The sequence below is a fragment of the Azospirillum oleiclasticum genome (genome assembly GCF_013423485.1).
GTDB lineage: Bacteria > Pseudomonadota > Alphaproteobacteria > Azospirillales > Azospirillaceae > Azospirillum > Azospirillum oleiclasticum.
This window is the reverse complement of record NZ_JABFFR010000035.1, coordinates 1-56,981: the sequence shown is the minus strand read 5'-3', so window position 1 is coordinate 56,981 and position 56,981 is coordinate 1. Positions and strand designations below refer to the sequence as shown.

Annotated in this window: 51 protein-coding genes and 1 tRNA gene (1 of these 52 running past the window's edge); 26 read left to right on the top strand and 26 right to left on the bottom strand. The window is 70.5% G+C overall.

All coding sequences use genetic code 11. From position 1 onward, the window contains the following. The 4 genes in view from HL658_RS28550 to HL658_RS28535 are tightly spaced (at most 18 nt apart) and all read right to left on the bottom strand, a layout consistent with a single transcriptional unit that may run on beyond the window. On the bottom strand, window positions 1-458 hold the 5' end (the start) of the coding sequence (locus tag HL658_RS28550; protein ID WP_180285794.1) for a dihydrodipicolinate synthase family protein. 475 nt of this gene lie to the left of the window's left edge; 458 of the gene's 933 nt are visible here — the first part of the coding sequence; its start codon is at window positions 456-458; its stop codon lies off the left edge, out of view. Window positions 459-476: 18 nt separating this feature from the next. Then, a complete protein-coding gene (locus tag HL658_RS28545; protein ID WP_180285795.1) occupies window positions 477-1,607 on the bottom strand; it encodes an NAD(P)/FAD-dependent oxidoreductase in 1,131 nt (376 codons plus the stop codon). After that, the gene (locus tag HL658_RS37395; protein ID WP_211109876.1) at window positions 1,604-3,040 is read right to left on the bottom strand and encodes an FAD-dependent oxidoreductase; all 1,437 of its coding nucleotides are present in this window, start codon (window positions 3,038-3,040) and stop codon (window positions 1,604-1,606) included. The genes HL658_RS28545 and HL658_RS37395 overlap by 4 nt, the downstream gene beginning before the upstream one ends. Beyond that, complete coding sequence (locus tag HL658_RS28535; RefSeq protein ID WP_180285797.1) at window positions 3,037-3,321, bottom strand: (2Fe-2S)-binding protein; 285 nt, start codon at window positions 3,319-3,321, stop codon at window positions 3,037-3,039. Before HL658_RS28535 ends, HL658_RS37395 begins: the two co-directional genes overlap by 4 nt. 206 nt (window positions 3,322-3,527) lie before the next feature. On the opposite strand from HL658_RS28535, the gene HL658_RS28530 reads away from it, so the two are divergent. The 8 genes from HL658_RS28530 to HL658_RS28495 all read left to right on the top strand — a co-directional run bounded on the left by HL658_RS28530 (window position 3,528) and on the right by HL658_RS28495 (window position 10,031). Then, window positions 3,528-4,340 (top strand): transporter substrate-binding domain-containing protein, encoded by an 813-nt coding sequence (locus tag HL658_RS28530; protein WP_211109875.1) that lies wholly within the window; start codon window positions 3,528-3,530, stop codon window positions 4,338-4,340. A gap of 61 nt (window positions 4,341-4,401) precedes the next feature. Beyond that, window positions 4,402-5,076, top strand: coding sequence for an amino acid ABC transporter permease (locus HL658_RS28525; protein ID WP_180285799.1), 675 nt, complete (start codon window positions 4,402-4,404; stop codon window positions 5,074-5,076). Continuing rightward, window positions 5,076-5,765: an amino acid ABC transporter permease gene (locus tag HL658_RS28520; RefSeq protein WP_180285800.1), complete on the top strand. Its 690-nt coding sequence runs from the start codon at window positions 5,076-5,078 to the stop codon at window positions 5,763-5,765. Before HL658_RS28525 ends, HL658_RS28520 begins: the two co-directional genes overlap by 1 nt. Then, complete coding sequence (locus tag HL658_RS28515) at window positions 5,743-6,480, top strand: amino acid ABC transporter ATP-binding protein (protein WP_180285801.1); 738 nt, start codon at window positions 5,743-5,745, stop codon at window positions 6,478-6,480. The genes HL658_RS28520 and HL658_RS28515 overlap by 23 nt, the downstream gene beginning before the upstream one ends. A 61-nt stretch (window positions 6,481-6,541) precedes the next feature. After that, complete coding sequence (locus HL658_RS28510) at window positions 6,542-7,438, top strand: DUF6282 family protein (protein WP_180285802.1); 897 nt, start codon at window positions 6,542-6,544, stop codon at window positions 7,436-7,438. After that, window positions 7,435-8,463, top strand: coding sequence for a phosphotriesterase family protein (locus HL658_RS28505; RefSeq protein ID WP_180285803.1), 1,029 nt, complete (start codon window positions 7,435-7,437; stop codon window positions 8,461-8,463). Before HL658_RS28510 ends, HL658_RS28505 begins: the two co-directional genes overlap by 4 nt. Further along, window positions 8,460-9,317, top strand: coding sequence for a DMT family transporter (locus HL658_RS28500; protein ID WP_180285804.1), 858 nt, complete (start codon window positions 8,460-8,462; stop codon window positions 9,315-9,317). The genes HL658_RS28505 and HL658_RS28500 overlap by 4 nt, the downstream gene beginning before the upstream one ends. A 75-nt stretch (window positions 9,318-9,392) precedes the next feature. Further along, window positions 9,393-10,031, top strand: coding sequence for a response regulator (locus HL658_RS28495; protein WP_180285805.1), 639 nt, complete (start codon window positions 9,393-9,395; stop codon window positions 10,029-10,031). Here the strand turns inward: HL658_RS28495 and HL658_RS28490 are convergent. The 12 genes from HL658_RS28490 to HL658_RS28435 form a co-directional block, all read right to left on the bottom strand. Next, on the bottom strand, window positions 10,009-13,524 hold the full coding sequence (locus HL658_RS28490) for a hybrid sensor histidine kinase/response regulator (RefSeq protein WP_180285806.1): 3,516 nt from the start codon (window positions 13,522-13,524) through the stop codon (window positions 10,009-10,011). The genes HL658_RS28495 and HL658_RS28490 overlap by 23 nt on opposite strands. A 145-nt stretch (window positions 13,525-13,669) precedes the next feature. After that, entirely contained in the window at window positions 13,670-15,385 is a 1,716-nt protein-coding gene (locus tag HL658_RS28485; protein ID WP_211109874.1) for an MFS transporter, read from the bottom strand. A gap of 126 nt (window positions 15,386-15,511) precedes the next feature. Beyond that, on the bottom strand, window positions 15,512-16,780 hold the full coding sequence (locus HL658_RS28480) for a PepSY-associated TM helix domain-containing protein (RefSeq protein ID WP_180285807.1): 1,269 nt from the start codon (window positions 16,778-16,780) through the stop codon (window positions 15,512-15,514). Window positions 16,781-16,784: 4 nt separating this feature from the next. Then, complete coding sequence (locus HL658_RS28475; protein WP_180285808.1) at window positions 16,785-19,247, bottom strand: TonB-dependent receptor; 2,463 nt, start codon at window positions 19,245-19,247, stop codon at window positions 16,785-16,787. 110 nt (window positions 19,248-19,357) lie between these two features. Beyond that, window positions 19,358-20,329, bottom strand: coding sequence for a FecR family protein (locus HL658_RS28470; RefSeq protein WP_246337995.1), 972 nt, complete (start codon window positions 20,327-20,329; stop codon window positions 19,358-19,360). 103 nt (window positions 20,330-20,432) lie between these two features. Then, on the bottom strand, window positions 20,433-20,945 hold the full coding sequence (locus HL658_RS28465) for a sigma-70 family RNA polymerase sigma factor (protein WP_180285809.1): 513 nt from the start codon (window positions 20,943-20,945) through the stop codon (window positions 20,433-20,435). A gap of 50 nt (window positions 20,946-20,995) precedes the next feature. After that, window positions 20,996-21,664, bottom strand: a complete 669-nt coding sequence (locus HL658_RS28460; protein WP_180285810.1) for a flavin reductase family protein — start codon at window positions 21,662-21,664, stop codon at window positions 20,996-20,998. Window positions 21,665-21,812: 148 nt separating this feature from the next. Beyond that, window positions 21,813-22,262, bottom strand: a complete 450-nt coding sequence (locus HL658_RS28455) for a hypothetical protein (protein WP_180285811.1) — start codon at window positions 22,260-22,262, stop codon at window positions 21,813-21,815. A 76-nt stretch (window positions 22,263-22,338) separates the two neighbouring features. After that, entirely contained in the window at window positions 22,339-23,022 is a 684-nt protein-coding gene (locus HL658_RS28450; protein WP_180285812.1) for a DUF6064 family protein, read from the bottom strand. Then, window positions 23,022-23,951, bottom strand: a complete 930-nt coding sequence (locus tag HL658_RS28445; protein WP_180285813.1) for an aldo/keto reductase — start codon at window positions 23,949-23,951, stop codon at window positions 23,022-23,024. The genes HL658_RS28450 and HL658_RS28445 overlap by 1 nt, the downstream gene beginning before the upstream one ends. Before the next feature lie 104 nt (window positions 23,952-24,055). After that, window positions 24,056-24,703 (bottom strand): YcbK family protein, encoded by a 648-nt coding sequence (locus HL658_RS28440; RefSeq protein WP_180285814.1) that lies wholly within the window; start codon window positions 24,701-24,703, stop codon window positions 24,056-24,058. Between the two features lie 69 nt (window positions 24,704-24,772). After that, complete coding sequence (locus HL658_RS28435) at window positions 24,773-25,438, bottom strand: GntR family transcriptional regulator (protein WP_180285815.1); 666 nt, start codon at window positions 25,436-25,438, stop codon at window positions 24,773-24,775. A gap of 108 nt (window positions 25,439-25,546) precedes the next feature. Between HL658_RS28435 and HL658_RS28430 the strand changes: the two genes are divergently transcribed. The 12 genes from HL658_RS28430 to HL658_RS28375 all read left to right on the top strand — a co-directional run bounded on the left by HL658_RS28430 (window position 25,547) and on the right by HL658_RS28375 (window position 38,488). Next, a complete protein-coding gene (locus tag HL658_RS28430) occupies window positions 25,547-26,191 on the top strand; it encodes a GntR family transcriptional regulator (RefSeq protein ID WP_180285816.1) in 645 nt (214 codons plus the stop codon). Between the two features lie 205 nt (window positions 26,192-26,396). Further along, window positions 26,397-27,227 (top strand): ABC transporter substrate-binding protein, encoded by an 831-nt coding sequence (locus tag HL658_RS28425; protein WP_343055376.1) that lies wholly within the window; start codon window positions 26,397-26,399, stop codon window positions 27,225-27,227. 29 nt (window positions 27,228-27,256) lie between these two features. Continuing rightward, window positions 27,257-27,958, top strand: coding sequence for an amino acid ABC transporter permease (locus tag HL658_RS28420; protein ID WP_180285818.1), 702 nt, complete (start codon window positions 27,257-27,259; stop codon window positions 27,956-27,958). 53 nt (window positions 27,959-28,011) lie between these two features. Then, entirely contained in the window at window positions 28,012-28,902 is an 891-nt protein-coding gene (locus HL658_RS28415) for a dihydrodipicolinate synthase family protein (protein ID WP_180285819.1), read from the top strand. 14 nt (window positions 28,903-28,916) lie between these two features. Continuing rightward, window positions 28,917-30,068 carry a M20 family metallopeptidase gene (locus HL658_RS28410; protein WP_180285820.1) on the top strand — a complete coding sequence of 384 codons (1,152 nt, stop codon included), beginning with the start codon at window positions 28,917-28,919 and terminating at the stop codon, window positions 30,066-30,068. 11 nt (window positions 30,069-30,079) lie between these two features. After that, entirely contained in the window at window positions 30,080-32,995 is a 2,916-nt protein-coding gene (locus HL658_RS28405) for an FAD-dependent oxidoreductase (protein ID WP_180285821.1), read from the top strand. Then, window positions 32,992-33,720, top strand: a complete 729-nt coding sequence (locus HL658_RS28400; RefSeq protein ID WP_180285822.1) for an amino acid ABC transporter ATP-binding protein — start codon at window positions 32,992-32,994, stop codon at window positions 33,718-33,720. Before HL658_RS28405 ends, HL658_RS28400 begins: the two co-directional genes overlap by 4 nt. 28 nt (window positions 33,721-33,748) lie before the next feature. Continuing rightward, window positions 33,749-35,071, top strand: coding sequence for a M20 family metallopeptidase (locus tag HL658_RS28395; protein WP_180285823.1), 1,323 nt, complete (start codon window positions 33,749-33,751; stop codon window positions 35,069-35,071). A gap of 144 nt (window positions 35,072-35,215) precedes the next feature. Continuing rightward, complete coding sequence (locus HL658_RS28390) at window positions 35,216-36,541, top strand: NAD(P)/FAD-dependent oxidoreductase (RefSeq protein ID WP_180285824.1); 1,326 nt, start codon at window positions 35,216-35,218, stop codon at window positions 36,539-36,541. A gap of 11 nt (window positions 36,542-36,552) precedes the next feature. After that, a complete protein-coding gene (locus HL658_RS28385) occupies window positions 36,553-36,921 on the top strand; it encodes a DUF5368 domain-containing protein (protein WP_180285825.1) in 369 nt (122 codons plus the stop codon). Further along, a complete protein-coding gene (locus tag HL658_RS28380; RefSeq protein WP_180285826.1) occupies window positions 36,918-37,832 on the top strand; it encodes an alpha/beta fold hydrolase in 915 nt (304 codons plus the stop codon). Before HL658_RS28385 ends, HL658_RS28380 begins: the two co-directional genes overlap by 4 nt. Then, on the top strand, window positions 37,796-38,488 hold the full coding sequence (locus HL658_RS28375) for a class I SAM-dependent methyltransferase (protein ID WP_180285827.1): 693 nt from the start codon (window positions 37,796-37,798) through the stop codon (window positions 38,486-38,488). The genes HL658_RS28380 and HL658_RS28375 overlap by 37 nt, the downstream gene beginning before the upstream one ends. A gap of 4 nt (window positions 38,489-38,492) precedes the next feature. On the opposite strand, the gene HL658_RS28370 is transcribed toward HL658_RS28375, so the two are convergent. From HL658_RS28370 to HL658_RS28360, 3 genes are read right to left on the bottom strand one after another with little or no spacing between them, the layout of a single operon-like run. Beyond that, window positions 38,493-38,852 carry a carboxymuconolactone decarboxylase family protein gene (locus HL658_RS28370; protein WP_180285828.1) on the bottom strand — a complete coding sequence of 120 codons (360 nt, stop codon included), beginning with the start codon at window positions 38,850-38,852 and terminating at the stop codon, window positions 38,493-38,495. A gap of 33 nt (window positions 38,853-38,885) precedes the next feature. Beyond that, window positions 38,886-39,089 (bottom strand): YgaP family membrane protein, encoded by a 204-nt coding sequence (locus HL658_RS28365; protein WP_180285829.1) that lies wholly within the window; start codon window positions 39,087-39,089, stop codon window positions 38,886-38,888. Continuing rightward, window positions 39,086-39,415, bottom strand: coding sequence for an ArsR/SmtB family transcription factor (locus HL658_RS28360; RefSeq protein ID WP_180285830.1), 330 nt, complete (start codon window positions 39,413-39,415; stop codon window positions 39,086-39,088). Before HL658_RS28360 ends, HL658_RS28365 begins: the two co-directional genes overlap by 4 nt. A gap of 59 nt (window positions 39,416-39,474) precedes the next feature. Here HL658_RS28360 and HL658_RS28355 point away from each other — a divergent pair, with 59 nt between their 5' ends. The 5 genes from HL658_RS28355 (at window position 39,475) to HL658_RS28335 (ending at window position 49,468) form a co-directional block, all read left to right on the top strand. Further along, window positions 39,475-40,488 carry an efflux RND transporter periplasmic adaptor subunit gene (locus HL658_RS28355; protein WP_180285831.1) on the top strand — a complete coding sequence of 338 codons (1,014 nt, stop codon included), beginning with the start codon at window positions 39,475-39,477 and terminating at the stop codon, window positions 40,486-40,488. Next, window positions 40,485-43,685, top strand: coding sequence for an efflux RND transporter permease subunit (locus HL658_RS28350; protein ID WP_180285832.1), 3,201 nt, complete (start codon window positions 40,485-40,487; stop codon window positions 43,683-43,685). Before HL658_RS28355 ends, HL658_RS28350 begins: the two co-directional genes overlap by 4 nt. Window positions 43,686-43,819: 134 nt before the next feature. Next, entirely contained in the window at window positions 43,820-45,172 is a 1,353-nt protein-coding gene (locus HL658_RS28345; RefSeq protein ID WP_180285833.1) for an efflux RND transporter periplasmic adaptor subunit, read from the top strand. Beyond that, window positions 45,169-48,324, top strand: a complete 3,156-nt coding sequence (locus HL658_RS28340) for an efflux RND transporter permease subunit (RefSeq protein ID WP_180285834.1) — start codon at window positions 45,169-45,171, stop codon at window positions 48,322-48,324. The genes HL658_RS28345 and HL658_RS28340 overlap by 4 nt, the downstream gene beginning before the upstream one ends. A 163-nt stretch (window positions 48,325-48,487) precedes the next feature. Then, on the top strand, window positions 48,488-49,468 hold the full coding sequence (locus HL658_RS28335) for an MBL fold metallo-hydrolase (RefSeq protein WP_180285835.1): 981 nt from the start codon (window positions 48,488-48,490) through the stop codon (window positions 49,466-49,468). Between the two features lie 43 nt (window positions 49,469-49,511). On the opposite strand, the gene HL658_RS28330 is transcribed toward HL658_RS28335, so the two are convergent. Further along, window positions 49,512-50,459, bottom strand: coding sequence for a LuxR C-terminal-related transcriptional regulator (locus tag HL658_RS28330; protein WP_180285836.1), 948 nt, complete (start codon window positions 50,457-50,459; stop codon window positions 49,512-49,514). Window positions 50,460-50,591: 132 nt separating this feature from the next. On the opposite strand from HL658_RS28330, the gene HL658_RS28325 reads away from it, so the two are divergent. Further along, window positions 50,592-50,864 (top strand): hypothetical protein, encoded by a 273-nt coding sequence (locus HL658_RS28325; protein ID WP_211109873.1) that lies wholly within the window; start codon window positions 50,592-50,594, stop codon window positions 50,862-50,864. Window positions 50,865-51,037: 173 nt separating this feature from the next. Here HL658_RS28325 and HL658_RS28320 read toward each other — a convergent pair. The 6 genes from HL658_RS28320 to HL658_RS28295 form a co-directional block, all read right to left on the bottom strand. Next, window positions 51,038-51,113 (bottom strand) — tRNA-Thr (locus HL658_RS28320). 37 nt (window positions 51,114-51,150) lie between these two features. After that, the gene (locus HL658_RS28315; RefSeq protein ID WP_180285837.1) at window positions 51,151-52,215 is read right to left on the bottom strand and encodes an MBL fold metallo-hydrolase; all 1,065 of its coding nucleotides are present in this window, start codon (window positions 52,213-52,215) and stop codon (window positions 51,151-51,153) included. Beyond that, on the bottom strand, window positions 52,212-53,246 hold the full coding sequence (locus tag HL658_RS28310) for a zinc-binding dehydrogenase (RefSeq protein WP_180285838.1): 1,035 nt from the start codon (window positions 53,244-53,246) through the stop codon (window positions 52,212-52,214). Before HL658_RS28310 ends, HL658_RS28315 begins: the two co-directional genes overlap by 4 nt. 203 nt (window positions 53,247-53,449) lie before the next feature. After that, the gene (locus HL658_RS28305) at window positions 53,450-54,193 is read right to left on the bottom strand and encodes a metallophosphoesterase family protein (RefSeq protein WP_180285839.1); all 744 of its coding nucleotides are present in this window, start codon (window positions 54,191-54,193) and stop codon (window positions 53,450-53,452) included. Window positions 54,194-54,230: 37 nt separating this feature from the next. Next, window positions 54,231-55,106 carry an alpha/beta fold hydrolase gene (locus tag HL658_RS28300; protein WP_246337993.1) on the bottom strand — a complete coding sequence of 292 codons (876 nt, stop codon included), beginning with the start codon at window positions 55,104-55,106 and terminating at the stop codon, window positions 54,231-54,233. Further along, window positions 55,103-56,981 (bottom strand): efflux RND transporter permease subunit (locus HL658_RS28295; RefSeq protein WP_180287685.1); only part of this gene is annotated, 1,879 nt, incomplete at its 5' end. The genes HL658_RS28295 and HL658_RS28300, both read right to left, overlap by 4 nt.

Sequence of the window (56,981 nt, the reverse complement as noted above, 5' to 3'; positions counted from 1 at the left end):
GCCATGGTGCCGGCGCGGACACCCGCCTGATAGAGCATCAGCGGGCCGGGGGCGGCCTCGGCGATCATGCGGTGGTGGGTCACCGCCATGTCGGCGTCCTGCGACAACGCCCAGGAGAAGGGCGGGAAAACCATCAGCGCGTCGGCCCCGGCGTCGCGGGCGTCCGCGGCGTGGCGCTGCGCCTCCAGGCTGCCTTCGGCGTTGAGGCCGCTGACGATCACGGCGCGGTCGCCGATGGTGGCGTGCGCGATCGCGACGACGCGGCGCTTCTCCTCCCGGCTCAGCATGAAGTTCTCGCCGGCATGGCCGTTGATCAGCACGCCGCGCATGCCGGGGGTCGCCATGGCATCCTGAAGGTGCGCGGCCAGCGCGTCCTCGTCGATGGCGAAGTCCGGGCGCATCGGGCAGACGGTGGCGACATAGACGCCGTCGAACGGGGCGTTGGTGTCGGGAATCATGGTGGCCTCGCGCACGGGTCAGGTGAGGGCGGGAGCCGCCTGCGGCTCCAGCAGGCGGGACGGGTCGAAGAGCGGACGCTCCGGCTCCCGCCCCAGGATCAGGTCGGCCAGCAGCCGGCCCATGTAAGGGCCGCTGGTGTAGCCGGAATGGACGCTGCCGATGACGAAGGCGTCCGGCACGCCGGGCACCGCGCCGATCATCGGCATGGCGTCCGCCGTCTCCGCCTCCAGCCCCAGCCAGATGCGGGCGACGCGCGTCTCCGCCAGCGCCGGGATCACCCAGCGGGCAAGGCGTGTGTTGCCGATCAGGTTTTCCGGGATGGTCTGCACGCCGCCGCGCTTGGGATCGCCGATGCCCTGCCAGCCGCCGCCGATCAGCACCGTGCCGTTGGCGAACTGCTTCAGCGACAACAGCCCGTTGGCGACGCTCAGCACCGTGCGCATCACCGGGCGCAGCCGTTCGGTGACGACGAGCTGGTTGATCAGGCACTTGACCGGGATGCGCAGGCCGAGCCAGCCCAGCATCTCCTCCAGCCACACGCCGCCGGCCAGCACCAGCCGCCGGGCGCGCACCGGCTCCGCCCCCGCGATGCGCAGGCTGAAGCCGCCGTCGCCGCTGTCCACCCCGATCACCGCCGCCCCCTCGCGGACCACCGCCCCGGCCTCGACCAGCGCCTCGCGGTAGGCCCGGCCGGTCAGGTAGGAGCTGGCGAAGCCGTCGATGGGGCAGTAGGCGGCCAACCGCACTTGGTCGGACAGGCCCGGCTCCACCGCGCGGGCGCGGGACGCGGGCACGATCTCGATGGGGGCGCCGTATTCGCGCCTTGCGGCGGCGCGGGCGTGCAGCATCTCCTCCTCCGCTGGGGTGAAGGCCAGCGACAGCCCTTCGGTGGAGACCGCCGCCACGCCGCGGCCCAGCCATTGGTCGGCGCTCAGCCACAGCTCGTGGCCGCGCACGGCGTAGGGGATCAGGGAGGCGCGGGTCATGTGCAGGGTCAGCGTGCCGGCGTTCACGCCCGACGCCTCCCGGCACAGCGGGCCGCGGTCGAGAATGACGGTGCGCAGGCCGCCGCGCGCCAGCATCAGAGCCGTGGTGGCGCCCATCACGCCGCCACCGACGACGGCCACATCGAACATGGGCGCGCTCATAGCGGGGCCGCCTTCGGCAGCGGGATATCGGCGTAGGTGAAATCGCCGGTCAACAGATCCATCGGCACCGGGCGCAGCGGCGCGCGGCCGGTCCACAGGCCCGCGGCCCCGCGGCTCCCGACGGCTTCGGCGACCAGGGAGGCCGCCGTCTCGCCGCACATGCGGCCCTGGCAGGGTCCCATGCCGCAGCGGGTCCAGGCCTTGAGCTGGTTGACGTCGCGGGCGCCGGCCGCCACCGCCTCGTCGATCTCCCCGCGGGTCACATCCTCGCAGCGGCAGACCACGGTGTCGGGCGCCACCGACGCGGCGTGGGCGGGCCGCAGCGCCATCAGCCGCGCCATCGCCCGGCCGAAGCGCTGCGCCGCCGCCAACCGCTTACGGACCGGCGCCGCCGCCGTCTCATGCGCGTCCGCGCCGAGCCGCCCGAGGTCGCGCGCCACGGCGAGGCCGGCGAGTTGCCCCTGCAGATGCGCCGCCGCCGCACCGGAAATGCCGGCCCCGTCGCCGGCCACATAGAGGCCGGGCAGCGAGGTCCGGAAATCCGCGTCATGTTCCGCCACCCAGCCGCCAAGTGCGGCGTCGAAGCGGTGGCGGGCGCGCAGCAGGCGGGTGATCTCGGTGCCGGGTGTCAGGCCGTGGCCGACCGCCACGCAATCCGTCTCGATGTCCTGGCCGGCGCCATCCGGCAGCGGCCGACGGTCGGCATCCACCCGGCAGGGGGTCACGGCAAGGCCGTCGGCGGTCTCCCGCACGGCGGCGATGCCGGTGCGGAAATGGACCGGAACGCCGGCCGCCTTCAGGCGCACCACCCAGCCCAGCCCCCGCAGCGCCAGATCCGGCCGCGAGGCGAGCGCCGGCAGCGCCGCCAGCCAGTCGCCGGGGCCGGACAGGTCGAGCACCGCCGCCGGTTTGCCGCCGCCGTCCAGCACCGCGACCGCGACCGCGGCCAGCAGCGGCCCGCAACCGGCGATCACCGGCCGCCGGCCGGGCAGCATCTGTTGCGACTTCAGCAGGATCGTCGCGGCGGCCAGCCCGATCACACCCGGCAGCGTCCAGCCGGGGAAGGGGACGACGCGCTCGGTGGTGCCGGTGGCGGCGATAACCGCCGGGGCCGACCAATGCACCGGCCCGCCCTGCCCCACCGCATCGACGCGGTAGCCGGGGCTGACCTGCCACACGGAATGGCGGAAGGCGACCGCCGCACCGCTGGCGAGCAGGCTCTGCCGCTGGCCCGCACCCTCCTTCTTGTCGGGGTTGGCCGGCGCGTCGGCGCGGGTGGCGAAGGCCTGCGGGGTGGCGCGGTACACCTGCCCGCCGGTTGTCTCGTTCTCATCGACCACCAGAACCGACAGGCCGTGGCTTCGGGCGGTCACCGCGGCGCCGACGCCGGCCGGGCCGGCGCCCAGCACGATCAGGTCGTATGCCCCGCTCACCACGGCACCCCCGTCGTCACCGCCAGCCCCTCGCTCACCGGCGTCTGGCAGGCGGGCACGCGCCGGCCGCCGACGATCACCACGCATTCCTGGCAGGCGCCCATCAGGCAGAACATGCCGCGCGGCGCACCGGCCCGCGGGCTTTCGCGCAGGCGCCGCCGGCCGGCCGCGAACAGCGCGGCGGCGACGCTCTCGCCGGGATGGGCCGACACGGGCGTGCCGTCCACGGTGATGGTGACGGCCCCCGGCCGGTCGACGGTGTGGCCGATGCGCAGGCTCATGATCCCCCGGTTTTCCCTGGTCTCCGCCCCGCCTGCGGCAGCCTTGTCGCGTCGGGGCTCATTCCTTCCGTTGACAAGCTAGCAAACGAATGCTCCCATGTGTACAAGAATCGTATACGGTGCGTATACGGTCGGCCGTCGGGAGAGCGGCCACGGGCGAGCTTCACCAGGTCATCATCGACCTGTTCATCAACGGGAGGTGCATCGTGCTGAAATCCATCCTGCGCAGCGCGGCCGTGGCGGCGGTCGCCGCCGTCGCCTGTCTTGCGTCCGTCAACGCCAGCGCCCGCTCGCTGGACGAGATCCTGTCGTCCAAGAAGCTGATCGTCGGCGTGAACCCCACGCTGCCGCCGCTGGGCCTGTTCAACGACAAGAACCAGATCGACGGATTCGACGTCGAGGTGTCGAAGCGGCTGGCCGACATGCTGGGCGTCGAGCTCCAGGTCGTGCAGGTCGGCTCCCCCGACCGCATTCCGTTCGTGCAGAGCGGCAAGATCGACATGGTTCTGGGCGCCATGACCCGGAACCCCGACCGCGCCAAGGTGATCGACTTCACCGTGCCGGTTCATTCCGAAGTGTTCGGCGTGCTGACCACCAAGGCCAAGCCCTACACCGACTGGAAGGAGCTGAACGACGAGTCGGTGAAGCTGGTGCAGGTCCGCGGCACGACGCCGCTGAAGTTCATCGCCGACAACCTGCCGAAGGCGCAGGTGCTCCAGCTCGACAACTACCCCGACGCCGTCCGCGCCATCGCCCAGGGCCGTGGCGACGCGATGGTCGATGTCATCGACTTCGTCGGCGAGCACATGAACAAGCACAAGGTGGACTGGAAGGTCGTGGAGACCCCGGTCGACGTCTATTACTGCTCGATCGGCGTGTCCAAGGGGAATGATTCCTTGCGCAACTGGCTGAACGTGGCGCTGTTCGACCTGCACCGGCGCGGTTTCATCGACACCACCTGGAAGAAGTGGTTCGGCATCGGCATGCTCTACGACGTGAAGCCCTCGCCCTACTTCTGATCCCGACGCGGCGGCAGGTGCATCGCCTGTCGCCACCCTTTCCCTGCCAGGCACGCCGGTGATGGACATCACGCTTCAATTCGGCCAGATCACGCCGCATCTTCCCTATCTGCTGGGCGGCGCTTGGCTGAGCCTGCAGATCGCCTTCCTCGCCTTCTGCGGGGGCATGATGCTGGGGCTTCTGGGGGCGACGGCCTTGAGCTTCGGGCCGCGCTGGCTGCGCGCGCTGGTCGGCGCCTATGTGGGGTTCTTCATGAACACCCCGCAGCTCGTGCAGATCTACTTCATCTTCTTCGCCCTGCCCGACGCCGGGCTGCTGATGGAGCCCTACGAGGCGGTGCTGCTCGGCATGACGCTGAACGCCGGCGCCTATCTCACCGAGATCCAGCGGGCCGGCTTCACGTCGATCCACCGGACGGAGTTGGAGGCGGCGCAGACCATCGGCTTCTCGCTGATGCAATCCGTGCGTTACGTGATCCTGCCGCACATCATGAAGGTGCTGTTCCCGCCGCTGTCCAACCATTACATCCTGATGACGCTCGGCACCTCCATGGCCGCCATCTTCGGGGTGGAGGAGCTGACCGGCCGGGCGCTCAACCTGAATTCCCAGACCTTCCGGTCGATCGAGGTGTTCTCGATCACCGCCGGGCTCTACATCGTCATCACCTTCATCGCCACCACCCTGCTGGCGCTGGTCGGCCGCGGCTTCTTCCGCGCCCGCATGAGGATCCTCTGATGCTCGAACGGATCATCGAGGAGGCACCGGCCTTCTTCGGCTATTACAACGTCGTCTTCCTGCTGGAAGCGCTGCTGGCGACCTTCCTGCTGTCCGTGATCGGCTGTCTGGTCGGGTTCCTGGCGGGTTTCGCCATGGCGGCGGTGCGCCGCAGCGGCGGACGGGCGCTGGCCCCGGCGCGCTGGCTCATCCTCGCCTATGTGGAGGTGTTCCGGCGCATCCCCTTCCTGGTGACGCTGCTGCTCTGCTTCTTCCTGTTCGAGGTGCTTAAGCTCGGCCTGACCACCTTCCAGGTGGCGGTGGTCGCCGTCTGCCTGATCGCAAGCGCCTACATCGCGGAGATCGTGCGCGGCGGGCTGGACAGCGTGCACCACAATCAATGGGACGCAGCCGCCACGCTGAATTTCACCTATTGGGAGACGCTGCGCTGGGTGGTGGTGCCGCAGGCGTGGCGCGTGATCCTGCCGCCGGTCTTCAGCTTCTTCGTGCTGTTCATCAAGGACACGGCACTGGCCAGCCAGATCGGCGTGGTGGAGCTGACCTACGCCGGCAAGGTCCTGAACAACAAGGGCTTCTCCGCCGCCCTGGTGTTCGGGTCGATCCTGATCCTGTATTTCGCCCTGTCCTGGCCGCTGGCGCGCGCCGGGTCCTGGATGGAGAAGAAGCTTGCGCCATCTCGACATCGTTGACCTGCGGGCCGATTACGGCAGCCACACGGTCCTGGAGCGCATCAACCTGGAGGTCGGCAAGGGCGAGATCGTCAGCCTGATCGGCCCCTCCGGCTCCGGCAAGAGCACGCTGCTGCGCGTCATCCTCGGCCTCTTGCCGCCCATCGCCGGCGAGGTGCGCATCGGCGGCCAGACCATCGATTACCGGAACAAGCGCGACGTGAAGGCGATCCGCTCGCGCGTCGCCGTGGTGTTCCAGCAGTACAACCTGTTCCAGAACATGGACGTGCTGCGCAACGTCACCATCGCGCCCGTGAAGGTGAAGGGCCGCCCGCGCGCCGAGGTGGAGGAGGAGGCGAAGCTGCTCCTCACCAGGGTCGGGCTGGGGGACAAGCTGAAATCCTACCCCGACCAGCTCAGCGGCGGGCAGCAGCAGCGCGTCGCCATCGCCCGCGCGCTGGCGCTGAAGCCGGAAATCCTGCTTCTGGACGAGGTGACCTCGGCGCTCGACCCCGAGCTGGTGAACGAGGTGCTGGACACCATCCGCGACCTCGCCACCGAGGGCATGACCATGCTGATCGTCTCGCACGAGATGGCCTTCGTGCGCGAGGTGTCGTCGAAGGTGGTCTTCATGGCCGCAGGCCATGTGGTGGAGACCGGCCCGCCCAAGCAAATCTTCGACAACCCGCAGATGGCCCGCACCCAGGACTTCGTCGGCAAGATCCTGCGGCATTGAGGGTGGCGGCGGCGGGGAATGCCCCCGCGACGACACAAAAATATAAGGAGGGACGCCCGCGATGAGACCCGGAATGGAGCTGCTGGTGGGAGCGGTGGACAACCATGTCCACGCCTGCCCGCACATCAACGCCCGCAACCTGACCGTGCTGGACGCGGTGCGCGACGCCGCTGCGGCCGGCATGCGGGCGATCGGGCTGATGGACAATTTCTGCAACAGCGCCGGCTATGCGGCGCTGGCGATGCGCGAGCTGGGGCATCTCGGCGTCGAGGTGTTCGGCGGGCTGATCATGGAGCCGCCGGCCGGCGGCGTCTCCACCGAGGCGGTACGGGTGGCGCTCGGCTACGGCTATGGGGAGGGGGCGCGCTTCGTGTCGCTGCCCACCCACCACACCCGCAACATCGCGCTGATGGAGCGGCGTGGCCCGGCCTATGTGGAAAGCTGCCTCGCCATCCCGGACAGCGGCCCCCTGCCCGACCCGCTGCCGGAGATCCTGGACCTGATCGCCGCGCACGACGTGGTGTTCAACACCGGCCACGTCTCCGGCCCGGAGGCAGTGCGCGCGGTGGAGGCGGCAAAGGCCGCCGGCGTCACCCGCATCCTGGTGCCGTGCAGCCATTACGACGCCGCGACGGTGGCGGCGGTGACGGCGCTCGGCGCCTGCGCCGAGTTCTCCTTCTTCTTTCTGAGCCACGCCACCCAGGTGGGCCTGACCCATGTGGATTCGGAGGCGCACACCGTGCCCGCCGTCTCCCTGCCGGAGATGGCGGCGCTGATCCGCGCCGCGGGGCCGGAGCGCACGATCCTGTCCGGCGACTGCGGTGTCGCCGTGCTGCCGCCGCCGATCGAGGGCTTCCGCGAGTTCCTGCTGATGATCGCCAGCGCCGGTTTCGACCGCGACGCGCTGCGCCGGATGAGCGCCGACAACGCCGCGGCGCTGTTCCGGGTCGGCGCATGACTGGCATTATCCAGACAGTGAGTGGCCCGGTCGCGCCCGAGGCGCTGGGCTGGACGCTGATGCACGAGCATGTGCTGTGCGACGTCACCCCCCCCGCGCTGGCCGCCGCCGGCGGGCCGGAGGTGGAGATCACCCTGGAGAACTGCTGGGAGATCCGCCACCACTGGTGCCTGCACCTCGGCAACCACCGGCTCGACCGCGAGGATGTGGCGGTCGCCGAGCTGGAGCGGCTGAAGGGCTCCGGCGGCAGCGCCCTGGTGGAGCTGACCTGCGCCGGCATCGCCCCCGATCCGGAAGGGCTGCGTCGGGTCTCGGCGGCGTCCGGCGTGCACATCGTCATGGGTTGCGGGCACTACATCGAGTCCTATCTGGCGCCCGGCGTCGCCGACCGCTCCATCGAGGATCTGGCGGCGGAGATGGTGGCAGCGGTGCGCCAGGGCGTCGGTCCGTCCGGCGTGCGCGCCGGGATCATCGGGGAGATCGGCTGCTCGAACCCCTGGACGGAGACGGAGCGGCGCATCCTGCACGCCGCGGTGCTGGCGCAGCGGGAGACGGGGGCGGCGCTGAACATCCACCCGCCGCGCCAGCCCATCCACCCGGCGGAGGTGGTGGCGTTCGTCGCCTCCCACGGCGGCGACCCGTCGCGCACGGTGATCAGCCATGTCGACCGCACGCTGTTCACCGACGACGACCTGTTCCGTCTCGCCGACAGTGGCGCGATCATCGAGTTCGACTTCTTCGGGATCGAGTCGTCCTATTACCCCTTCCAGCACGACATCGATCTGCCCAACGACGGCATGCGGCTGCGCATGATCCGCCGGCTGATCGACCGCGGTCATCTCGACCGGATCACCCTGTCGCAGGACATCTGCACCCGCACGCGGTTGCAGCGCTGGGGCGGTCACGGCTACCGGCACCTGTTCGCGAACGTGGTGCCGGTGATGCGCCGCCGCGGCTTCACGGAGGACGAGATCGACACACTGCTGGTCCGTACGCCCCGTCGTCTGCTCACGATCCCGGCATGACCGCTCCCGACGGGCGGCGGCTCGGCATTGCCCTGGTGATGCTGGCGGTGCTGTTCTTCACGCTGCTGGACAGCACCGCCAAGGCACTGGCCGGCAGCCATTCCATGGGCATGCTGGTGTGGGCCCGCTACGCCTTCGGGCTCGGCTGGCTGCTGCTTCTCATGCCGAAGGGGCATGGTCTCCAGCCCTTCCACACGGCGCGGCCGTGGGTGCACGCGCTGCGCGGGACGCTGATCATGGCGTCCACCGGCTTCATGTTCGCTTCCGTCCGCCACCTGCCGCTCGCCACCATCTACGCCATCTCCTTCCTGTCGCCGCTGCTGGTGGCGGCGATGTCCGTGCCGTTTCTGGGAGAGCGGGTGCGGCCGGCGCAATGGCTGGCCATCCTCGGCGGCTTCGCCGGGGTGCTGGTGGTGGTGCGACCGGGCATGGTGCCGGTGGACTGGACGATCCTGCTGCCCTTCGGGATGATGGCCACCTACGCACTCTACCAAATCCTCACGCGGATGACCGGCCTGTCGGACCCGCCGCTGACCGCCTTGCTGCACGTGACGCTGGTCGGGTTCCTGGCGGCGTCGCTGGCGCTGCCGGTGTCGTGGAGCGCGCCGGACCCCTGGCATTGGGCCGCCTTCGCCGCCATGGGAGCGCTCGGCACCGCGGGGCACCTGTGCCTGATCAAGGCGCTGACCATCGCACCCGCGTCCGCCGTGTCGCCCTTCACCTACACGCAGATCATCTGGGCGACGCTGGTCAGCGTCCTGTGGTTCGGCCAGATGCCGGACGCCCCGACCCTGGCCGGTGGCGCCATCGTGATCGCCAGCGGGCTGTGGCTGATGCGGATGGGGACACGCTGAGCGACCGCGTCCCCCGACGGTTGCGGCATCCGGAAGGTACACATATAGTTCGACTTTCCAACAGTCGAGCCTTGCATGTCCCTCCGCATCCTGATCGCCGACGACCATCCGCTGATGCGCTCCGCCCTCCGCCAGGCCGTGACCCTGGCGCTTCCGGAGGTCGATTTGCTGGAAGCGGCCCGGTACGAGCAGATCGGACCGGCGCTGGAGGCGGCCGACGGCGCCGACCTCGTGGTGCTCGACCTGCACATGCCAGGGATGAGCGGCTTCATCGGGCTGATGGAGCTGCGCTCGGAGCATCCGGGCATCCCGGTGCTGGTGGTCTCCGCGTCCGAGGACCACACCACCATCCGGCGCGCCATCGACTGCGGCGCGTCGGGCTTCGTGCCGAAATCGGCGCCCAACTCGGCCATCGCGGAAGCGCTGCACGCCGTGTTGGACGGCGAGATCTGGATGCCCCCCGTCGAGGAGCGGGAGGCGGCGGGTGCCGCACCGCTGCACCGCGCCGCCTCGCTGACACCGAAGGAGCTGCGGGTTCTGGCCGGCATCGCGGCCGGCAAGCTGAACAAGCAGATCGCCTACGAGATGGATGTGACCGAGAAGACGGTGAAGGCGCACGTCACCACCATCCTGCGCAAGCTGGGCTGCCACAGCCGCACCCAGGCGGCGGTCATCGCCAGCCAGTTGGCGCTCACTCCCCCGCCGCCGGAGTGATCCGGTCGTCGTCGTTGGCGGCGGAATGCTGCGCCAGAAGCTGGCCGACCAGCGCCCGCAGCGAGCCGGGCCGCAATGGTTTGTGGAGGAGTTGCACCCCCTCCGCCTTCGCCGCCGCGCGCACGGCGTCGCCGCGGTCGGCGGTGATGATGGCCGCTGGCACCACCCGGCCGAAGGCCGCGTGCAGATCGCGCAGGGTGTCGAGGCCGGATACCCCGGCCCCCAGATGGAAGTCGGAGAGGACGACGTCGGGCACCGCGCCGCCGAGCGCCGCCAGCGCCTGCTCCGCATTGGCCGCGGTGACCACCCGGCAGGACCAGCCGGTGAGCAGCCGCTCCATCCCCTGGGCGATGGTGGTGTCGTTCTCCACGCAAAGGATCAGCGCGCCGCCGAAGTCACGCGCCTGCCGGCGTGCAATGGGGGCGGTCACCGGCACCGGCTCCTCCGACAACGGCACCAGCACCGAAAAGCCGCTGCCGCGGCCCGGCACGGAGCGCACGCCGATGTCGTGGCCCAGCATGCCGGCCAACCGCTCGACGATGGCGAGACCCAGCCCGAGGCCGCGCCCGTCGGCGCCATGGTCGTCGAGCTGACGGAACTCCAGGAAGATCTCCTGCCGCTTGTCCTCCGGAATGCCGGGGCCGGTGTCCCACACCTCCACCGACAGGAAGGCGCCGCGGCGCCGGCAGCCGAGCAGGACCCGACCGGTCGCGGTGTAACGCACGGCGTTGGACAGATAGTTCTGGAGAATCCTCCGCAGCAGATGCGGGTCGCTGCGCACCGTGGCGCGGCTTGGGACCATGCGCAGCGGCAGCCCCTGACGGGCGGCCAGAACGGTGAACTGCTGCCCGAGCGGTTCCAGCAGCTCGGCGATGCGCAGTGGGCGGGGGACGGGGCGCATGACGCCGCTGTCGAGCTTCGAGACCTCGGTCAAGTCGCCCAGTATGTGCTCCAGCGAGCGCAGCGAGCCGTCGATCTGCCCGAGCGCCGGATTCTCCGCCGCATCGCCCAGGCTCGCCAGGAACAGCCGCGCGGCGTGCAGCGGCTGCATCAGGTCGTGGCTGGCGGCGGCCAGGAACCGGGTCTTGCCGAGGTTTGCGCGTTCCGCCTCCGCCTTGGCCGCGGCCAGCGCGCGGGTGCGCTCGGCGATGCGGCGCTCCAGCGTCTCGTTGGCCTCCTGCAGGGCGGCGGCGGCGCGGTGCCGCTCGGTCACGTCGGTGTAGACGGCGACGAAGCCACCGTCCGGCATCGGGTTGGTTGCGATCTCCAGCACCGTGCCGTCGGGGCGGGCGCGCACATACACGTCGGGGCGCCCCTGGCGGCGCGGGTCGGTCCACCGGGCGAGCAGCGTGTCGATCACCCCGTCGCGGCCATACTCGCCACGCCCGTCCATGTAGCGGACGAGATCGGCCAGCGTGGTGCCCACCTGGAGCACGTCGTCGGGGATGTCGAGAATATCGCGGAAGCGGCGGTTCCAGGTGGTGGCGCGCAGCGACTCGTCGAAGACGCAGATGCCCTGCCCGACATTCTCGATCGTGGCACGCAGCAGCTCGTGCTGCTTGAGGATCGCGCGCGACGCGTCGCCGATGATGGAGCGCGCGTCGGTGCGCGACAGGCGGCGGTCGGACAGCAGACCCGCCACCACCACCCGGGCCGAGGCGGTGCCGATGGCCCCCGCCAGAAGCCGCTCGGTCGCCCGGATCGCCTCGGCGTCGCTGCGCGCAAGCAGCGCGCTTTCCAGGCTGCCGAGCGGAGGCTGCACGCTGCCGAGCAGCGTCTGGAAGGCGGCGTCGGCCTTCGCCCTCCCGACGTAGCGCATGGCGAGGTCGTGCAGGTCGGCCAGCGTCGCCGCCTTGGGCCCGGCCGCGGCCTCCTCCGGGTCCGGCGGGCGACGGACGAAGCGCGCAGCCTGCGCGGCTTCCAACGCCGACGGCCGGGTCAGCAGGGACCCCGCCACATAGACGAGCAGGTTGGGCCCCAGGCTCCACAGCACCGCGTTGGTCAGCGGGTCGATGCCGGGAATACCGCCAAGCGCCAGCGGGCTCAGCCCCGTAAGCCCGAAGGGACCGGCGCGCAGCGCCTCGGCCGACAGCCAGCCGGCGTTGGCGAAGGAGGGCAGCAGCATGGTGTAGGCCCAGCCGAGGAAGCCCGCGCAGATGCCGCCGAAGGCGCCGGCGCGTGTCGCCCGCGCCCACACCAGTCCGCCCAGCAGCGCCGGCGCGAATTGCGCCACCGCCGCGAAGGACATGATGCCGATGGTCGCCAGCGGAATGGCGGAGCCGATCAGCCGGTAGCAGCCATAGGCCATCACCAGGATGACGATGACCGCGGTGCGACGGACCGCCAGCAGCACCGGCGCCGGATTCTCCCGCAGCCGCCGGTCGCCGAGGCGCAGCGCCATCAGGACGGGGACCGCGATGTCGTTGCAGATCATGGTGCTGAGCGCCACCGTCTCGACCAGGATCATGCTGGTGGCGGCCGACAGACCGCCGATGAAGGCGACCAGCGCCAGCCAGGGCCAGCCGTCGCGGAGCGGGATCGACACCATGAAGGTGTCGGCGTTGGCCGTGCCGTCCGGGAACAGCAGCAGCCCGGCGAAGGCCACCGGCAGGACGAACAGGTTGATGACGACGAGATAGGCCGGGAACAGGCGCGAGGCGGTGCGGATGTCCTTGGCGTGGGTGTTCTCCACGACCGCCACATGGAACTGCCGCGGCAAGCAGATCATGGCAAGCCCGGAGAGCAGGCAGGCGACCCACCAGTCGATGCCGATCGAGCCGGGGCTGATCGACCGCAGGAAGGCGGGATGGGCGTCCAGCGCCTCCATGAAGGCGGCGGGGCTGCCGAAGATGGCGAAGGCGATGGCCGCACCCACCCCGACCGCGGCGGCCAGCTTGACGATCGACTCCGCCGCGATCGCCATCATCAGGCCGCGGTGGTGCTCGTTGGCGCTGATGCCGCGCACGCCGAACAGAATGGCGAAGGCGGCCATCAGGAAGGCCACCATCAGCGTCGTGCCGCCGGGGAGCCGGTCCACCTCGGCCCCCAGGGTCGGGCCGGCCAGCGCCTCGAAGCTGATGGTGATCGCCTTCAGCTGCAGCGCGATGTAGGGCAGCAGCCCGACCACGGCGGCGGCGGTCACCAGCGCCGCCAGCCCCTGGCTCTTGCCGTAGCGGGCGGACAGGAAGTCGGCGATGGAAACGACGTTCTCGGCCTTGGCGACCTGGATGATCCGCGCCAGCAGCCGCCAGCCCAGCAGGAACAGAAGGATCGGGCCGACATAGATGGGCAGGAAGTAGAAGCCGTCGGCCGCCGCCCGCCCGACGGCACCGTAGAAGGTCCAGGAGGTGCAGTAGACGCCGAGCGTCAGCGCGTAGAGGACCGGCGTGCGCCGTTCCCCATGGGCCGCGGCGGTGCGGTCGCCGTACCACGCGATGGCGAAGAGGGAGGCCAGATAGGCCAGCGACACCACAATGACGAGCCAGCTTTCCATGCGCCCCGCCATAGCAAAGGTTGGCCCCACCGACAATGGGCCGCCTTTCAGCAAGACAACCTCCCCCGCCGGGCGGAGGAGGTTGCTGTCTCCCGTCCCCGCCCCGCAGGGGAGCGTCCAGGCGGGGGGAGGAGTTGGTCGGAGGTCAGTCGTGCTGGTAGATGTCCACGTCCTTGGTCTCGCGGACGAACAGCATCCCGATGACCAGCGTCGCCGCGGCGATCACGATCGGATACCAGAGGCCCGAGTAGAGGTCGCCGGTCGCCGCCACGATGGCGAAGGAGGTGGTCGGCAGGAAGCCACCGAACCAGCCGTTGCCGATGTGGTAGGGCAGCGACATGGAGGTGTAGCGGATGCGGGTCGGGAACATCTCCACCAGCATGGCGGCGATCGGGCCGTAGACCAGCGTCACGTAGATCACCAGCACCGTCAGCAGCAGCACCGTCATCACGTGGTTGATCTGCGCCGGGTCGGCCTTGGCCGGGTAACCGCCCTTGCCCAGCGCGTCGCTCAGCCCTTTCTCGAAGGCCGCACCCGCGGCCTTGGCATCGACCGGCGCGTGGTTGGTGGAGGGGCCGTGGCCGAGGTTGACGGTGGTGTTGGTGGCCGGCGCGGCGGAATAGGCCGGGATGACCGTGCTGCCGACCTTGATCTGCGCCACCGTGCCGGCGGGTGCGGCCTCGTTGCTGTAGGGGACGCCGCGCTTCACCAGCGCGCTCTTGGCGATGTCGCAGGAGCTGGTGAACTGGCTGGTGCCGACCGGGTTGAACTGGAACGAGCACTCGTTGGGATCGGCGACCACGACCACCGGCGACGTCGCGATGGCCTGCTCCAGCGCCGGGTTGGCGAAGTGGGTGATGCCCTTGAAGATCGGGAAGTAGGTCAGGCAGGCCAGCAGCAGCCCGGCCATGATGATCGGCTTGCGGCCGATGCGGTCGGACAGGGTGCCGAAGATCACGAAGAAGGGGGTGCCGAGCAGCAGGGCGCCGGCGATCATCAGGTTCGCCGTGTAGGCGTCCACCTTCAGCGTCTGGGTCAGGAAGAACAGCGCGTAGAACTGGCCAGTGTACCAGACCACCGCCTGGCCGGCGACGAGGCCGAAGAGCGCGAGCAGCACGATCTTCAGGTTGCCCCAGCGGGCGAAGGACTCGGTGAGCGGGGCCTTGGAGTGCTTGCCCTCCTCCTTCATGCGCTTGAAGGCCGGGCTCTCGTTCAGCATCAGCCGGATCCACACCGAGATGCCGAGCAGCACGATGGAGATCAGGAAGGGAATGCGCCAGCCCCAGGCGTCGAAATCCTCCGCCGACATGGACAGGCGGCAGCCCAGGATCACCAGCAGCGACAGGAACAGGCCCAGCGTCGCCGTGGTCTGGATCCAGGACGTGTAGGCGCCGCGCTTGCCGTGCGGGGCATGCTCGGCCACGTAGGTGGCGGCACCGCCATACTCGCCGCCCAGCGCCAGACCCTGGAGCAGTCGCAGGACGATCAGGATGATCGGGGCCGCGATGCCGATGGCCGCGTAGTTCGGCAGGACGCCCACGATGAAGGTGGACAGGCCCATGATCAGGATGGTGACGAGGAAGGTGTGCTTGCGCCCGATCAGGTCACCCAGCCGGCCGAAGAACAGCGCGCCGAAGGGACGCACGGCGAAACCGGCGGCGAAGGCCATCAGCGCGAAGATGAAGGCCGCCGTCGGGTTCACACCGGAGAAGAACTGCTTGGCGATGACCGCGCTGAGCGAGCCGTAGAGGTAGAAGTCGTACCATTCGAAGACCGTGCCGAGCGAGGACGCGAAGATGACCTTGCGCTCCTCGCCCGTCATCGGGGTGTCGGCCGTACCGGCCGTTGCTGCGTATGCCATGTCCCACACTCTCCCCAGAGACTTCGGGCGTTCGCCGTGCGTCGCCCTTCGTTCGTGGCGCGATAGTGTGGTGTACGAATGGTTGCCGTCACCCCCGACCATGGTCGGGGGTCGGGCGGCGCCCGCTCACTCTGCCGCAACGGGGTGGTGCGCGGCTCCCGCGCCGCGGCGGATATCGCGGGACAGGCGGGCGCGGCGCTTGCGTGCCCAGATGACCACGCCGGTGACCGACAGGGCAGCCACCACCACCCCCATGAGCGACACCAGGATGCGGCCCGGCACGCCCAGGATGCGGCCGGAATGCAGCGGGAACTGCGCCTGCACGAACAGGTCGGCCATGGTTCCCACCCAGGGCTGGCGATCCCCCAGGTAACGGCCGTCGGTGGAATCGAAGTAGAGCCGCGCCGGCCCGACCCCCGCCGCCCCGTGGTCGTCGCCCGGATGGTGGAAGTTCACGCCGTAGAGCCCGTAGTTTGGCGAGAAGAACACGCTGCCCACCGGTTCCTCCCAGCCGCGGCGCGCCGCCTCCGCCTGCGCCCGCCCGATGATCCCGGGGAAGTCGATCCCCGGCTCCATGGGCTCGTGCAGCGGGGTGGGCGTGCGCGTGTCGAAGGGCGAGGGGGTGACCGACGAGACGAGCTGCATCGCCGGCATGAACACCTCGCGGTAATAGGCGAGCGTGAAGGCGGTGAAGGCCAGGATGAACAGCATCGCCCAGGTCCACAGACCGAAGGCGCGGTGGATGTCGAAGTTGATGCGATAGGCGCTGCCGTCGGTCCGGATCTTCCAGGCCGGCGCCCAGCGCCTCCACCAGCCGCGCGGCACCTCGCCCTCCCCCCGCCGGCGCCTTGCGGGCAGGGTCAGATAGGCGCCGACGAAGCAGTCGATGGTCCAGCCGGCGGCGACGATCCCCATGAACCACAGCCCCCAGTCGTCGATGCCCGCGATCTCCGGGATGTGGAGGCTGTAGTGCAGCTTGTAGAGGAAGGAAATGAAGGTCTCCGTGGTGATCGGCCAGGCGGCCCCCCATTCCCGCCGCCCCAGCTCCTCGCCGGTGGCGGGGTCGAGGAAGACCTGGTTGTAGCCCGGCTCGAACAGCCGGCCGGTGGCCGGATCGACCCGCGGCCACACGAAGAGCGACAGCGATTCGCCCGGCTCGACCGCCAGGGGGATGAAGGTGGCGCGCACCCTCGGATCACGCTCCTCCACCCGCCGGGCAAGCTCCAGCGACGGCAGCGCCTGGCCGGTGCCGGCCACATGGGTCAGGTGCGGGTTCAGCAGGTCGTCCAGCTCGTGGTCCCAGGAGATGACCGCGCCGGTCGCACCGGCGATGAACAGGAAGACCGCGGCGCCAAGGCCGAACCAGCGGTGGAGGAGGGTCCAGAACGCGCGCATGGCATCAGAACTCGAAGGTTGTTGACAGGAGGAAGGTTCGCGGCGCCCCCGGCGCCAGCCAGCCGGGCGCGTAGGACGAGGACGCCCAATAGTCCCGGTCGAACAGGTTCTCGACGTTGGCGCGGATGGTGATGGGCATGCCCGCCGTCTCGATGCGGTAGCGGGCGCCGATGTCGAACCGCGTCCAGCTCGGGATGCTCTGGGTGTTGGCGTTGTCCACATATTGCGAGCCGGTGTGGATGACGCGGCCGGACAGGGTCAGTCCCGGCAGGAAGGGCGCGTCCCATTCGGCACCCGCGTTCACCTGCCAGCGCGGCACGCCGGGCGCGTCCTTGCCGTCGTTGGTGCCGTTCGCGGTACGGGTCAGGGTCGGATCGGTGAGGCTGACGCCGCCCAGCAGCCGGACGCCCGGAACCAGCTCGCCATAGGATTGGAACTCCAGCCCGCGGTTGCGCTGCTCGCCATCCACCCCCAGCACACCGGTGGAGCTGGTGGCGGTGGCGCTGGGCTGGGTGATGCGGAAGGCGCTGAGGGTGGTCACGACGCTGCCCCAATCGACCTTCACCCCCGCCTCGATCTGCTTGGAGACATAGGGGGGCAGAACCTGTCCGGCGTTGGCGTAGGTGCCGCCGACCACCACGCCCTGCTGCAGCCCCTCGATGTAGTTGCCGTAGAGCGACACGTTGTGCCAGGGCTTCACCACCAGCCCCGCGGCCGGGGTCACCGCCGTCTCGCGGTAGCGGGTGGTGACGGCCCCCGTCGTGGTGCTGTAGTTCCGGGTCAGCACACGCTGGTGCCGCAGCCCGCCGATGAGCTGCACCCGCTCGTCCAGCACCGAGAGGACATCGCCGATGGCGAGGCTCGACAGGGTGCTGTCGCTGGTCTTCGGCGGGTCGAAATCACGGGTCGCCGGCTCCGCCGCCGTCACGGGTTCGTACAGGTTGGAGCGGATGGTGCCGGCGATGGTCCGGGTCAGCCCCTCCGTCCGCTGGTGGAACCGGGTGCCGCTGACGGTGAGCTGGTGGTCCACCGGCCCGGTCGTCAGACGCCCGCGCACACCGATTTCCTGCGTGTCGGTGACGTAGTGCTGCTTGAAATGGGCGGCGTTGCCGGTGAGGTCGCCGGCGGCGTTGGTCACCGTCGGGAAGTAGGTCAGCCGCTCGAACCCCGTGTCGCGCGCACCGACCGCGGCGAAGGCGGTCCAGTCCGACGTCAGGTCGGCCTCCGCCCTCACGGCACCGAATATGTCCTCGATGTCCACCCAGCTCCAGGGCTGGAACCAGTTGGAGGAGGTGTCCGGGGCCTTGGGCACCGGGGTGCCGGGTCCGACATAGGTGATCAGGGTCGGCGCGTCCAACTTCTGCTTCTGATAGCCCAGATCGGCGGACACCCGCACCCGCTCACCGCGGAAATCCAGCCCGGCGACCGCAAGGCCCATCTGCTGCGACTGGTCATCGACCGCGGTGTCCCCATCGCGGTACAGGCCGTTGAAGCGCACGCCGAACTGCTTGTCGGCGCCGAAGCGGCGACCGACATCGACATGCCCGCCGAACTGCCCGTCCGACAGGTAGCTGGTGGTCAGGCGGGTCAGCGGCTCGTCCTCCGCCCGCTTCGGCACGAGGTTGACGGTGCCACCGACGCTCCCCGTGGGCGCCATGCCGACGAGCAGCGCGTTGGGCCCTTTCAGGATTTCCACGCGTTCCGCCATCTCCACCGCCACGGTCAGCGCCGGCACCACGCCGTACAGGCCATTGAAGGCGAAGTCCTGGTTGCTGGAGGCGAAGCCGCGGATCATCAGCGGCACCGAATAGCCGGTGCCGGGCCAGGAGGCCCGCACCGAGGCGTCGTTGGCAGCGACGTCGGCGACGCTGCGCGCCTGCTGGTCGGCCATGGTCTTCGCGGTGTAGCTGGACTGGTTGAAGGGCGTGTCCATCACGTCGCGGTTGCCCAGCATCCCGACCCTGCCGCCGCGCGCCACCTGCCCGCCGGCATAGGCGGGCGGCAGGTTGCCGATCTCCGCCTGGGCCGGCGCCAGGACGCGGCCTTCCACCGTCACCGGCTCCAGCACCATGGCGCCGTCGGCGGGGGCCGGCTCCAGCACGACGGTGCGGCTGTCGGTCATCCGCCACACCACCCCGGTGCCGGCCAGCAGACGGGCCAGCGCGTCGCGTGGCGCCATCCGTCCATTCACACCGGGGCTGGTCCGGCCGGCCAGCACCGGCTGGTCCACCGACACTTGCCAGCCCGACTGCCGGCCGAAGGCGGTGACCGCGCCGTCCAGCGCCTGCGCGGCGATGGCGAAATCGACGGCGTCGCCGGCCTGGGTCACCTCCGTTCCCCGGTTGGACGGCCCCGGCTCCGCCGCGACCGCGGCGCCGGGCATCGCCATCGCCACCAGCGCCAACGCCGTTCCCCCCATCAGCCACGCCGCCGTCGGCACACCGGCCGGTACATGATCCGCTCGCAACACCCTCTGCCCCCATCATGACCAATTCGGCGAGTGCGTGTCATTCGCACTTTCAGGCAGGTGACGAAGCCGGCGCCGTGATTTCTCGCGCGGCACCGGAAAAAATCGCGTCAGGAGGTGGAAACGACGAGTAGCCAGGGGGTGACCGCCCGCACCGTGCCGCCGTAAGGGCCGACCAGGGCGCGCAGCGCCCGTGCCGGGTCGGTCAGGTCGTAGACGCCGGTCACCCGCCGGTCGTCCAGCCCGCCGCCGGTGACCAGGATCGCGCCGCTGTGGTTGCGGCGGATGGTGTCGATGACGGACTCGAGCGGGCGGTCCGCAACCACCAGCCGCCCGCCGCGCCACGCCGCGACATCGGCGGGGTCGATGGCGCGACGGTGGACGGTGCCGGTTCCGCGATCGATCAGCAGGCTTCCGCCCGGTGTCAGACTCTCCTCCCCGGCCGCGTGGGCGACGGACACCGAACCCTCGGCCACCGCCACCGCCACGGTGTTGCCGGTGACGTCGACATCGAAGGCGGTGCCGGTGACGGTGATGGTCGCCCCCGGCACGCGCACGACGAAGGGCCGCGCCCGGTCGTGCGCAACTCGGAAGAAAGCCTCCCCCTCCAGCAGGGATACCGTGCGCCGGTCACCGTCCAACCGGCTGTCTATGGCGCTGTCGCCGGCGAGCACGACGCGCGAGCCGTCGGCCAGGGTGACCTCCCGCAACTCCGCGGCACCCGTCCAGTGATCGGCGGTCAGACGGATCTGGACGAATGGCATCAGCGCCAAGGCGGCGATGCCGGCCGCCAGCGCCATGCCGGCCACGCGCCACCGCCGCGATCTGGCGACGCGCGGGCGCAGCGGCACCACCAATGGGGCGGCGGGCTCCGCCGTCAGGACCGGGCCGATGGCCCCGGTCCCGGCCCAGGCACGGCCCGCCACCGCCCAGGCGCGGGCGTGCCGCGGATCCGCGGCGATCCAGGCGTCGAGGCCGTTCCGCGTCTCCGGGTCGTCCGGCTCCGCGTGCAGCCGGAACAGCCAGTCCGCCGCCTGCTCCAGAATGCTGTCGGGAATGCCTTCGCCAGGGCCGCTCATCATGCCGTCCGATCCGTACGCGGGCGACGCGGCCCGCCCGGCCGCACCCATCCCCTGAGTAGACGTTCCACGCCGGGCTTTTTCTCACGACAGGGCGCGGGCCGTGTCACCGGTCGGGCTCGATCAGGCTGCGCATGACCCGGACCATGGCGTCGCGGGTCAGCCGGTGGGCAGTGGCGACGGAGACGCCCAGCCGCTCGGCGATCTGCTGGAAGGTCAAGCCGCCGAAGCGGTGCAGCTCGAAGGCCAGCCGTGTCCGGTCGGGAAGGCCGGCCAGCGCGGCGTCGATCCGCTTCAGCTCGTCCCGATGGATCAGCAGCTCCTCCGGCGAGGGCGCCAGCGGCTCGGCCTCCTCGATGTGGCTGCGGGAATCGTCGCGGCGCGATTCCGCGGCCAGCCGGCGCACGCAGTCGAAGGCGAGGTTGCGGACGATCCGGTAGAGATAGGCGACGGGCTGGCGCAGCGCGTCCTCCTCCGCCCGCGGGTTGGCGAAGCGGAGGTAGGATTCCTGCACGATGTCCTCGGCCCGCGCCCGGCAGCCGACGATCGGCGTGGCGTAATCGACCAGCGCGGCCCGATGGCTGAGGAAGAGTTCGAGCCTGCCCCTGTCGTGATCCAACCCGGTCGTCCGTCGCAAGGCCGGCCGCAACGCCGGCCATCCGGGCGAGATTAGTCCGAGTGCGAATGATTCTCAACAGCGTCTTGCGCCGGATGCCGCTCGCGCCAGTCCGCCACATCGATGCGGGGCATGTCGAACAGGTCGGTGGAGCGGGCGTACCAGCCGCGCCCGTGCATGCGCGCGACGAGGCCGAGCTTCGGGGTGTCGACGTAGCATTTCGCGGCGTCGAGGACCGCGTCGTCGTGGATGTGCATGGCGAGCACTTGGCCGACCACCAGCGACCGGCTGGGGCCGAGCTCCAGGATGGTCATGCGTTCGCACTCCAGCGCCACCGGGCTGCAGGCGATGCGGGGCGGGCGGACCTTGACGGAAGGCGCCGTCTCCAACCCGGCTTCCGCCAGTTCATCGACCTCCGGCCCGAACTCGATGGCGGTGACGTTCATCCGCTCCGCCACCGCCTCCGACACCAGATTGACGACGAACTGTCCGGTCTCGCGGATGTTGCGGGCGGTGTCCTTCGGGTCGCCGGCACGGGCGCCGATGCCCAGGCACACCACCGGCGGATCGTCGGAGAACATGTTGAAGAAGGAGAAGGGCGCCGCGTTGCGCCGGCCCTCCGGGCTCTCCGTCACCACCCAGGCGATGGGGCGCGGCAGGATGGTGGAGGCCATCAGCTTGTACCGGTCCCTCGGGGCGAGGTCGGCGAAGTCGAAGAGCATGCGGGCGGGCTCCGGAACGGGAAACGGGGCGGGGGCGGCCGCCGGCCGTTCCCCGCATCACCCTGCCCCGCCCTTCCGCAAAGGTCCACCCCCGCCCGCATGCGGGGAGCGGAAGGCACCCGCGCGATGGCCGGCGGTGCCCCGCCCGTCAGCGGTGCTTGAACACGGCGTCCACGAAACGGCCACCCGACCGCTCGAACGCGGCGTGGTATTCGGCCTCGGTCACCAGCCAGCCCGGCGGGCACCCCTGTCGGATCACCGGCTCGTCCTCGTCCAGGTCGTCGAGTTCGCCGGAGACCTCCGGCAGGACCGGCTGTGGCACAGGAGCGGGTCGGCGCAGGGGACGGGCCGCCGGCGTGCGCGCCGGTTCGGCCTTGGCCGGAGCCGGGGCCGCAGCCGGCATCGTTGTGGCCGGGATTGTTGTGGCCGGGATCGCGGCGGAGGGACGCGCGATGCGGGTGGCCATGGACGGCGGCTGCAGGCCGCGGATGCAGGCGATCACATCCACGGAACGGAGCCGCAGATCGCGGGCGATATCGGAGGTGCTCTGGCCGGAACGGTAGCGGCGGGAGATCTCGCCGATCTGCAGGCTGTCCATGACGTCGCTCGCGATCTGTGGATGACGGGTTGACCTCCACTCTGTCCGGCAATGGTTAACGCGATGAAACCAGACGTCACAAAGGCTTGCGCGCATTGGTGGTAGGCCAAGCGCGGCCGGCGACGGCCAGGACGGCCGCGGTTGCCGGGATCGCCCCCTCCGGCCCGCCCATGGTGTGCAAGGTCGCCCAGCTCACCGCGCACCAGCCCAGAGGAATGACCATGACCACCCAGGCCGCCGTCCCCCCGGTCATCAGCACCGCCAGTCCCAGCGTCGCGATGGCCGTCGGATCGGGCGCGATGCCGAACAGCTCGGCCGCCGCCGGCGGGTGCCCGGCGATCATGCCGGTGAACGGGTGCAGCAGAAGCCCGTGCAGAAGAAGCGCCCACCCGATCACCCGCGGCACCGACGGCGGCACCACCCGCGGCATCCCCGCTCCAAAGGCTCCGAGCCCGAGCAGCAGCAGCGCTTGCAGGGCGAAGCCACCCGCCAGCCACGGCGCCGCCCAGTTGATCGTCGCGTAGCGGGACCACAGGAAGCTCCAGGCAACCCAGGCCCAGACGAGGGCCAACGCCACCGCGACGACCCGTCCGGACCACGGGCGGGGCCGCGCCGTCCACCAGACCAGGGTCAGCCCGATCGGCAGCGCCGCCAGGTGCAGCGGCCACACCGCCTCGTTGTGAAGAGCGAACATCCGCCAGTAGACACGCGGCGAGAAGAGCAGGAAATCCTCAAGCGAATAACTCCACCAGTCCGCCATCACAGATCGCCCACATCGTCCGCCATGCGCCGGCGCAGCGCGTCGTCGGGCAGCGGACCGGTGGCCGCCGCGACATTCTCGCGGGCATGGTCGGGGCGCGTGGTGGCGGGGATCGTCACCGTCACCGCGGGGTGGGACAGGATGAATTTCAGGATGGCCTGCGCCCAGGTGGTGGCGCCGATCTCCGCCGCCCAGCCGGGGAGCGGGGTGCCCTCCAGCCGGCGGGTCAGGGAACCCTGGCGGAAGGGCCGGTTGACGATCACGGCGATGCCGCGCTCCTGCGCCAGCGGCAGGATGCGGCCCTCCACCTCGCGGTCGAGGATGTTGTAGCTGATCTGGACGAAATCGATCGGCTGCGTGCGCATGATCCGTTCCACCAGATCATGCCGCCGCCCCTCCGAGGTGGTGATCCCGGCGTAGCGCAGCCGCCCCTGTTCCTTCATCGCGAACAGGGTGCGCAGATGCGCCTCCCAGCCCAGCAGGTTGTGGACCTGGAGCAGATCGAACCGCTCCACGCCCCACAGCCCGCGCGACCGTTCGATCTGCACCGGCCCGTCACTGCCGGCCGAGGTCCAGACCTTGTCCGTGGCGAACACGGCGGGCGGATGCCCGAGTGCTGCCAGCCCATGGCCGATCACCGCCTGCGCCGAGCCATACATGGGAGAGGAGTCGATCATCCGCCCGCCCGCGTCGAGGAACGCCGCCATCACGGCGGTGCATTCGCGGCGCAGTGCCGCGTCGTCGCCGACGTTGAAGGTGATCCAGCTTCCCAGCCCGACAGCGGGGATCGCCTCGCCGGACGACGGGATGCGGCGCAGCTCCGGCGAAGCCGGCCGCGCCGACGGACGGCCGGGCCGAAGACCGGACGCGGCGGCGAAGGCCGCGGCTCCCGCGAGAGCGGTGCGGCGGGAGAAAGGGCGAAGAGTCATGGGCGGGCTCCTCCGTGACCGGGTTTGACCGTCGCCATGAAACTGGTGCCGCGGGACCGCCGTTCCTACCCTCGGGCCTGTCCATGAGGTCGCCCGCTGTCAGGTCAGGGGCGCAGGCTCTTCTGCCGGCGGGCGAGCGCCCGGTGCAGCTTCATGCGCTGGGCCACCGTCGGCGGCCGTCCGCGGCCGAAGGCGAACAAGCCGTCCAACCCGCTGCCGAACATCTCCCAATTGCGCACCGGCCCGGTGTCGATGTGCAGGAAGTGGGAGGCCGGATACCACCCCACCCCGCCGCGCTTCATGCCCAGCGCCGCGCTGTGCGCGTCCTCCAGCTTGCTGGGGAAGGTGATGTCGAGCGCCCGGCCATAGAGGTGCTGGCTGTTCTCCGCCACGCCGAAGCCCTTGGCCGCCAGCATGGCGTTGGTCTTCGGCGTGCGGAAGGCCGACAGGATGGTGGCCTTGCCGTGGCCGATGGCGTCCATCAGATCGGCCAGGAAATCCAGCGCCCCCACATCGATCGGGCCGACGGTGCCGGAATGATGGTCGCGCAGGAATTTGCCGAGATCCGCCATGGCGTCGGGCAACGGTCCCGCCGCATCGCGGTAAGGGCCGTCGAAACTCTCGCCGGTGTTCTGGTTCTTCAAGGAGAGCCGGCGCGGCGCCGAGGGCGCCGCCAGGGCCGGCCAGGAGATCAGCGCCAGCGCGCCGCTTCCGATGAGGAGGTCACGGCGCTTCAGGATCGGTCTGGACATGGCCGCCATTGTCTCGCGGAGACGCGGGGCGCTGTCAACCGCGCATCGGTCAACGCGCCTGCGCGAGGGTCAACGCACCTGCGCGAGCGCGAAGCGGATCAGGCTGTCGATGTGGGCGGCGGTGGCCTTGCGGGTGGCCTTTGCGTCACCCGACTCCAGCGCGCGGATGATGGTCAGGTGCTCGGTGGAGTCGGGCACGAGGCGGTCCTTCAGCCGGTCGATCTCGAACAGCCGGGTGGTCGCGCGCATCTGGCGCAGGATTCGGCCCATCACCTCGTTGGCGCAATGGTCGATGAACAGGTTGTGCAGGTTGTCGTCGGATTGCCAGTGGGCGTCGGTGTGGTGGGTGGTGGCGCTCAGCAGCTCCTCGATCTCGCGGCGCACGTCGATGAACTTGCGGCCGGGGATGCGGCCGATGGCGAGCACGGCGGCCTCCGGCTCCAGGATTTCGCGCACCTTGAGGCTCTGGAGATATTCGCCGAGATCGACGCGGCGCACGACGAAGGAGCGGCCGGTCGCCTTGACCACCATCCCCTCCCCTTCCAGCCGTTGCAGGGCCTCGCGGAGCGGGGTGCGGGAGATGCCCAGTGCTTCAGCCAGCCGGCTCTCGACGATCGCCTCGCCGCCGCGCAGGCGGCGGTGCCGGATCATGTCCGACACGGCGGTGTAGGCCTGACCCGCCAGATTGGAGCCCGCTTCCACAGGGGTTTCGGGTACGCTGATGTCGTCGGCCATGCCGCTGGTCTCTCCGGTGCCGGAAGCGGTCGGTGGTATGCCGACGGTGGACAATCGGTCAAGCACCCCTGAATATCCCGGAAGCGCAACCAGGGGAAGACCGGTCGGATGGACGAGCACAGCGGCGCGGAATCGGGGAAGCTGGCCGAGGGTGCCTACCGCTCCGTTCTCGGCGACATCATCCGCTGCGTGCTCCCCGGCGGCACCGTCATCCAGGAGCGCAAGCTGGCCCAGGCGCTGGGCGTGTCGCGCAGCCCGATGCGCGACGCGCTGAACCGTCTGGAGGGCGAGGGTCTGCTGGTCCGGCTGACCGAGCGGCTGCTGACGGTGCGGGTGATCACGCTGGAGGATTACCTGCACAGCCTGGATGTGCGGGCGCTGATCGAGCCGCAGGCGGCGTCTCTCGCCACACCGCGGGTGATGGACGAGGAGCTGGAGCGGATCGACGCCACGCTGCGCGCGATCGAGGCCGCCGACGCCCCGACCCGGGAACAACATTGGGCCTTCGACGAGCTGCTGCACGGCACGCTGGCCGACCGCAGCGGCAATCCCTTCCTCGCCAAGACGATCCGCGAGATGCGCCGCTACACCGAGATCTTCGAGCGCCAGACGGTGCCAGCCCGCATCAGCCCGGGCGCCGCCGACCATCGGGCGTTGGTGGACGCGCTGCGCGAACGCCGTCCCGAACGTGTCAAAAGCGCGATGGCGACCCATATCCGCAACGTCCGAAAACGCACGCTCGCGGGCTTTTGAGCGGGCTGCCGGACCCGACGCCACACCCCGTTTCCGGGCGTCGATCACAGCGGGAACGCCACGCGCCCCCTTGCGTCGTAGTGCGCTCTGTGTATTAAATTGGTATACCATCCGCATGCCGATCGTGGACCCATGGCCTTCCTGTACGGGCCGTCCACCGGACACGACGCCGGCCAGCGCCCAACAAGGAGGGACAAGAATGCTCGTGAACAGGACTTCCCGTCTGGCCACCCTGGCCGCCCTCGGCATGCTCGCCGCCGGCCCCGCCCTGGCCCAGGGCTGCAAGCCCGCGGTGCCGGATTCGGCGCTGGTCAAGCCGGGCACGCTGGTGATGTCGACCAACCCCACCCTGCCGCCGCTCCAGTATGTGGACCAGACCGGCACGCTGAAGGGCATGCGCGTCGAGCTCGGCACGGAGATCGCCAAGCGCCTGTGCCTGACGCCGGAATACATCCGGATCGAGTTCTCGGCGATGATCCCCGGCCTGCAGTCCGGCCGCTGGGACATGATCAACACCGGCATCTTCTTCACGCCGGCGCGCGCCAACCTGATGCAGATGATCCCCTACGAGAAGCAGGCGATCAGCATCTCCGTGCCGGCCGGCAAGGGCGCCACCGTGACCAAGCCCGAGGATCTCGCCGGCAAGACCGTGGGCGTCGAGATCGGCGGCTTCGAGGAGAACAAGACCAAGGCGCTGAACGAGGAGCTGAAGGGCAAGGGCCTAGCGCCCATGACCATCCGCACCTTCGACAACTTCGCGCTCGCCTACCAGGCGCTGCGCGCCGGCCAGGTCGAGGCTGTCGTGTCGATCGATGGCGTGGCGAAGGAGTATTCGGATCGCGGCGACTTCGCCCGCGCGCTGCACGGCCTCTACGCCACGCCCGTGGCGCTGGCCTTCAAGAACAAGCCGCTGGCCGAGGCCGTTCTGAAGGTGCTGAACGAGATGAAAGCCGACGGCTCCTACCAGAAGCTGTTCGACCAGTTCGGCGCGCTGCCGACCGACGGGGATCTGACCCTCGCCGGCCCGGCGACCTGATCGGCATTCGATAGACCCGGGAGGAGGCGATGCAGGTCTGGAGCTGGTCGGGTTTCTTCGACTATCTGACCAACCCGTACATCATGGAAGGGGCGCTCACCACGCTCTGGCTCACGGCGGTCTCCATCGTGGGCGGCCTCATCCTGGGTTTCATCCTGGCGCTGATGAGACTGTCCCCGCGGCGCCTCGTCTCGGCGCCGGCGGGGGCCTATGTGTGGCTGTTCCGCGGCACGCCGCTGCTGGTGCAGCTGATCGTCATCTACACCGGCCTGCCGCAGCTCGGCATCCGGCTCAGCGTCGTGGAATCGGCGCTGATCGGGCTGACGCTGAACGAGGCCGCCTATCTGGCGGAGATCGTGCGCTCCGGCATCCTGGCGGTGCCGCAGGGGCAGGTCCGGGCATCGCGGGCACTCGGCATGCGGGAGGCGCAGATCATGCGCTACATCGTCATGCCGCAGGCGCTGCGCATCATCATCCCGCCGCTCGGCAACTCCGTGAACGGTCTTCTCAAGACCACCTCCGTCACCTCGGTCATCTCCATGGAGGAGCTGCTGCGCCGCACGCAGGTGCTGATCCAGGAGAAGTTCATGGTGCTGGAGCTGTTCGCGGTGGCGGCCATCTACTACCTCCTCATCACCACCCTGTGGGACCTGGTCCAGCGCCGCATCGAGGCCCGTTTCGGGCGCGCCTACCAGCAGAACGGCGCCGGCGCCGAGAGCGACCAGCGCTGACCCCCTCCCCTCTCCCCGAGTTTCGGGCCGGCATCCGGCCGATGGTGGAATCCATGAGCAAGAGCTTTCGCGGCACCTACACCGTGATGATCACGCCCTACGACGCCGAGGGCCGTGTCGATCTGAAGGCGATGGCGGACCTGACCGAATGGCAGATCCGCAACGGCATCCACGGCCTGATCCCACTGGGGTCGACCGGCGAATTCCTGTCGCTGAGCGAGGAGGAGCGCGACGGCGTCGCCTCCACCGTCATCGGCACCGCCGCCGGGCGGGTGCCGGTGCTGATCGGCACCGGGGCGGAGGACACGCGCGAGGCGCTGCGCCTGAGCCGCAAGGCCGAGGCGATGGGTGCCGACGGCGTGATGATCATCCCGCCCTTCTATTCCACCCCCACCGACGACGAGCTGGTCCACCACTACCGCACCGTCGCGGAGGGGATCGGCATCCCGATCATGGTCTACAACAACCCGGCGACCGCCAATGTCGACCTGAAGCCGGCGCTGGTCGCCCGCATCGCCGAGATCGACGGCTGCGACTACATCAAGGAATCGACGCTGGAGGTGACGCGGGTGCGCGACATCATCCGGCTCTGCGGCGACCGGATGACGGTGTTCGGCGGCATCCTCGGCTTCGAATCCTTCGTGGAAGGGGCGCAGGGCTGGGTGGCTGTGGCGTCCAACGTGGCGCCGCGGCCGCTGTCGCGCCTGTTCGAGCTGGTCGCCGACGAGGACGATGTCCGCGAGGCGCACGCGCTCTACCTGAAGTGGCTGCCGGTGATCGAGGCGGTGGGCGGCCAGCGCTACGTCGCCGGCACCAAGGCGCTGCTGACCCACATGGGCTTCGGCGCCGGGGCGCCGCGCCCGCCGCGCCTGCCGCTGCCGGCGGACGTGGACGCCGCGATGCGCGACATCGTGGATTCCTTCGGTCTGCGCTTCACCCTCTGACCGGATCGCGCGCCATGACTGTCGATGCCGACGCCCTCGTCGCCACGCTCGCCCGCCTCGTGGCGGTGCCGACCGCCTACCCGCCGGGCGACACCAGCGGACTGACGCCGCTGCTGGTGCCGGAGCTGGAGGCGCTCGGCTACCGCGTCGGTGTGCACGCCGAACGGCCGGGGCTCGACAACGTGGTCGCCTCCATTGGGGAGGGCGGGCCGCATCTGGTGTTCAACGCGCACGCCGACACGGTGGGCGTGGGCGACGATGCTGGCTGGCGCAGCGACCCCTTCGCGTTGACGGCGGACGGCGACCGGCTTTACGGGCTGGGGGCGTCGAACTGCAAGGGCTCCATGGCCGTCCATCTGTGGCTGGCGGCGGAGATCGCGCGGCGCGGCGGCCCGCGGCGGGGAACGGTGACCTTCACCTTCGTCACCGACGAGGAGAGCCTGGGCCCGCACGGCATGGCCTATCTGCGCCGCGCCGGGCTGGTGAAGCCGGACCTGCTGTGCCTGGGTGCCCCCACCGCCAACACGCTGATCACGGCGGAACGCGGCGTGATGTGGGTGGGCATCGAGACCACCGGCCGCGCCGCCCATGCCGGAGCGCCCGAGACGGGCGACAACGCGGTCGAGCGCATGCTGCGCCTGCTGGCCCGGCTGGAGGCGACGCTGTTCGCCGACATCCGGCGCCGCGTGGACGGGCCGCTGCGCTCCACGGTCAATCTCGGCCAGCTCCACGGCGGCACCAACACCAACGTGGTGCCGAGCCGCTGCCGGGCGGAGATCGACCGCCGCCTGCTGCCGACGGAGACGGTGGACGGCGCCCATGCCGAAATCGTCGCCGCACTGAAGGCGGCCGGCGAGCCGGAGGGGAGCTGGAGCGCCGAGCTGATGCGCGGCACCAACGGCTTCGCCTCCTCCCGCACGGGTGCCCTGGTGACGGCGCTGGCCGGAGCGGTGGAAGCGGTGACCGGGCGGGCCGCCGCCTTCACCGACGCGGTGGGGGCGAGCGACGGCCGCTGGTTCGCCGGGGACGGCATCGAGATCGTGAATTTCGGCCCCGGCGGCGGTTCCGAGGGGCACGCCGCCAACGAGTTCATCAGCCGCGCCGAGCTGGTGGAGAGTGCCGCCATCCACGCCGCCCTCGTCGAGCGGTTGGTCGGGCTGGGCTGACGGGGACCGCCATGCGTCACGGCACCGCCACCGGCGGCGACACCGTCACCCTGCAATTCGACGGGAGCCCCGTCACCGCCCGCAAGGGCGAGACCATCGCCGCGGCCCTCGTCGCCAACGGCCTGCTGGCGCAGGGCCGGGCGCGCACGGGGGAGCCGCGCGGCGTCTTTTGCGGAATGGGCGTCTGCCACGACTGCCTCGTCACCGTGGACGGCCGCGCCGGGGTGCGCGCCTGCATGACCAAGGCGGCCGACGGCATGCGGATCGGGCCGCAGGCCGGCCGGCCGGACGTGCGTACCGGCGGGACCGATCTGGCGCCCCTGCCCGCCGCGCCGCTGGCGGAGGAGGCGGTCGATCTGCTGGTGGTCGGGGCCGGTCCCGGCGGTCTGGCCGCGGCCCTGGCCGCCCGCCGGGCCGGGCTGACGGTGCTGGTCACCGACGAGCGGCCGGCCCCCGGCGGCCAGTATTACAAGCAGCCGGCGACCGAGGGCCTCACCGCCGACGGACAGGCCCTTCAAGGTGCCAAGCTGATCGCCGAGGCCCGCGGCGCCGGCATCGCGCTGCGCGACGACACGCTGGTCTGGGGCGCCTTCCGGGAGGAGGCGGGTCTGGTCGTCGGCGTCTACCGCCAGGGCGTCGCCGGCTACATCCGCCCGCGCACCCTGATCGTGGCGACCGGCGCCTACGAGCAGCCGGGCGTCTTCCCCGGCTGGACGCTGCCCGGCGTGATGACCACCGGGGCCGCGCAGACTCTGCTGCGCAGCTACGGCGTGACACCGGGGCAACGGGTGCTGGTTGCCGGCAACGGGCCGCTGAACCTGCAGGTGGCGGTGGAGCTGCTGCGCGCGGGCGCCGAGGTCGTCGCGGTGGCGGAGGCCGCACCCGCCCCCTGGACGCGCGCCGCCACCGGGGCCGCCATGATGGCGGCGGAGCCGGCTCTGGCCGCCGCCGGTCTGCGCCAGCTCGCGGTGTTGGCCGCCAAGTGCGTGCCGGTGCTGTGGGGTCACCGTCTGGCGCGGGTGGACGGCACCGACCGGGCGACCGACGCGGTGCTCACCGGCCCCGCCGGCGCGGAACGGCGGTTCGCGATCCACGCGGTGTGCGTCGGCGAGGGCTTCTCCCCGGTCAACGAGATCGCCCGGCTGCTCGGCTGCGAGCACCGGGTGCGCGGCGACGGGGCCACGGCCCGGCTGGAGGCGGTGCGCGACGACGCCGGCGGCACCTCGCAGCCGGATGTGTTCGTGGTCGGCGAGGCCGGCGGCTTCGGCGGCGCCCACATCGCCATGGCGCAGGGCCGGCTGGCGGGGGCGGAGGCGGCCCGACGCCTCGGCCACTCCGTGCCGGAGGATGCCGAGGCACGCCGCCTGCTGGCCCGCCACCGCCGGTTCCAGGCGATCCTGTGGCGGGTGTTCGCGGCCGACGACCCCGGCCTGTCGCGGGCCGACGACGACACCCCCGTCTGCCGCTGCGAAGGCGTGGCGCTGGGTGTCCTGCGGCGGACCATCGCCGCGGAGGGGGTGGCCGACCTTCCCACCCTGAAGCGCCTGACCCGCGCCGGCATGGGCCGCTGTCAGGGCCGCTACTGCATGCCGCGTCTGGCGACGCTGGTCGGCCGCCCGGCCGTGGAAGCCGATTTTCCCACGCCGCAGGTGCCGCTGCGCCCGGTGCCGGTGGCGGCACTGGCGGTGGAGAAGCCGGAATGGGGCGGCCACAAGCGCGCCCTGCTGCCGCCCTTCCCGCCGCTGGCCGACACGGCACCGCTCGGCATCGCGGAGGCGCCGGTCGTCGTCGTTGGGGCCGGCATCGCCGGGCTCTCCACCGCGCTGTTCCTGGCGCGCGCCGGGGTGGAGGTGGTGGTGCTCGACCGCGGCCACCCCAACGGTCGCGCGTCCGGCGGCAACGCCGGCAGCCTGCACGGCCAGCTCCTGTCCTTCGACCATGGCGCCAAGGCGGAGGGGGACGGCGGGGCCGCTGCCCGCACCCTGCCCCTCCAGCGCGAGTCCATCGACCTGTGGATGGCGCTCGAACGCGAGACCGGCCGCGACCTGGAGATCAAGCTCACCGGCGGCCTGATGGTGGCGGAGGACGAGCGGGCGCTCGCCTGGCTCGGCGACAAGACGCGGGTGGAGCGGGCGCAGGGCATCGAGTGCCACGTGATCGGTGCCGCCGAGCTGCGGGCTTTGGAGCCGGCGCTGGACGAGCGCTTCGTCGGCGCCGCCTATTGCCCGCAGGAGGGCAAGATCAACCCGCTGGTCGCCACCCAGGCGGTGCTGGACGCCGCGAAGGCGGCGGGGGCGAGGGTCTTCCCGCTGACCGACGTGACCGCCATCGAGCGCGACGCAGCCGGCTTCGCCGTGCACACCCAGCGCGGCGTGATCCGCGCGGGCCGGGTGGTGAACGCCGCCGGCGGCTTCGCGTCGCGGGTGGGGCGCATGCTGGGGGTGGAGGTGCCGGTCTTCGGGGCGCCGCTCCAGATGGTGGTGACGGAGGCGGTGGAGCCGCTGGTGACGTGCCTCGTCGCCCACGCCGACCGCCATCTGACCCTGAAGCAGGCGGCCAACGGCAACCTGATCATCGGCGGAGCCTGGACCGCCGGGCTCGACCCCGTGCACCACCACCCCCGCCCGCTGCGCGCCAGCATCGAGGGCAACCTGTGGGTGGCGCAGCATGTGGTGCCGGCGCTGCGCAAGCTGACGGTGCTGCGGACCTGGGCCGCCATGAACATCAACATCGACGGCGCGCCCATCCTGGGCGAGCATCCGGCCGTGCCCGGCTTCTTCAACGCGGTCACGTCCAACGGCTACACGCTGGGCCCCATCGTCGGGCGGATCACCGCCGACCTGATCCGGCACGGCGAGGCCGGCCGCGACCTCGCCCCCTTTTCCATCGCGCGCTTCAAGACCGCACCGGAGGCCACCCGCCCATGATCGAGATCGTCAACGTCAGCAAGTGGTACGGGAACTTCCAGGTGCTCAAGGACTGCACCACCTCCGTCGCCAAGGGGGAGGTGGTGGTGATCTGCGGTCCCTCCGGCTCCGGCAAATCGACGCTGATCAAATGCGTCAACGCGCTGGAGGAGTTCCAGCAGGGCAGCATCACGGTGGACGGCACCTCGGTCGGTGACCCCAGGACCGACCTGCCGGAGCTGCGCGCCCGCGTCGGCATGGTGTTCCAGAATTTCGAGCTGTTCCCGCACCTGTCGATCCTCGACAACCTGACCATCGCCCAGGAGAAGGTTCTCGGCCGCAAGCGCGACGCCGCGGTCAAAAAGGCGGAGCAGCTTCTGGAGCGGGTCGGGCTTTCGGCGCACGCGAAGAAGTACCCGCTCCAGCTTTCCGGCGGGCAGCAGCAGCGCGTCGCCATCGCGCGGGCGCTGGCGATGGACCCGATCGCCATGCTGTTCGACGAGCCGACCTCGGCGCTCGACCCCGAGATGGTGTCGGAGGTGCTGGACGTGATGGTCACGCTGGCGCGCGAGGGCATGACCATGATGTGCGTGACCCACGAGATGGGCTTCGCCCGGCAGGTCGCCAGCCGCGTCATCTTCATCGACCGTGGCGAAATCGTAGACGACCGCCCGCCGGAACAGTTTTTCGGCAACGAGCGCAGCCCGCGCGCCGAACAGTTCCTCAGCAAGATCCTGCACCACTGACACCGGCCCGACCGGGGGGAGAACGGCCATGGACGTGACGATGCGGCGGATCCTGGCCCGCGGTGACGAGACCCGGGATGGCGCCATCGGCCTGCTGCGCGGCCTGATCGCCGCGACCGCCCTGGGCGAAACGGCGGTGCAGGAACGCGTGGCGGCGGAGTTGCGGGCGCTCGGCTGCACCGTGGAGAGCGTGCGCTACCGCCCCGCCGACGTGCCGATGGTGGAGGAGTTCGCCTCCGACCACGCCATCGACGCGGGCGAGCGGGTCAGCGTCGTCGGGCGGCTGCCGGGAAGCGGGGCCGGCGGACGCAGCCTCGTCCTCTTCGCCCACCCCGACGGCGAGCCGCCGGCCGACACGCAGCGCTGGGAGCGCGATCCCTTCATCGGGGTGATGGAAGGCGGCCGCCTGTACGGCTGGGGCGTCGCCGACGACCTTGCCGGGGTCGCCGCCATGGTGGAAGGGCTGCGGCTGCTGCTGGAGGCCGGCATCCAGCCGGCCGGCGACGTGATCATCGCCAGCACGCCCAGCAAGCGCCACGCCCGCGGCGTGTCCGCCCTGCTGCACGGCGGCCTGACCGCCGACGCCGCACTCTACCTGCATCCCGCCGAATCCGGTGCCGGTCTGTCCGAGGTGAAGGCCTTCGCCGCTGGCCAGCTCGATTTCCGCATCACCGTGGTTGGCCGCCCGCCCGCCACGACGGAGCCGCACCAGACCGGCTTCGCCCACCGGGCCGTCAACCCGGTGGACAAGGCGATGCTGGTGTGGAAGGCGCTGCGCGACCTCGACGAGCGGCGGGGCCTCTCGGTGCGGCACCCGCGGCTGCAGGCCGCGGTCGGGCGCTCCACCAACCTGATGGTCACGCACATGGCCTGCGGCGAACCAGAGCGGCTGTCCCGCGTCGCCGACCGCTGCGTGCTGGGCGGTGCCGTCTCCTTCCCGCCGCCGGAACGGCTGGCCGACGTGCAGGCGGCCATTGCCGCCGCGGTCGCCGAGGCCGCGGCCGGCGACCCCTGGCTGGCGGAACACCCGCCGGTGATCCACTGGGACGCCGGCGTCACCGGCGCCGAGGTGCCGGAAGACCACGCGCTCTGGCGCACGGTGTCGGGAGTGATGCAGGCGGTGACCGGCCGGCCCCCGCACGTCAACCCCATGCACACCTCCAGCGACATCCGCAACCCGATGGTGCAGAAGGGAATTCCCACCGTCGGCCTCGGCCCCCTCTGCGGCGACCTCACCCAGACCGGCGGCCATGACGAGTGGGTGGATGTGGACGACTACCTCCGCTGCGTGACTGCGACCGCCGGCATCATCGCCACCTGGTGCGGGGCGGGGCGTCCGCCGGGCCGGTAATCGCCACGTCCCTGTGCCGTTCTGCCGCAGGTGCCGCGGCGGGCTGGACCCCGGCAAGTCTATTATATAAGATTTTCCTCATAAACGAGCCGGGGCATCACCGTGATCCCGGCCGGACGTCATCACGACGCCAGGAGGAAACGCATGACCGGGATCACCGGGCCTCTCAGCCGCCGCACTCTGTTCAAACTGTCCGGAGCGGGGGCGGCGCTGCTCGCCGCCTCGCCCGCCGTCGCCGCCCCCGCTCCGCCGAAGGTCGCCAGCAAGGCCCGCATCGTCATCGCCGGCGGCGGTGCCGCCGGACTGGCCGCCGCGTCGCGGTTGGTCGAGCGGCTGGACGGGGCGTCCATCACGGTGATCGACCGCCGGAAGGACCATTACTACCAGCCCGGCTTCACGCTGGTCGCCGCCGGGCTGAAGCCGCGGGACTATGTGGTCTCCACCACCACCCAGTATCTGCCCCGCGGCATCGACCTGATCGAGGAGCAGGTGGCGGAATTCGACCCGGCCGGGAATGCGGTCGTCACCGACACCGGCCGCCGCATCGCCTACGACTTCCTGATCGTCGCGACCGGGCTGCATCTCGACTATGCGGCGATCGAGGGGATGGACACGGCGCTCATCGGCAAGGACGGGCTGGGCAGCGTCTACGCCGGCCCGGATGCCGCCGTCGCCACCTGGAAGGAGATGGCCCGCTTCGCCGAGACCGGCGGTGTCGGACTGTTCGGCCGGCCGGCCACGGAGATGAAGTGCGCCGGGGCGCCGCTGAAATACACCTTCATCACCGACGACTACCTGCGCCGCCACGGCAACCGCGGGAAGTCGGAGCTGATCTACTGCGCCCAGAACAAGGGCCTGTTCAGCGTGCCGATCGTGTCGGAGAAGGTGCGCATGCTGTTCCGCGACCGCGGGGTGAAGGTCGCCTACGAACACGTGATCACCGGCATCGACCCCGGCCGCAAGACCGCCACCTACAAGACGCCGGGCGGCACCGTGGAGATGAAGTACGACTTCATCAACGTGGTCCCGCCGATGCGCGCCCCGGCCGCCGTGCGCCAGAGCCCGCTCGGCTGGCAGACCGGCGCCTGGGCCGCCGACGGCTGGATGGAGGTGGAGAAGGCCACCCTGCGCCACAAGCGTTTCCCCAACGTCTTCGGTGTCGGCGACGTGGCCGGCGTGCCCAAGGGCAAGACCGCGGCCAGCGTCAAATGGCAGGTGCCGGTGGCGGTCGACCATCTGGTCGCCGACATCGCCGGGACCAAGGCGGCCAGCGTCTACAACGGCTACACCTCCTGCCCGCTGATCACCCAGCTCGGCCGCGCCATGCTGGTGGAGTTCGATTACGAGGACAATCTGACTCCGTCCTTCCCCGGCGTGATCGCGCCGCTGGAGGAGCTGTGGATCACCTGGGTCATGAAGACGATGGCGCTGAAGCCGACCTATCTTGCCATGCTGCGCGGCAACGCCTGAGGGAGGGGACGATGAAGGATCTGGATCCGATGGTGTTCGTGGCGGTGTTCCAGGAGATGATGGGGCCGCTGATGTGGATGCTCCTGGCGCTGGCGGTGGGCGGGCTGGTCGCCTTCGCCGCCGTGCTGGCGCGGGAGGGCCGGCTGGTCAGCCGGCGGCTGGTGCGGTCGGAGATCGTCGGGGTGTTCGGCGGCTTCGCGGCCCTGGCGCTGATGGCGTGGGTGACGCTGTCCGGCTTTTCCGACGCCGGTGGGCCGGTGGACTGGCTGCTGGTCGGCATCATCTGGGGCGCCGGGCTGGTGGGGACCACCATCCTCGCCTACGCCGTCCAGGGGCTGGTCGCACCGGATCGCGGGCACGGCATGACGGAGCCACAGTGACACTCTGGACCGCCGCGGTGCTGACCGCGCTCGCGGCGGCAGCCTTCCACCTCGCCGTCCGCCGGGGGTTCCGCATTCCCGACCGGCCGGAGACGGGGTCGCCCGCCGACCACGCCCTGCCCCACCGCACGGTGCTGATCCCGACCGCGCGCGGGCGGCGGCTGGCCGGCTGGCACATCCCACCACACGGTGACGGCCCGGCGCCCCATGTGGTGGTCATGCACGGCTGGGGCGCCAACGCCGGGGACATGCTGCCGCTGGCCGTGCCGTTGCACCGGGCCGGCTACGGCGTTCTGCTGGTCGCCGCCCGGAACCACGGCCGCAGCGACCGCGACGGCGTGTCCTCCATGCCGCTTTTCGCGGAAGACCTCGCCCACGCCCATTGTTGGGTCGAGGGCCGGCCCGAGGCGCTGCCCGGCCGCACCGCCCTGCTCGGCCATTCGGTCGGAGCCGCGGCGGCGATCCTGGCCGCGGCCCGTCTGTGCCGCACCCCGGCGGTCGCGGCGCTCGCCAGCTTCCGCCATCCGGAGACGGTGACCCGGCGCTTCCTGGAGCTGCGTGGCATTCCCTACCGCCCGCTCGGCTGGCTGGTCTGCCGCCATGTGGAGCGGGTCATCGGCCACCGCTTCGACCGCATCGCCCCCACCACCACCGCCGCCGAGCTGCGCTGCCCCGTCCTGCTGCTGCACGGGGCCGCCGACACCACCACCCCACCCGCGGATTCCGCCGCGATCGCCGCCGCCGTTCCGCCCGGCCTCGCCACCGTCGCGGTCATCCCCGGCGTCGGGCATGACACGCTGGACGGGCTGGACGCGGTGACGCGCGCGGTCCTCGATTTCCTTGCCATTCACCATCCCCCGACCGGAGATACACCATGCCCGAACCCGTACGCCGCCGTGCCCTCGACCTGATCGCCGAGCGCGTCGAGCTGGCGGGGAAGCGGATCGTCGATGTGGGCTGCGGCGAGGGCGGGCTGGTCCGCGCGCTCGTGCAACGCGGCGCCAGGGTGACCGGCGTCGAGTGCGGCGCGGAAATGCTGGCGGCCGCGCGGGCCGCCGAACCGGCGGGTGACGAGCGCTACCTGGAGGGCGTCGGCCAGGCGCTGCCGCTGCCCGATGGCTGTGCCGACCTCGTGGTGTTCATGAACAGCCTGCACCATGTGCCGGTCCCGCACATGGGCGCCGCCCTGGCGGAGGCCGGGCGCGTGCTGGTTCCGGGCGGGCTGGCGCTGGTCAACGAGCCGATCGCCGACGGCGCCTTCTTCCAGCTCACCCGTCTGGTGGAGGACGAGGTGGAGGTCCGGGCCGCGGCCCTCGCCGCCGTCCGCAACGCCTGCGCGGCCGGTCTCTTCACCGAGCAGGCGGAGATCGTCTACCTCAACCCCGTGCGCATGGAGAGTTTCGAGGCCTTCGCCGCCCGCATGGGCCGCATCGACGCGGCCCGCAAGGCGCTGGTGGCGGAGAAGGCGCCGCTTCTGCGCGACCTGTTCCACCGGCTGGCCGAGGCGCGCGACGGCGCCTTCCACTTCGACCAGCCGGCCCGGTTGAACATCCTGGCGCGGGCGTGACCGCTCACGCCGCGGCGGCTTTTCCCGCCGTGAACTGGTCGAACGCCTCGACCGCCTGGGCGGCGTACATGACGGACGGACCGGCGCCCATGTACACGGCCATGCCCATGGTCTCCATGATCTCGTCGCGGGTGGCGCCCTGCTTCACCGCGGCTTCCGCGTGGAACGCGACGCAGCCGTCGCAACGGATGGCGACGGCGATGGCCAGCGCGACCAACTCCTTGGTCTTGGTGTCCAGCGCGTTCGCCTTCAGCGCCGCCTGGGCCATGCCGGAAAAGGCCTTCATCACCTCCGGCGCGCCGCCGCGCAGCTCGCGGATGGCGCCCGACAGCTCACCGGTCATCGCCGGCCAGTTCTTGTGCATCACAGGGTCCTCGGTTGGAAAGACGGGATCGGATCAGGAGAAGGCCGGGCCGGGGGTGGCGCCCAGCTTCTTGAGGATCATCGCCAGCGGGCAGAAGCCGGTGAAGGCGGCCTGCAGCATGTTGGCGCCGACGAAGGCCGGCAGCCACAGCCAGAGCGGATCATGGTAGACGGACAGCAAAAGCCCGACGAGGATGACGGTCCCGGCGAAGGCCAGGACGATGCGGTCGACGTTCATGGGGGAAAGTCTCCATCGGTGGTGTGGGTGTCGGCCGGGCAGTAGAGACCGGCCAGGACGGCGATGACCTCGGCGGCCTCCCGGCTCGCCAGGGAATAGAAGATCGTCTGCGCGCACCGGCGGGTGACGACCAGCCCGTCCTCCCGCAGCTTCGCCAGATGCTGCGACAGGGCCGACTGGCCCAGCCCGACGCGGGCCGCCAGATCGCCGACGCTCCGCTCCCCCTCCCCCAGCGCGCAGAGGATCATCAGGCGCCGCTCGTTGGCGAGCGCCTTCAGAAGCCGTACGGCCGGCCCGAGGCCGGGGGTGAACGCCTGTATATTCATTGACGCTAAATTAGATCATGCTTATTGTATGGTCAAGCGCATCCGTACGAGTCCATCCCATGATCCGACACACCGCCGCCCTCCTCGCCTTCACCGTGCTGACGGTCGCCGGACAGCCGGCCGCCGCTGCCGAGCCGCTGACCGTCACACGCCAGCCGGTGGAGGACCTGAAGGCGGTGTTCGCCACGGTGGAAAGCGTCCGCCAGATCAAGGCGCGCGCCAGGATCGGCGGCACGCTGTCCGGACTTTCCGTCCGCGAGGGCGACCGGGTGGCGGAGGGGCAGGTGATCGCCACCGTCGGCGATCCCAAACTGACGCTTCAGATCGCCGCTCTCGACGCGCGGCTGCGCTCGCTCCAGGCGCAGGAGACGCTGGCGGAGGCGGAGCTGGGCCGCGCCCGGCAGCTCCGCGCCAGCGGGACCGGCAGCCAGCAGCGGCTGGACGACGCCGTCGCGGCGCTGGACGTGCTGCGCGCCCAGGCTGCCGCCATGCGGGCCGACCGCGCCGTGGTGGAGCAGCAGATGCAGGAGGGCGACGTGCTATCGCCCGCCGACGGCCGGGTGCTCCAGGTGCCGCTCCTGGACGGGGTGGTGGTGATGGCGGGCGAGGCGGTGGCGACCATCGCGGCGGAAAGCTATGTGCTGCGCCTGCGCCTTCCCGAACGGCACGCCCGCTTCATGCGCACCGGCGATCCGGTGCTGGTCGGCGCACGCGGGCTGGCGCCGACCGACGCGGCGCAGCCGCCGGCGCGCGGCACCATCCGGCGGGTCTATCCCGAACTGGAACAGGGCCAGGTGGTGGCGGATGCCGAGGTGACGGGGCTCGGCGACTATTTCGTCGGCGAGCGGGTGCGCGTGCTGGTCGCCACCGGCACCCGCGACACGGTGGTGGTGCCGGCCGACTTCCTGGTCAGGCGGCTCGGCGTCGATCTCCTGCGGCTGGCCGACGGGCGGGAGGTTCCCGTGCAGGCCGGCCGGCCGATGCCCACCCTGGACGGCCGGCCCGGCGGGGTGGAGATCCTGTCGGGTCTGAAACCCGGTGACCGCATCATCCGTCCGGGAGACGCGGAATGAGCGGCACCCCCCCGCCGCTGGGCCTGTCCGGCTGGCTGACGCGCGCCTTCATCCGTTCGCCGCTGACGCCGCTGTTGCTGCTGGCGTCGCTGGTCGTCGGCACGGTGGCGCTGCTGTCGCTGGCGCGGGAGGAGGAGCCGCAGATCAGCGTGCCCATGGTCGACATCCACGTGCGCGCCGACGGGCTGAAGGCCGACGACGCGGTCGAGCTGGTGACCAAGCCGCTGGAGGAGATCGTCAAGGCCATCAACGGCGTCGAGCATGTCTACAGCCAGACGGTGGACGACGGTGCCATTGTCACCGCACGCTTCATCGTCGGCACCTCGTCGGACGAGGCCATCCTGCGCGTGCACGAGAAGGTTCGCGCCAATTACGACCGCATGCCGCTGGGCATTCCGGAGCCGCTGATCGTCGGCCGCGGCATCGACGACGTGGCGATCCTGACCCTGACGCTCTCGCCGCGGCCGGAGGCGGCGGCCGGCTGGACCGACGCCGCGCTGTGGACGGTGGCCGACCAGTTGCTGGTGGAGCTGGTGAAGACGGAGGATGTCGGGCTGACCTACATCGTCGGTGGCCGTCCCGACCAGATCCGGGTGGAGCCGGATCCGGAGCGGCTGGCGCTCGCCGGGGTGACGCTCAACCAGCTCGTGGAGAAGGTGCGCAACGCCAACCGCTCCTTCGTCGCGGGCCGGCTGCGCTCCGGCGGTGGCGACCTGCCGGCGGTGGCCGGACAGACGCTCCAGGGCATCCCCGACGCAGGCCTGCTGCTGCTGACCACCAAGGACGGTCGCCCGGTCTATGTGAAGGATGTGGCCGATGTGGTGGTGGGCTCGCGCCCCGATGACGCGCGCGTCTGGACCATGGTGCCGGACGGCCGCGGCGGACTGACCCGCGTGCCCGCGGTCACCGTCGCCATCGCCAAGCGGGCCGGGGCCAACGCCGTGGTGATCGCCGAACGGGTGCTGGAGCGTCTGCACGCGGCGGAGGCCACGCGGCTGCCCAAGGACATGCAGGTCACCGTCACCCGAAACTACGGGGAGACGGCGGACGAGAAGGTGAACGAGCTGCTGTTCCACCTGGCGCTCGCCACCCTGTCCATCGTGGCGCTGGTGACGCTGGCCATCGGCTGGCGCGAGGGGGCGGTGGTGTTCGTGGTGATCCCCACCACCATCCTGCTGACCATGGCCGCCTCCTGGCTGATGGGCTACACGATCAACCGCGTCAGCCTGTTCGCGCTGATCTTCTCGATCGGCATCCTGGTCGATGACGCCATCGTGGTGGTCGAGAACATCGACCGCCACTGGTCGATGGGCGACGGCCGCCCCAAGATTCAGGCCGCCATCGAGGCGGTGGCGGAGGTGGGCAACCCCACCATCGTCGCCACCCTGACGGTGGTCGCGGCGCTGCTGCCGATGATGTTCGTGTCGGGCCTGATGGGCCCTTACATGAGCCCGATCCCGGCCAACGCGTCCGCCGCCATGCTGTTCAGCTTCTTCGTCGCCATGGTGCTGACGCCCTGGCTGATGGTCAAGCTGCGGCCCGGCACCGGCGCGCCGGCCGGGCTTGGCCATGATGGCGGTGGCGGGCGGCTCGGCCGGCTGTATCTCGCGGTGGCAAACCCGATCCTGCGCGGCAGGGGCCGGGCCTGGCTGTTCCTGCTGGCGGTGGGCGTCGCCACGCTGGCGTCGATGGTGCCCTTCCACAGCCAGGATGTGACGGTCAAGCTTCTGCCCTTCGACAACAAGTCGGAGCTTCAGGTGGTCATCGACCTGCCGGAAGGGGCGGCGCTGGAGGACACCGAGCGCGTGCTGTTCGCCGCCGCCGACCGCATCGCCGGATTGCCAGAGCTGACCAGCGTACAGGCCTACGCCGGCACCGCCTCCCCCTTCAATTTCAACGGGTTGGTCCGCCATTCCTATCTGCGCAGCCAGCCGGCGCAGGGCGATCTCCAGGTGAACCTGACGCCCAAGGCGGAGCGGTCGCGGGCCAGCCACGCGGTGGCGCTGGAGCTGCGCCGTCGCTTGGCCGGGCTTCCCGCCCCCGCAGGCACCGTTGTGAAGGTGGTGGAGGTGCCGCCGGGGCCGCCCGTGCTCGCCACCCTGCTGGCCGAGGTGTACGGCCCCGACGCGGAGCAGCGGCGCCGCGCCGCGGCGCTGGTGCGGCGGGCGTTCGAAGCCGTGGATTTCGTGGTCGATGTGGACGACACCGTACGCCAGCCCGGCGAGCGGCTGCGCTTCGCGCTCGATCACGGAAACCTCGAATATTTCGGGGTGGAGGAGCAGGCGGTCTACGACACGCTGCAATCGCTGCTGGGCGGCGTTCCCGTGGGCTACTCGCACCGCGGGGCCGGGCGTTTGCCGGTGGAGATCGCCGTACGCCTGCCCAAATCCGACCTGTACCTGTCCGAGCGCCTGCTGGCGACGCCGGTCGAGGGGCGCCGGGGCACGCCGGAGCTGGGCGACCTCGTGACGATGACGCGGGAGCCCGCCTCCTTCGCCGTGTTCCGCCGCAATGGCCGCTTCGCCGAGATGGTGCAGGCGGAGCTGGCCGGCGCCTTCGAGGCCCCCGTCTATGGCATGCTGGCGGTGCAGGAGCGGCTGGCGGCGCTGGACTGGCGCGCGGCCGGCCTCGACAACCCGCCGGAGCTGCGGCTGCACGGCCAGCCCGCCGACGAGTCCCGCGTCAGTGCGCTGTGGGACGGGGAATGGGAGATCACCTACGTCACCTTCCGCGACATGGGGGCGGCCTTCGGCGTCGCCATCCTCGGCATCTATCTGCTGGTGGTGGCGCAGTTCGGCAGCTTCCGGCTGCCCCTGGTGATCCTGGTGCCGGTGCCGCTGACCCTGATCGGCATCGTGCTGGGGCATTGGCTGTTCGCCGCCCCCTTCACCGCCACCTCGATGATCGGCTTCATCGCGCTGGCCGGGATCATCGTGCGCAATTCCATCCTGCTGGTGGACTTCATCCGCCATCTCCAGGGAACCGGCCGGCCGCTGCGGGAGGCGGTGATGGAGGCCGGCGCCATCCGCTTCAAGCCGATCCTGCTGACGGCGCTGGCGGCGATGATCGGGGCGGCCTTCATCCTGACCGACCCGATCTTCCAGGGCCTCGCCATCTCCCTGGTGTTCGGGCTGGCCAGCTCCACCCTGCTCACGGTGCTGGTGATCCCGGCCATCTATGTGGTGTTGCGGGGGTAGGCGATGACCCGTGGCAGGTCCGATCGTCAGCACCACGCTGGACAAGTTGTGGCCGTTCCGTCATAGCGGTTGCCGTCGCGCGGTCCGGCGCGACGGACTCCGGGAAGGTTGGATCGGCGATGCGTCTTCTTCGAATGTTGCTCATCCTTCCGCCGGTTGCCGCCGGGGTTGCGCTCGTCGCCGTCGCCGCCGCCAACCGGCCGGCCCCCGCCCAGACCGCCCCGGCCGAGCGGAGCGTGGTGGCCCGCTATGTGGAGGTGGAGCCGATCCCCTTCATCCCGCGCATTGTCGGCTACGGAACGGTGGAGCCGGCGCGCACCTGGAACGCCGTCGCCCAGGTGGCCGGCCGTCTGGACGTGCTCAACCCGGACTTCCTGCGGGGCGCCTTCATCGCCAAGGACACCGAGATCGCGCGCATCGCACCCGACGATTACCGGATCGCCATCGCCCAGGCCGACGCGAACATCGGTTCCGTCGAGGCGAACATCGAGGAGTTGCTGGCCCAGGCCGACGCGACCCGGGAGTCGCTGGAGATCGAGCGCCAGACCCTGGCTCTGGAGACGCTCGAACTGGAACGCCAGCGCGCCCTGTTGGGGCGCGGCACGGCGTCGGCCGCCACGGTGGAACAGCGCCAGACCGACGTGCTCCGCCAGAAGGCGAAGGTGCAGGAGCTCGAGAACAGCCTGAAGCTGGTGCCCTCCAAGCTGCGCGCCCTGCAACAGCAGAAGGCGCTGAACGAGTCCAACCGCCGCATCGCCGAACTCAACCTGGACCGAACGGTGCTGCGCGCGCCGTTCGACGGCCGGGTGTCCGCGGTGAACGTCCAGGAGACGCAGTTCGTGCCGGCCGGCACCGTGCTCGGCACCATCGATGGAACCGGCGCGTCGGAGGTGGACGTGCAGATCCCGCAGACGGACATGCGGGACTTCTCCGCCATGCTCGCCCGCAGCCTGGGGGGCGGCGCTCCCGTCACGGTGGACGCCGGCCAGCTCATGCGGCAGGTCCAGTTGCCGGCCACGCTGCGCCTGCGCGTCGGGGACCGGTCCCTGGAATGGTCCGGCCATGTGCGCCGGATCAGCGACATGGTCGATCCGAAGACGCGCACCGTGGGCATCATCGTGTCCGTCGACGATCCCTACAAGGGCGTGTCGCCGGGGGAGCGGCCACCGCTCTTCAAGGGGATGTTCGTCGAGGTCGAGGTGCGCGGGGTGCCGGTCCCCGGCAGCATCGTCGTGCCGCGCGCCGCGGTCAGCGACGGCATGGTCAACGTGATCGGCCAGGACGACCGGCTGATGACGCGCAAGGTGCGCGTCGCCTACACCCATCGCGACGTGGCGATGATCGCCGAGGGCCTGCAGCCCGGCGAGCGGGTGGTGGTGAGCGAGCTGACCCCCGCCCTTCCCGGCATGAGGATCGCCGCGGTGCGCGACGACGAACGGGCGCAGCGGCTGCGCGCCCTGGCCGCCGGCGCGGGTGCGACCCCATGATCCGCTTTTTCGCGGGCCACCCGACCGCCGCGAACGTCCTGATGCTGACGTTCTTCGCGCTCGGCATCATGGCGGTGCCGACCCTGCTGCGCGAGACCTTCCCGCGGATCGAGCCGCGCGAGGTGGAGGTGCGCGTCCGCTACCCCGGCGCCAGCCCGGAGGATGTGGAGCGCAGCGTCTGCCGGCGCATCGAGGACGCGATCGAGGGCACCGACAACGTGTCGGAGATCGCCTGCGATTCCCGCGACCATCTCGCCATCGCCAAGGTCGAGATGGTGGCCGGCCGCGACTTCGATCTTTTCTTTTCCGACATCCGCACCGCCATCGACGGGATCGACGATTTTCCCGACAGCGCGGAGGAGCCGGTCGTCACCCAGCTCGGCCGCACCGAGTTCGTGGCCGCCATCGTCATCACGGGCCCCGACCGCGCGACCACGCTGAAGGCCCTGGCCCAGGACGTGAAGACCCGCATGCTGCGCCACGGCGGCATTCCCAAGGTCGATATCGTCGGCTTCTCCGACCGGCAGATCCGCATCGAGATCCCGGAGGTGCTGGCCCGCACGCTGGGCCTCAGCCTCGCCGACATCGCGGCCGCGGTGGAGCGCCAGAACATCGATCTTCCGGTCGGGGAGATCAAGGCGCGTGACGGCATCGTGCGCATGCGGTTCACCGACCAGCGCCTGTCGGTGGACGCCTACCGCGACATCGTCGTCGCCTCCAGCGAGCGGGGATCGCAGATCCGGCTGGGCGACATCGCCACCATCACCGACCTGTTCGAGGACGCCGAAGTCAAGACCGAGCTGGACGGCCGCCCGGCGGCCGTGCTGAACGTCAGCAAGACGCCGGAGGACGACTCCCTCACGGTGATGGGCGCGATCCAGGATTTCCTGGCGACCGAGCGGCAGCAGCTTCCGCCCACCGTGTCGCTCTCCATCTCCCGCGACGTGACCTCGATCATCGCCGACCGGCTCGATCTGCTGGTCACCAACGCGTGGCAGGGCCTGCTGCTGGTCTTCGTCACCATGTGGCTGTTCTTCGGCATGCGGCAGGCCTTCTGGATCGCGATGGGCCTGCCGACCTCGTTCCTCGGCGCGATCGCGGTGATGGCGCTGCTCGGCTATTCCATCAACATGCTGACGATGGTCGGGCTGCTGATCGTGATCGGCATCGTGATGGACGACGCCATCGTGCTGTCGGAGAACATCGCCAGCCACCGGGCGCTCGGCAAGCCGCCCATCCAGGCCGCGGTGGACGGCGCCGCCGAGGTGGGGACCGGGGTGATCTACTCCTTCATGACCACGGCGGCGATCTTCGTGCCGCTGGCCTTCCTGCAGGGCGATCTGGGCGAGCTGCTGCGGGTGATCCCGGTGGTGATGATCGTGGTGCTGGCCTTCTCCATCGTCGAGGCCTTCCTGATCCTGCCGAACCACCTCAGCCATGGCGGTGCGCCCCCGGCCATGCGCGGCCCCCGCAAGGCGGCGGAGGACGCGGTGATGTGGCTGCGCGACCGGGTGGTGGCGCCCACGACGCTCGCCGCGGTGCGCTGGCGCTATCTGACGGTCGGTCTCTGCACCTTCATGTTCCTCGCCACCCTGGCGCTGATGGCGGGCGGGCGGGTGAAGTTCGAGGCGTTTCCGGATCTCGACGGCGACGTGCTCGAAGCGCGCATCCAGTTGCCGCCGAGCGCCACCCTCGCCGACACCGAGGCCGCGGTGTCCCGCGTCGTCGCCCCGCTGCGTACGCTGGCCGAGGGCTGGAAGGCGGGGCAGCCGGACGGTGCCGAGGTCGTGCGCAGCGTGCTGGTGACCTACAACGAGAATGCGGACGCCGGCACCACCGGGCCGAACCTCGCCACCGTCGCGGTCGACCTGCTGAACGCCGAAATCCGCACCGTCGACAACGCGACGATCCTGGCCCGTTGGCGCGAGGCGCTGCCGGGGGACATCCCCGCGGTGCGCATCAACCTGACCGAGGCGGTGCTGGGGCCGGCCGGGCGACCGTTGGAGTTCCGGCTGTCCGGCAACGACCTCGGCGACCTCGACCGGGCGGCGGACGAGTTGAAGGCGTGGCTCGGGCGCTACGTGGGCGTGGTGGGCGTGGGCGACGACCTCAATCCCGGAAAGAAGGAACTGCGCATCCGCCTGCGTGAAGGCGCCGGCACGCTCGGCCTCGACTCCCAGGCGGTGGCCAGCCAGATCCGCGCGGCGTACCAGGGAACCATCGCCGACGAGATCCAGGTGGGGGCGGAGTCCTTCGAGATCGAGGTGCGCACCGCCTCCGGCGACCGCGACGGTTTGGACGATGTCGACCGCTTCGTCGTGACCACCCCGGCCGGCGGTCAGGTGCCCCTGACCGCGGTTGCGGAGATCACCGAAGCCCGCGGCTTTGCCCGGATCAACCGCATCGACCGGCTGCCGACGGTGACGGTCGATGGCGACGTGGATGCGGCCAGGGCGAACGCGGCCGACATCGTCAAGGACACCGTCAAACGGTTCCTGCCGGACCTGCGCGCCCGCCATCCGGGGCTGGAGGTTTCGGTCGAGGGTGCGACCGCCAGTGCGGCAGAGACCCAGGCGTCGATGATGCGCGGCCTTCTGGCCGGCCTCGTCGCCGTGTTCCTGCTGCTGAGCTTCCAGTTCCGCAGCTACGCCGAGCCGGTGGCGGTGATGGTGGTGATCCCCTTCGCGCTCACCGGCGCGTTGCTCGGCCATCTCGTGATGGGGATCAACTTCGCGATGCCGAGCCTTCTCGGGGTCGTCTCCCTGGCCGGCATCGTCGTCAACGGCTCGATCCTCATCATCGAGTTCCTGAAGGACAACCACGACCACGACAATCCGGACGTGGCGACGGCCGCCGCCAGGGCCGCCGCGTCGCGGTTCCGCGCCATCCTTCTGACCACCACCACCACGCTGGCCGGCCTGTTCCCGCTGCTGTTCGAAACCAGCCTGCAGGCGCAGACGCTGATCCCGCTGATCACCAGCATCTCCTTCGGCCTGCTGTCGGCCACGGTGCTGATCACGCTGGTGGTGCCGGCCTTCTATGGCATCCTGGACGACCTCGGCCTGACCTCGATGGCGGCGGAGCGGCGGTCCAGGGCGCACGGCGCACCGGCGCCGCTCCAACCGGCCGGAGTACCGCAAGCCCCGGGCTGACGGGTGGCAACACCCGCAGCATGGGGTTTTCCCCCCTGGTTCCTCCCCGATGTTCCCCCGTCCACCGGCGGGAGCCGGGCGGCGTAACCTTCCCGCAGCCGGACGTTGCAAGGCGATCCGGCTGCCGAAGGCCAACACGCCGCACCGCACAGGGGGAGAGGGGATGACGAAGGAACTGGAACCGCTGGTCATCGACAACCGCAGGACCATCATGGGCGCCGGCCTGTCGCGCCGCAGCGTCTTCAAGGCCGCCGGTGCCGCCGGCATCGGGGCCGCCGCCGCCGTGGCGGGCACCCGCGGCGCGGCGGCGCAGTCCACGGACTGGACACAGCCCGGCAACAACAACCACGTCATCGAGCTCCAGGGCACCAAGGCCTTCGCCGACGGTGCCACGAAGATCGACTATTACGGGCACTGCGCCTTCAAGATCACCTCGCCGGGCGGGGCCACGGTGCTCTTCGATCCCTGGCGGGACGACCCGTCGGGTGCCTGGGGCCTGTGGTTCAAGATGAAGTTCCCGGAGACCAAGGTCGACATCACCATGTCGACCCACACCCATTTCGACCACGACGCCATCGACCGGCCGGTGTCGACGATGGTGCTCGACCGCATGGTCGGGCGTTTCGAGTTCGCCGACCTGAAGATCACCGGGTTCGCCGACAAGCACGCCTGCCTCGCCCCCGGCTGGTACAAATGGACCGATGCGCTGAAGGAGTTCGGTGCGGAAGCCTGCCCGCCCAACAATGTCGGCCACATGGACATGGTGACCTATCTGGTGGAGACCGGCGGGATCCGCACCCTGATCTGGGGCGACAACCGGCCGGACCCGGCGGACGCGTTCTGGGCATCCGTCGGCCGGGTGGACGTTCTGACGATCCCGGTGGACGGATCCCAGCACATCCTGTCCTACGCCCAGGCCGACGCCATCATCGACCGGCTGAAGCCGAAGATCGTGATCCCCACCCACTATCTGAACGAGGCGACGACCTACACCCTGTCCACCCTGCAGCCGGCCGACGAGTGGGTGAAGGGCAAGCGGTCCTACAAGCTGGTCGACGGTCCCAGCGCCAGCCTGACCGCCAAGGACATCGCCGGCCTGGACCGCGAGGTGTTCCACTTCGGCAGCCACGTCGCCACCCTGTAAGGCGCGGTGCTGCGGAGGGAGGGCGGCCCGCCCGGTGCCGCCCTCACCGCTCCATCGAACTCAGATAGCCGCGAAGGCTCACCTTCTGGGAGTCGAGGCCGAGCTTGCGGCGAAGGTTGTTGCGGTGGAACTCCACCGTGCTGACCGCCCGGCCGATGATCCGCGCGATGTCCTTGGTCGAATGCCCCTCGGCGATGAGCTGGGCGACCTCGCTCTCCGCCGGCGTCAGCTGCGCCAGCGTCGCCGACAGGCGCTTCGAGAAGGCCGACGTTATGCCGCGGATGCCGGATTCGAGCAGGTCCACATAGGCCCGGCCCGGTCCCGGTGCCGCCGCACGGATGGCGGGAAGGTGGGGAAGCACGCGTTCGCACAGGCCGTCCATCACCTGCTGCTCAATCTCGTGGCGCGACTCCTCCAGGCGGCGCAGCAGCACGCGCAACGCGGCGTTGGCCTCACCGAGTTCCGCGGTGCGTTCGGCGACCCGCTCCTCCAGCCGGTCCAGGCTGCTCCGCAGCTCCGTGGCGAGGCGCCGGTTCTCCTCCAGCGTGGCGATCAGGGTCAGGTCGTTCTCGATCGTGCCCCGGAATTCCGACAGCAGCTCCCGGTAACGGGCGGCACGCTCGTTGTCCGAGCGGTCGAGCACGCAGATGGTCCCGAACACGCGCCCGTCCGGCCACAGCAGCGGCAAGCCCAGATAGAAGGACATGCCGAACTCCAGGTCCGGATTGTCCCGCCACTCCGCCGTGGTGTTGGCGTTGCGGACGAGAAGCTCCGCCTTCGTCGCCATGACGGTGTCGCAGTAGAGCCCCTTGCGGATCAGGAAGCCGTCGCCGGGCCGGTAGGGGTTGTCCGGGGTGTCGCTGGACACGAGCACCCGATGCACCGGCGGATCGGCCTCCATGACGAGACCGGCCGGCACCCGCAGAAGCTCGGCCAGCAGATCGACGATGCGTTGCCAGCGCCCGACCATTTCGGCTGGTACCACCGTCATCGCCCGTGGGTCTCCTCGTCCGAGGGTGCGGAGCACCAATTGAATGCTCCGCGGTCGCTCCGGTCAACGGTGAAGGTTGGGGATGGGCGACATGGATGACGTCGGCGTTTTCGAGCGCCGCCAGGACCATTTATGTTTATCGTCGACGCGGCAGCCGAGGTCACCGAGGCGGACAGCATGAGCCTGGTCAACAACGAGCGTGTGAAGCTGCTCGCCAACGCCCTGGACCGGGCCTCCACGGCGTGCGTCGCCGTTGGGGTCATTGGCCCCGCTGCGGCGTTCCTATATGGTATGGGAGCGGTCCCGGTTTCTCCCGTGGCCCTCGGTCTCGGAAGCGCGGTGTGGCTGGCGACCGCCGTGATCCTGCATTACTTCGCCAGACGGACAGTTGGAGGACTGAAATGAACAGCATGTGGGTTCTCGCCTACGTCGTCATGCCGGTCCTCGTGGTCGCGGTCGGCTATGCCGCCGTGCGCTGGAACGAGCGGGATCGGCACGGCCGGGCCGATTGATCGGCCCCGTCAGCAAAAAGCCCCGCCGAAGCGGGGCCAAGTGGCTGATTTCTCAGCGGAATTGGATGGTGCCGGGTGTCGGACTCGAACCGACGACCTACCGCTTACAAGGCGGTTGCTCTACCAACTGAGCCAACCCGGCACTCAGGTTACGGAGATTATCACGGGGACGCGGCCGATCAAAGGGTGCGGTAGCGCAACACGCCGTCGCCCCCCTCCCCCACCGCCAGCGTGCCGGTGCTGACCATGTGGTTGAGGTGGGCCAACGCCTCGCCGATCGCAAAACCGAGCTGGTGGGGGTCGAGGTGGCGAGGGAAGAGGACCGGCACCAGTTCGGCGCAGCTGCGCGGCGCCTCCCCGCAGGCGACGGCAAGGCGCTCGCAGCGCAGCGCGTGGTGCTCGGTCAGCTCCGCGGTGCGGCGCGGCAGGCCGCGGAATGGCAGGTTGTGGCCGGGCAGGACCAGCGCATCCTCCCCCACCATGGCCCCCAGTTCGGCCAGCGAGTCCAGATAGCCGCCGAGCGGGTCGGCCTGCGGCTCCATGGAATAGACGCTGACGTTGGGGGAGATCCGGGCGAGCACCTGGTCGGCGGACAGGAAGATGCGGTCGGCCTCGCACCACAGCATGGCCTGCTCCAGCGAATGGCCGCCGCCGGTGATCACACGCCAGTCGCGCCCGCCGATGCTCAGCCGGTCTCCCGACGCCAGCCGCCGGTTGGAATGGGCCAGCCCGGTGGTGCGGGTGAGATAGTTGAGCCCACGCTTGAGCAGATGGCCGACATCCTCCTCCCCCACCCCGCAGGCGCGGTAGTGGGCAGCCTCTCCCGCCTCCACCTCCGGCGTGCGCTGCCGTTGCAGGAGCTGCGACAGCAGATACTCCGACCGCGGCATCAGCAGCGGCGGCGCGAAGCGCTCGTGCAGCCAGCCGGCCATGCCGACATGGTCGGGATGCGCATGGCTGACGATCAGGCGGGTGATCGGGCGGCCATTCAGCAGCGTGCCGCACAGCTCGTCCCACGCGGCACGGGTGCGGTCGTCGCCGAGCCCGGTGTCGAACAGGGTCCAGCCGCCGGCATCCTCGAACAGGTAGAGATTGACGTGGTCCAGCGCATAGGGCAGCGCCAACCGCAGCCAGAGGATACCCGGCGCCACCTCCATCGGCTTGCCGGCGACCGGCGGCTCGGTGTGCGGAAAATCCAGGCGGACCGGTTCCGGCCGCGGGCGGGGGGATGCGATTGGGGTCATTCCGAAACCATGATGGCGACTTTGCCGAACTGGTTGCCCGCGTCCAGATGGTCGAGGGCGGCGGGGGTCTCCGCCAGCGCGAAGCGGCGGTCGATCACCGGGCGCAGCCCGGTGCGGTCGATGAAGGCCAGCAGCTCCGCCAGCTCGCCGGGGTTGGCGAGGGTTGTGCCGATCACCTGGATCTGGCGGATGAAGAGGCGCTGGAGGTCCATGGCCGGGCCGGAGCCGCTGGTCGCCCCGCACACCACGATGCGCCCGCCGCGAACCACCGAGCGCATCGCCCAAGCCCAGGTCGCCTTGCCGACATTCTCGATCACCACATCGGCGCCACGCCCGCCGGTGGCTGCCATCACCGCGCGCACCACGTCGGCGCTGCGGTGGTTGATGGTGACGTCGGCACCCAGCGCCCTCGCGCGCTCCAGCTTGTCGTCGCTGCCGGAGGTGACGATGGTTCGGGCGCCCAGCGCCTTGCACATCTGCATGGCGGCCAGCGACACGCCGCCGCCGATGCCGAAGATCAGCACGGTGTCGGTGGGGCGTACCCACCCCTTGGTCGAGACCATCCGCCAAGCCGTCAGGTAGGCGGTGGGAAGCGCCGCCGCCTCTTCGAAGGACAGGGCGTCCGGAACCCGGAAGAGGTTGGCACCGGGGAAGGTCACCCGCTCCGCCAGGATGCCGTCGATGTGCTCGCCACGGATGCGCACGCGGGCGCACAGCACCGGTTCCCCGGCCAGACAGAACTCGCAACGCCCGCACCACAGCGACGGGTAGGCCAGCACGCGGTCGCCGGGCTTCAGCAGGGTCTCCTCCGGCCCGACCTCCGCCACCACGCCGGCGCAATCCAACCCCACGACGATTGGCAGCGTGTGTGTGATGCCCGCCCCGCCGCCGCGCATGTAGAGGTCCACACGGTTGAGCGTCGCCGCGCGCACGGCGACCGTCACCTCACTGGCGGCGCGTACGGGCTCCGGCACATCGCGCACCGACACGCGGCGGGTACCCTCCTCCTCGTCCAGAACGGCGGCGAGCATCGGCGGCGCTCCGGCTTAAAGCGCGGCGCCACCGGCGTTGGCCGGGGCATGGGGAGGATGCGGGACGCCAGGACGCACGTGCGGGACCTATCCGGTTGACCATCCCGAAACGCTCGGGAGCAACCAGTCTAGGCATTGCTGTGCAGCATGGCAATCTCTGGCCCGGACTATGGTGCAGTGCAAAAACGCATGGCGCCCCCTCGTCAGGCGGGGGGCGCGTAGCCCGTTGCCAGGGCATGCGCCCAATCCTCGCGTCCGGCCGCGGCCGCGGTCGCCGCGGCGGCTTGCCAGTCATAGGCGACGGTGAGGAAGGTCGCCTGCCAGCCCGTCCCCGTCGACTCGACGATGGCGTAGCGCGCGTGGGGGCTTCCGGTCTCGACGCGGTGCGGGTGTGGTGCGGTGTCGCTGTAGGCCTGCAGCCCGACGCTTCCGGGATTCACCACCAGCGGTCCTCCGGGAAGCGACACCAGCCGGGGAAGATGGCTGTGCCCGCACAGGACAAGCCCCTCCGGAACTGTGCCGATCCGCTGCGCGATCCGCTCCGGCCCCGCCAGATGGAACGCGCGTTTCGTCACCTCTTCGAGAAGGTAGGTGAGATCGCTGTCCGGCGCACCGTGGCACAGCAGCACGTCATCGGCCACGACCGCCGTCGGCGGCAGGGAGCGCAACCACGCGCGCTGCGCCTCGTTCAGCCGGTCGCGGGTGAAGCGGTCCGACGGACCGATCCGCTCCGGCGGGTCGTCCAGCACCTGACGGTCATGGTTGCCGCGGATGGTGACGGCCTGCACCTGCATCAGGCGATCCGCCGTCCTGTCCGGCCACAGCGGGCCGGACAGGCAGTCCCCCAGATCGACGATCCTGTCCACGCCGCGGCCGGCCAGATCGGCCAGCACCGCGTCGAGCGCGGCCAGATTTCCATGGATGTCGGCAAGCACGGCGAGACGCATGGATTCTCTCCGAATCAGCATAACATCCGATCTTACATTATTTTCCGATCAGCGCCTGCAGGAAATCCGCGATGGCGGCGGCCGTCCGGTCGGGCTGGTCGCGGTGGGGGGAATGGCCGCAACTCTCGAAGACCGCCAACTGCACCGGTCCCCCGGACTCGGCGGCGATGGTCTCGTACTGGTCGGCGGTGCCGTACTCGTCCCCAGTGCCCTGGATGACCAGCAGCGGGACGCGGATGCGGGGCAGGCGCGGCACGATGGTCCAATCCCGGAAACCGGGGTCGAGCCACGCGCCGTGCCAGCCATGGAAGGCCACCCCCGTGTTGGCACCGTGCAGCCGCTCCAGCCGCGCGCGCAGCGGACCTGCCTCGAAGGCCGCCACCGCCTCGCGGATGCCGTCGATGGCGCGGTCCTCGTTGAACACGTGGGCGGCGATGGACACCGCGCCGAGAAGGCGTGCGCCGGGGTCAGAAGCGGCGTGGATCAGGGCGATGGTGCCGCCGTCGCTGTGACCGACCAGCACGACACGATCCAGCCCGAAGGCGTCCAGCACGCGCGGCAGCACCGACAGCGCCTCGTGGTCATGGTAGGTCAACGGACGCGGCAGCCGAACCGGCGATGAGCGGCCGTAGCCGGCACGGCTGTAGAGCAGGGCCGCGCAGCCGGTGTCCGCCGCAACCCGATCCGGGAAATCCCGCCACAAATCGATGCAGCCGAGCCCTTCGTGCAGGAAGACCAGCGTCGGCAGGCCGGGGCGGGTGGCGGGAATCCGGCGGTACTCCAGCGCCGCACCATCGACCTCGATGAACCCCTCCACGGCGTCATGCGCCCCGACACCCGTCATCGTCCCCTCGCTTCCCATGGTCACGGCGGGCGCCATCATGGCGCCCCGTGTGCCGGGAATGAAGCTCATTCCGCCGGGGCCTGCGCCTGGACGCGGCGGCCGGGGGTGAGGCGGGTGGCGATCGTCTGGACCAGCGTGTAGAGCAACGGAACGAAAACAATGCCGACCACCGTCGCCGCGAACATGCCGCTGAACACGGTGATCCCGATGGACCGCCGGCTGGCCGCACCCGCCCCGGTCGCCACCAGCAGTGGCACCACGCCCAGCACGAAGGCGAGCGCCGTCATCAGCACGGCGCGGAAGCGCTGACGCCCGCCGGCGACAGCGGAGTCCACGATGCTCTTGCCCTCGTCGCGCTGGTTGCGGGCGAACTCTACGATCAGGATGGCGTTCTTCGCCGCCAGACCGATCAGCAGCACCAGCCCGATCTGCGCGTAGATGTCCAGCGGGTTGCCGGCGATCAACAACCCGGCCAGCGCGCCCGCGATCGCCACGGCGACCGACGACACCACGGAGATGGGCAGCGTCCAGCTTTCGAACTGCGCCACCAGGAACAGGAAGGCGAAAAGCAGGGCCAGCGCGAAGATGATGGCCGTCTGCGATCCCGCCTGCACCTCCTGATAGGACAGACCCGACCATTCATAACCGAAGCCTTCCGGCAGGGCGTCCGCCGCCACCGCGGCCATGGCGCCGAGCGCCGCGCCGGAGCTGACGCCGGCGGCACCCTGCCCGTTCACCTGGGCCGCCGTGAACTGGTTGTAACGGCCGATGCTGTCGGGGGCCAGGGTGGGGCGTACGGTGACCAGGCTGCTCATCGGCACCAGCTCGCCCGTGGCGCTGCGCACATACAGCCGCTCGATCGACGCCGCCGTCTCGCGATAACCGGCGGCGTCCTGTATGCGCACCTGGAAGACACGGCCATAGAGCGGGAAGTCGTTGACGTACAGTGCACCCAGATGCGCCTGCAGCGTGGTGAACACCGCCGCCGGCGTGATGCCCAGCAGGGCGGCGCGCGTGCGGTTCAGGTCCACGAACAGATGCGGGGTGTCCGCGTTGTAGGTGGAGAAGACGGCCGTGAGCTGCGGGTTCTGGTTCGCCGCCACCAGCAGGCCGCGCATGACCGACGCCAGCTCCTCCGGCGACTGGCCCTGGAGCGCCTGAAGGCGGAAGTCGAAACCGCCCGTGGAGCCCAGGCCGGGAATGGAAGGCGGGTTGAAGGCGACGATGTTCGCCTCCGGGATCGCGGCGAAGTGCGGCGCCAGGCGGCCGATGGCCTGCAAGGCCGTCATCTCCCGCTCGTCCCACGGCTCCAGCACCGCGATGGCGAGGCCGGTGTTGGAACCGCCGCCACCGAGCAGGCTGAAGCCCGCCACCGTGATGACGTTCGCCACCCCCGGCGTCTCCCGCAGCATGGCTTCGACATCGCCCAGCACGCCTTCCGTCCGGTTGAGCGCCGCGGCCGACGGGAGCTGCACGTTGACGAAGAAATAGCCGGCGTCCTCGGCCGGCAGGAAGCCCGTCGGCACCGTGCGGAAGGCGGCGTACGCGCCGCCGCACACGGCGAGGAAGGCAAGGGCCACCACCGCGGGCCGACGACCGAAGACGCCGATCAGCCGGCCATAGCCGCCGCGCACCCGCTCCAAACCCCGGTTGAACAGGCCGAAGGGGCCGCGCCGGTGCGGCTGGTGCCCCGGCCGCAGGATCAGCGCGCAGAGCGCCGGGCTGAGCGTCAGCGACACCAAGCCGGAAATCAGGAAGGCGGTGGTGATGGTCACCGCGAACTGCCGGTAGAGCTGGCCGGTGATGCCGGGCAGGAAGGCCACCGGCACGAACACCGCCGCCAGAACCAGCGTGGATGCGACGATGGGGCCCGTCACCTGCGACATGGCGCGCCGGGTGGCGTCGGCGGGGCTGCGCTCCGGGTCCTCCTCCATCACGCGGTGC

Excerpts from the sequence above, each read along its gene's own strand:
- HL658_RS28315 (WP_180285837.1), bottom strand. The coding sequence starts at position 52,215 with ATGACCCCAATCGCATCCCCCCGCCCGCGGCCGGAACCGGTCCGCCTG.
- HL658_RS28395 (WP_180285823.1), top strand. The coding sequence starts at position 33,749 with ATGGACGTGACGATGCGGCGGATCCTGGCCCGCGGTGACGAGACCCGG.
- HL658_RS28500 (WP_180285804.1), top strand. The coding sequence starts at position 8,460 with ATGACCGCTCCCGACGGGCGGCGGCTCGGCATTGCCCTGGTGATGCTG.
- HL658_RS28335 (WP_180285835.1), top strand. The coding sequence starts at position 48,488 with ATGACGAAGGAACTGGAACCGCTGGTCATCGACAACCGCAGGACCATC.
- HL658_RS28480 (WP_180285807.1), bottom strand. The coding sequence starts at position 16,780 with ATGCGCGCGTTCTGGACCCTCCTCCACCGCTGGTTCGGCCTTGGCGCC.
- HL658_RS28370 (WP_180285828.1), bottom strand. The coding sequence starts at position 38,852 with ATGCACAAGAACTGGCCGGCGATGACCGGTGAGCTGTCGGGCGCCATC.
- HL658_RS28375 (WP_180285827.1), top strand. The coding sequence starts at position 37,796 with ATGCCCGAACCCGTACGCCGCCGTGCCCTCGACCTGATCGCCGAGCGC.
- HL658_RS28360 (WP_180285830.1), bottom strand. The coding sequence starts at position 39,415 with ATGAATATACAGGCGTTCACCCCCGGCCTCGGGCCGGCCGTACGGCTT.
- HL658_RS28400 (WP_180285822.1), top strand. The coding sequence starts at position 32,992 with ATGATCGAGATCGTCAACGTCAGCAAGTGGTACGGGAACTTCCAGGTG.
- HL658_RS28405 (WP_180285821.1), top strand. The coding sequence starts at position 30,080 with ATGCGTCACGGCACCGCCACCGGCGGCGACACCGTCACCCTGCAATTC.
- HL658_RS28330 (WP_180285836.1), bottom strand. The coding sequence starts at position 50,459 with ATGACGGTGGTACCAGCCGAAATGGTCGGGCGCTGGCAACGCATCGTC.
- HL658_RS28435 (WP_180285815.1), bottom strand. The coding sequence starts at position 25,438 with ATGGCCGACGACATCAGCGTACCCGAAACCCCTGTGGAAGCGGGCTCC.
- HL658_RS28545 (WP_180285795.1), bottom strand. The coding sequence starts at position 1,607 with ATGAGCGCGCCCATGTTCGATGTGGCCGTCGTCGGTGGCGGCGTGATG.
- HL658_RS28495 (WP_180285805.1), top strand. The coding sequence starts at position 9,393 with ATGTCCCTCCGCATCCTGATCGCCGACGACCATCCGCTGATGCGCTCC.
- HL658_RS28300 (WP_246337993.1), bottom strand. The coding sequence starts at position 55,106 with ATGAGCTTCATTCCCGGCACACGGGGCGCCATGATGGCGCCCGCCGTG.
- HL658_RS28390 (WP_180285824.1), top strand. The coding sequence starts at position 35,216 with ATGACCGGGATCACCGGGCCTCTCAGCCGCCGCACTCTGTTCAAACTG.
- HL658_RS28520 (WP_180285800.1), top strand. The coding sequence starts at position 5,076 with ATGCTCGAACGGATCATCGAGGAGGCACCGGCCTTCTTCGGCTATTAC.
- HL658_RS28420 (WP_180285818.1), top strand. The coding sequence starts at position 27,257 with ATGCAGGTCTGGAGCTGGTCGGGTTTCTTCGACTATCTGACCAACCCG.
- HL658_RS28385 (WP_180285825.1), top strand. The coding sequence starts at position 36,553 with ATGAAGGATCTGGATCCGATGGTGTTCGTGGCGGTGTTCCAGGAGATG.
- HL658_RS28340 (WP_180285834.1), top strand. The coding sequence starts at position 45,169 with ATGATCCGCTTTTTCGCGGGCCACCCGACCGCCGCGAACGTCCTGATG.
- HL658_RS28430 (WP_180285816.1), top strand. The coding sequence starts at position 25,547 with ATGGACGAGCACAGCGGCGCGGAATCGGGGAAGCTGGCCGAGGGTGCC.
- HL658_RS28445 (WP_180285813.1), bottom strand. The coding sequence starts at position 23,951 with ATGACTCTTCGCCCTTTCTCCCGCCGCACCGCTCTCGCGGGAGCCGCG.
- HL658_RS28440 (WP_180285814.1), bottom strand. The coding sequence starts at position 24,703 with ATGTCCAGACCGATCCTGAAGCGCCGTGACCTCCTCATCGGAAGCGGC.
- HL658_RS28525 (WP_180285799.1), top strand. The coding sequence starts at position 4,402 with ATGGACATCACGCTTCAATTCGGCCAGATCACGCCGCATCTTCCCTAT.
- HL658_RS28535 (WP_180285797.1), bottom strand. The coding sequence starts at position 3,321 with ATGAGCCTGCGCATCGGCCACACCGTCGACCGGCCGGGGGCCGTCACC.
- HL658_RS28325 (WP_211109873.1), top strand. The coding sequence starts at position 50,592 with ATGTTTATCGTCGACGCGGCAGCCGAGGTCACCGAGGCGGACAGCATG.
- HL658_RS28365 (WP_180285829.1), bottom strand. The coding sequence starts at position 39,089 with ATGAACGTCGACCGCATCGTCCTGGCCTTCGCCGGGACCGTCATCCTC.
- HL658_RS28415 (WP_180285819.1), top strand. The coding sequence starts at position 28,012 with ATGAGCAAGAGCTTTCGCGGCACCTACACCGTGATGATCACGCCCTAC.
- HL658_RS28355 (WP_180285831.1), top strand. The coding sequence starts at position 39,475 with ATGATCCGACACACCGCCGCCCTCCTCGCCTTCACCGTGCTGACGGTC.
- HL658_RS28345 (WP_180285833.1), top strand. The coding sequence starts at position 43,820 with ATGTTGCTCATCCTTCCGCCGGTTGCCGCCGGGGTTGCGCTCGTCGCC.
- HL658_RS28450 (WP_180285812.1), bottom strand. The coding sequence starts at position 23,022 with ATGGCGGACTGGTGGAGTTATTCGCTTGAGGATTTCCTGCTCTTCTCG.
- HL658_RS28510 (WP_180285802.1), top strand. The coding sequence starts at position 6,542 with ATGAGACCCGGAATGGAGCTGCTGGTGGGAGCGGTGGACAACCATGTC.
- HL658_RS28350 (WP_180285832.1), top strand. The coding sequence starts at position 40,485 with ATGAGCGGCACCCCCCCGCCGCTGGGCCTGTCCGGCTGGCTGACGCGC.
- HL658_RS28410 (WP_180285820.1), top strand. The coding sequence starts at position 28,917 with ATGACTGTCGATGCCGACGCCCTCGTCGCCACGCTCGCCCGCCTCGTG.
- HL658_RS28505 (WP_180285803.1), top strand. The coding sequence starts at position 7,435 with ATGACTGGCATTATCCAGACAGTGAGTGGCCCGGTCGCGCCCGAGGCG.
- HL658_RS28455 (WP_180285811.1), bottom strand. The coding sequence starts at position 22,262 with ATGGACAGCCTGCAGATCGGCGAGATCTCCCGCCGCTACCGTTCCGGC.
- HL658_RS28310 (WP_180285838.1), bottom strand. The coding sequence starts at position 53,246 with ATGCTCGCCGCCGTTCTGGACGAGGAGGAGGGTACCCGCCGCGTGTCG.
- HL658_RS28485 (WP_211109874.1), bottom strand. The coding sequence starts at position 15,385 with ATGGCATACGCAGCAACGGCCGGTACGGCCGACACCCCGATGACGGGC.
- HL658_RS28460 (WP_180285810.1), bottom strand. The coding sequence starts at position 21,664 with ATGCTCTTCGACTTCGCCGACCTCGCCCCGAGGGACCGGTACAAGCTG.
- HL658_RS28470 (WP_246337995.1), bottom strand. The coding sequence starts at position 20,329 with ATGATGAGCGGCCCTGGCGAAGGCATTCCCGACAGCATTCTGGAGCAG.
- HL658_RS28490 (WP_180285806.1), bottom strand. The coding sequence starts at position 13,524 with ATGGAAAGCTGGCTCGTCATTGTGGTGTCGCTGGCCTATCTGGCCTCC.
- HL658_RS28305 (WP_180285839.1), bottom strand. The coding sequence starts at position 54,193 with ATGCGTCTCGCCGTGCTTGCCGACATCCATGGAAATCTGGCCGCGCTC.